Source organism: Pseudodesulfovibrio hydrargyri (assembly GCF_001874525.1).
GTDB lineage: Bacteria > Desulfobacterota > Desulfovibrionia > Desulfovibrionales > Desulfovibrionaceae > Pseudodesulfovibrio > Pseudodesulfovibrio hydrargyri.
The window spans coordinates 1-55,371 of the sequence record NZ_LKAQ01000004.1 but is presented as its reverse complement, the minus strand read 5'-3'; the positions used below and the strand labels follow the sequence as shown (position 1 = coordinate 55,371).

The following is a 55,371-nucleotide window of genomic DNA, read 5'->3' as shown; positions in this document are numbered from 1 at the left end:
CCGACTGGAGATTCAACAGGATGATATCGGTCATGAGAGCGAGCTGCTTGAACATGCACGCTTCCTTGCTGTCCTCAAGGGTGACGAAGAGGACGTTGTACCCTTTGAGGGCTTGGCGGTACGCCATGTTCTGCATGGTCGCGGTCTTGCCTCCGGTGGGTGGTGGCGAGCAGGACTGTGAGGGTCTTCTCGACCAGACCGTCGTTGAGGTATTCATCCAGTCTCGGAAAGCCGGTGGGAACGACCTTGCGCTCGTCGGGCTTCTGGATGAACTCCACGAACTCGCTCATTTCATCGGCTACGGATTTGGGCTTCGTGCACACGAGCGGTTTGTAGTTCTCGACGCTCTTCTTTAGAATGCCTTCCGCTTCCTCCAGCGTGGCGGCGTCAAAGGTTTCGCCCGCGTCCACGACATCGGCCACATCCATGAGAGTCTGCTCGAACTCCATACGTCGGTGATACAATGCCGTCTTTTCCTTCACATACGATGCCGGAAGCTCGCTGTCCTGGAACTCGTCAACGAGGTCGAGGAAGTTCTCGATGTCCTGAACGTCGTCGGCCTTGATTTCGGTCAGGGCCAAGCTGGAGTCGGAATCCATTCTCGGCGGACTGCGCCGCGATCTCGCCCTCGGCATCGTCCGGCCGCCCATGGTCTACGGCCCGCGCGACACCGCCTTCATCCCCTTGTATAAAGGGGCGCGATGGGGAGTCTTCCCCGTGCCGGGCAGCCCGCGCGTGCGCATGTCCATTGTCCACGTCCGAGATCTGGTCCGTGGCATGGTCGGGCTGGGCGAGGCGTTGCTAAACGGCCGGGCGGCCAGCGGCAGCATCTACTATCTTTCCGGGCAGGTGGCCGACTGGGCCGAAATCGCCAGGGCCATCGGCCGGGCCGTGGGACGCAGGCAACGGGTCATCCCCGTTCCGCTGCCGCTGATCGGGCTCATCGCCGTGGCCAACCAGCTTGCGGGCCGCATGGGGTTGCCGACCAGTCATCTGGTGGTGGACAAGTGGCGGGAGGCCAGGCAGCCCGGCTGGGTCTGCAGTCACGCCAGGGCCGCCGCCGACTTCGGCTACTCGCCGCAGGTGGGGTTGGAGGAAGGCATGCGCACCACGGTGGCTTGGTGCCGGGAGCACGGCCTGCTGCGTTGATTTTCCCTATTTTGAATGAGCCGAGAAGAGCTCCCGCAACTTGCGGGCGTTAATTTCCTGGTCGAACATGGACAGGACGCGCTGCCGGCCGTTCCCGGCCAGCCGTGCGGCCTCGTCCGGGGCGGCGGCCAGCCGGAGAATGGCCCCGGCCAATGCGTCAGGGTCGTGCTGCCCGACCAGACACCCGGTCTCACCGTCGGCCACCACCTCGCCGATCCCCGCCACGTCCGTGGCGATCACCGGAAGGCCATGGGCATACGCCTCCATGATCACGTTGGGGATGCCGTCGCGGTCGCCGTTGGGACCGATCACGCAGGGCATGACCAGGGCGTCGCTACGGCGCATCAGTTCCGACAACTCGTCGTGCTTGAGAAAGCCGGGGAAACGGACCCGGCCGGTCAGGTCGAGCCGCTTGGCCTGTTGTTTCAGCGAACCGGCCAGCCTGCCGTGGCCCGCCAGGGTCAGGGTGAAGTCGAGCCCCCGGTCCCGGAGCAGGGCACAGGCCGCAAGCAAATCGTCGAAGCCCTTTTTGGGAACGAATCGTCCGGCGGCCAGCAGCCTGAAAGTGTCCCCTCCCGGCGCCCGCTCGGGCGTCTCGGGCAGCAGGGAGAGTGAGTTGTAGACCAGGACGATCTTTTCGGCGTGGCCGGGCGCGAGGGAGCGGAGGTAGGCGACGTTGGCCCCGTGGTTGACCCGGACAAAGGCGGCGTCCGCGATCTTGCCGGGGAGCGCGCCCTCTGCCGGGTAGATGTCGCCTGCCCGGCCCGCAAAGGAATAGGGGATGCCGGTGAGTTTCGAGGCCACCCGGGCGGCTGTGGCCGGTCCGTTGGCCCAGGGGGCATGGATGTGCTCGATGCCCTCGGCCTCGAACCGGCGGGCCAAATGCAGCCCGCAAAGGACCGCCCACAGATTCTCGCCCAACCCTTCCAGCGAACGGAAGCCGTTGAAGGCGTTGTCGCGCAAAAATACCCAGGTTCGGGCCGGGCGGGTCAGGCAGTGGCGCAGGAAGGTCCCCAGCAGTTTGGGCAGGCTGGCCGTGCCCAGTGTCTCCGAGGCGGGGAAGGCGCGCATTTCCCGCGACAGCCCTTTGCCGAGCGGAGCGTACAGCGTGAAGACCTTGACCGGCAGGTCGCGCCCGGCGAGGGTCTTCACCTCGCGGAAGATGAAGGTCTCCGAGGGCTTCGGGAACCACAGGGTGACGTAGGCGACGCGGGGCAGGCTCATGAGTCCTGTCCCCTGTCTCGCCGGGTTATGCCCTCGATGCCGCCGCTCAGGTTCATGCGGTAGTCGATGGATTGCCAGGAGATGGTGTTGGACGTCCAGGTGCGCAACAACTGTACCGGAGCGATCAGGGTGAACAGGAAAAAGGCGGCCACACGCCTGCCGAGCGGGGCGCGGTTGGGGATGACGCTCGTGTACCACGGGGCGATGAGCGCCAGGGCCGCGACGTAGAGCAGCGCGTCCGCGCGGTCGCCCATGGCGGCCGGGGCGATCAGGGCCATGGCCATCCACGCGATCAGGCCCAGGTAGCAAAGGGGCAGGATGGAGGCGGCCGCCCAGGTGAACGGCGTGTAGTATTTGAAGAATTGCAGCTGCCGGTAGAACCAGTCGGCGGCCCCGCGCACGCTTTGTCCCGAGATGTGCGTTTCCAGACACGCCTCGGCTACCGGGACGGAGCGGATGCCCAGCCCCTGCAGGTACGGCCCCATGGAATAGTCGTCCACCACGGTGCGGCTCCACAGGTCGGGAATCCTGTTGTCCTGGAAGCTTTTGCGGTCGATGGCCGTGGCTCCGCCCCACGGCTGGGAGAGCGGCCTGATGGCGTAGAGCATGTGAATGGACTGCACGGCAAGCATCTGGATGAGCGTGCCGAGCCGGGTGTCGTCGGGCTGGACGAAGCGGTAGCCCGAGGCGAGCTTGGCCCCGCCCTCCGCAATGGGCTGGATGAGCCGGGCGAGAAAGTCGGGCCGGGCCAGATGGGTGGAGTCGCAGAAGACCAGTATCTCGGGCTCGGGGCCAAGTTCGGCCACGGCCGCGAGCAGGTTGTGGTTCTTTTGCGAACACGTCCCGGCCTCGCCCGCGACCACATGCCGGGCGTGGGCGTATTCGGTGCACAGCCTTCGGATCAGTTGGGCGGCCGGTTCGGTCCCGGTCCGGCTGATCAGGGTCACGGTGTAGTTGTCCAGATCCTGTTCGAGCAGGGAGCGCAATCCCGGCTCGGTCTGGGCGGTGACGTTGCCCACGGGGACCAGGAGGGCCGTGGCGACCGGCCCGGGCCGCTTGAACGGCGTGTCGCGTCTGACGGCCCGGCGCATGAAGTTTCGGGTCCCGGCCAGGAGCAGCAGCAGAAGCAGAATGTGGAGCGCCATGCCCGACCGGGCGAACAGGCTGAGCGAGACAAGGTCGGGTTGGGGGGGCAACACGGCGGCTCCTGCGGAATGGGGTTGGCGGGTCTGTCGAATGAGAAAAGGTACAATCGGGCCGGAATCAAGTCAACGGCGTCGGCGGGTTAGGCCGCCCCGGCAGCGTCGAGGCCGCGCCTTTGCCCGAGGTGGAGCCGGTAGGCGTAGGCGAGCAGGGGGAGCAGGGCGAGCAGTTCCACCGCCTCCCGGGGCAGGACCGGCGAGAGCGAGAAATGGATGGCCCCAGCGGCCCCAGCGGCCAGGATCTGCTTGATGAGGCCCGCCGGGGTGAACAGGCCGATGGTGAACTGGCAGAAGGTCACGGTCATCATGGCCATGATCCCCTTGGTGGCCAGAATGGCCATGGCCGCGTTGGTCAGCGGCGAGAACCGGGTCAGCAGGACGCACGCCGCCAGATTGAAGGCCAGCCCGACAATATACATGCCGAGGAGAATCCGCTGTCGGCGCATGCTGATCATCAGGTAGCTGGCGAGGTTGTGGATGAAGGCGAAGAGGATGCAGCCGACCAGCTGCTTCTGGGCCAGGATGGCCGGGCCGTAGTTGTCACCGTAGGCCAGGGGGATGATCCTGTCGCTCTCCACGAACAGGACGTAGCTCACGGGCAGGGCGGCGGCCACCAGCCAGGCCGCGGACTGGCGGGCCAGTTTGACGAAGGTTTCCCGGTTGGTCCCCCAGTGCTTGGCGAAGATCGGAAACAGGACCTTGCCGAGCAGCATGCCGGAGACGAGGACCGAGACCCCGTCCACGATCTGCCAGGTCGCGCTGTACTGGGCCACGCCCTCGGCCCCCGCGTTGTGCTGCAGGAAGAACAGGTTGAGCTTGTTGTAGAAAATGGCGCACACGGCCATGGCGGTGAAGACCAGTCCCTCGCGCCAGGCGAGCCAGACCGCGCGGAGGTTCGCCAAATGCAGCTCGCTGCGCACCCTGCCCAGGAAGGCGCGCAGGACCACGAACAGGTTGGTGCATGTCTCGAACCCCTTGAACAGGGCGACCAGGACCGGGGCCATGCCCGTGAAGATGGCGGCGATGCCCCAGCCGAAGCCGATGATCGAGGCCAACCCCCTGGTCTTGCCCTCCACGTCCTGCCTGCCGAGCACCCGGCAGGCCACGTAGAACGAGTTGCCGATGCCTTCCAGGGCCGCGGCCGTGGCGATGACCAGGATGATCAGCCGGAGTTGGCCGGAATAGTCCTGCGTGAAGAGGAAACCGAGCATGATCAGCCAGCCGACGGCCAGGAACAGGGACTTGATCAGCGTGACCTGGCCGAGGATGCGGGTGGGCGGATTTTCCTTGCGCGCCAGCATGGTCGCCAGGTGCTGGTTCAGCCCGAATTCGGTGGCGAAGAGCAGGAGCTGGCCGATGTTGATGGCCAGCATGAACTGGCCGTAGGTCTCGGTGGCATGGCGCGCCAGGGAGAGCAGAAAGACCGCCTGGAGTATTTCCCGGACCCAATGGCCGGAGAGCAGGTAGCCGAAGCGCTTGAGTATGGAGGTCCGGGATTCGGCCACGGCAGGCTCCGTTATTTGGGCCCGTCCAGCGGCTCCAGCATGGCCGACTTGCGCAGACCCCTGCGGTGCAGAAAGGTCTCCGCCGAGCAGCGGAGGACGCCGAGTCCGTACTTGCAGGAGCGCAGGAAGCTGATGGACGAGGACTCCTTCTCGTACTTGGTCGGGCAGGTGACCTCGCCGATGCGGAATCCGGCGTAGATGAGCTGGCAGAGCATCTGGTTGTCGAAGATGAAGTCGTCGCTGTTGCCTTCAAGCGGCAGCCGCTCCAGGACCTCGCGGGAAAAGGCGCGGTAGCCGGTGTGGTATTCGGACAGCTTCTCGTTGACCAGCAGGTTTTGGAGCAGGGTCAGGAATCGGTTGGCCACGTATTTGTAGAGCGGCATGCCGCCGATGCGCGCCCCCTTGCCCAGGATGCGCGAGCCGAGCATGCAGTCGTGCACGCCCTCGGCGATGGGCGAGGCCATGGCCGGGATGAGTTTGGGCGTGTACTGGTAGTCCGGGTGGAGCATGACCACTATGTCCGCCCCGGCTTCCAGCGCCTTGGCATAACAGGTCTTTTGGTTGCCGCCGTAGCCCCGGTTGCGCTCGTGGCGGAAGGTGGAGATGCCGAGCGAGCGCGAGACCTCGACCGTGTTGTCCCGGCTCATGTCGTCCACCAGGATGAATTCGTCGACCACCCCCCCGGGGATGTCTCTGTAGGTCCTTTCCAGGGTCTCGGCCGCGTTGTAGGCGGGCATGACCAGGACGATCTTCTTGTTGTTCAGCATGGCAATCTACCTGTGTCGATTGGAGTCGGAGCCGCGCTTCGCGGCATAGGTGCGGGAGAGGATGAAGAGGTCCCCGATCGCCTTCAGGTAGGCGGCGGGGGAGAGCTTGGAACCGCCCACGTCCGTCCACCGGTCAAGCGGGACCTCGCGGATGCGCTCAAGCGCGGCCTCCCGGCCCTTGGCGGCGATGTACCGGGCCAGCAGTTCCACGTCGAAAATCCAGGTGGTCCGGAACGGGCGGGAAAAGAGGCTGCCGATCACGTCGCGGCGGAATATCTTGGCCCCGCACTGAGTGTCGTAGACCGGCAGATCGAGGAGTTGGGAGACCATGGTGGCGAACACCCGGCCCGTGTAGTGGCGCGTCTTCTTGCGCCGGATTTTGGTCCCGAGCCGCTGGTGGCGGCAGCCCATGAGGATGTCCCAATCCGGAGTGCGCTCGGTCTCGCGCTCGAAGAGGCTCAACTCGTCGAGCGGCGTGGCCAGGTCGGCGTCCCAGTACCCGAGCCGTTGGTGCCCGGTGTTGTCCAGCCCGTGCAGCACGCCGGTGCGCACGGCCTCGGCCTTGCCCCGGTTCAGGTCGTGGCGCAGCACGGTCACCCGGCCGGGATGGCTCTCGGCAAAGGCGGAGAGCAGGGCAAGGGTGCCGTCCGCGCTGCCGTCGTCCACCATGCACAGATGCACGCCGGGAAACGTCTCCAGGGCGTCCGCCATCCCGGTCAGGCTGAGCCGCCGCTCCTCGTTGAAGCAGGGGATGACGAGCCAGGTTCCGGCGGAGGTCATTGGCAATGGGCTCCGATCGGGCCGGAGATCTTTCCGGCGGATTCCCGGTGGCCGGTGTCTTCGCCCGGGCTGCCGTGGTGTTGGGGCATGTTCATGGGAAAGGAGCCTACAAACATATGTGGGTAATATCTACAATTGATTTGTGGGGCCTACGGCACGTATCGGGGAGCTGTGCCGGAAGCAATCCTGGAACTATGCCCATGGCGATCCTTGGCATTGCCGGAGTCACCTTGAAAATAACGTTATGCGTTCCGATAAAGTGGATCCGCTTTCTTGTTCCGGTTCCCGCAGAAAAGGGCGAGACGCGGAAGCAGATCACCCAAAAAGGCAACCCTCCGCGCGTTCCTCTCGCTCCCTATGGTATCCCGCCATACGTTTCCCGTGGGGCAAAATGCGTGGAATCGGAGGGACTCTCGTATGTCTTCTCATCAGTCGGCCACCGGTGTCCGGGAATCATCCGCCAGCAAGAGATTGGCTACGCCGGATATCCGTTTAAAATCTAAAAACGGGCGAATTCATCTGCATCCTCTTCCGCCTGGGTAGGCGTTTCCGTCTCTTCGGCCGGTATTGAGGGGGCGGTGCGCTGTTCCGCATACGCCGCCGTTGCGGGTCGCTGCATGCCGCCGACAGAGAAGAAGGTCATCGCCTGTTGCAACTGGCTGGCCTGGCTGCTCATTTCCTCGACGTTTGCAGCGGTCCTTTCCGAGATGGCGGTGTTTTCCTGGACCACGACATCGAGGGACTGAATGGCCCTGTTGATTTCGATCGCCCCCTGGTCCTGCTCCTGGCTGGCCGATGTGATTTTCTGGATCAATTCAGCCGTTCTTTTGATCTCGGGAACTATTTTGGCGAGCATGGAACCCGCCTCTTCCGCCACGGCCACGCTGCTGAAAGAAAGATCACTGATCTCTCCGGCGGCCTGTCCGCTGCGTTCGGCCAGTTTGCGCACTTCCGCCGCGACTACGGCAAACCCCTTTCCGTGTTCACCGGCCCGGGCGGCTTCGATGGCGGCATTGAGCGCCAACAGGTTGGTCTGGCGGGCGATCTCTTCGATGATGGATATCTTTTCGGCGATCTGTTTCATGGCATCCGCTGTCCGGGCCACGGCTTCGCCTCCCTTTTCCGCATCGGAAGCCACCGAGAGCGCGATTCTCTCCGTTTCGGTGGCGCTTTCCGCATTCTGCCGGATATTCGCTCCCATCAGTTCCATGGATGAGGATATCTCCTCCACGCTGTTGGCCTGTTCCGAGGATTTTTGGGCCAGATTCAGGGCCGTGTCGGCGAGTTCCTCGGCTCCTTCCGTGATGCTGTGGGAGGAGAGTTGCACGTCGTTGACGGCGGAGCGCATGCGAAGAACCATTTTGTTGAGCGCCTTGACGAGCTTGCCGATCTCGTCGTTCTGGTCGATGGGAATATCCGTCGTCATATCGCCTCCGGCCATCCGGCTGGCAAACGTCAGCCCAAGATTGATGGGACCGGAAATGGTCCTGGAAATCATCACGGCCATCCCCCCGCCCACAACGATGCCGAATATGATCGCCAGGATAATGATCATCAGGTTTCGTTCATAGCTCCCGGTGGCCTGCCCTTTGGCGGCGGCCGCCAATTCAAGGTTGAACTTGATGAGTTCATCGATGAATTCGCGCATTACTTCGAATTTTGTGGCCGCGTCCTTGAGGGTCAGGTCAAGAGCCAGCCTTCGGCCCTCGCGCGTATCGGCAACCCGGCCTTCAACAACCTGTCGCGAGAGAGGTTCCCACTCCTGCATGGCCGCCTTGAACCGCGTGATGAGTGTTTTCTCGTGGTCGGTTGCCGCCAATGGGATGAACTGGTCGACCCGTTCCTTGAACTGCCGCAGGCTGGTATTGTAATCGTCGACCAGCGTTTTGAAGGCCTCCGAATTGGAATTGGTGAAGATCATCGATCGCTCGGCCACGAGCAGCTTTTGCAGATCCCGATCAGCACCGAGCAGCAGGTTGGTGCCGGGAAGATGGATATTGAAGACCTCCAGCAATTCCCCTTCGATGGCGCGCGCGCCCAGGATGCCGACAACTCCGACTCCGATGAGCAGCAGGGCGAGAACACTGTAGATCAGCAGCAGTTTGAAGCCAATTCTGATATCCCTGAGACGCAACATACTCCCTCCTCGAAGCGGGCGGCGGGCAACGGAGTGCCCGCCGGGTGGCCACCTATATCTTGTCCACATCAATACCGAAGGTAATGGCCCCAATGGCTTTTCCCCCGTCAACGACGGGAACGGAGACCTGGACCAGATAGGCCTGCGTGGAGTCGTCGAACTCCACTTCGTCAACGAAGATGGCGCCTGCGCCATTGGAAAAGGATTTTTGGAATTTGGCTTCATCGCCTTGCCAATAATCGGAGGTCTTGTCGGTCATGCCGACATTGGCTCCCTGATTGTCCATGACAAAAATTTCCGCGTAGTAATCCTTGGATTCCTGCAACGTCCGAAGGTGCTTGCCGAGCTCGGAATCCATGAGGGCTTTCATGAAGGGATCAACGCCGGGCGTATTCATCCATTTTTCGTCCATGGCCTGAATTTCGGCCAAGGACATCCCTTTTGCGTTCTGGGCCTTGACCGCTTCCACGATAACCGGGTCGGATCCCAGGGCCGCCAGCTGTCCCTCGGCAAGATCGTACACCTTCCGGGGGGCCTGTTCAGCGGAAGCCATGCCGACCGTCATGACCAAAACAAGTAAAGCGCAACCCAAGATTCTCGTTTTCATCGTTGTCTCCTTTTCGGTTGGTTAATGGATACTCATGGCACGATAGTACATAATTCGGCTGTGATGACAATGAGACTTCGAAAGTTATAACTGGTGGGGCCAAAGCCTCCCGTTGTCAGTGATTAGCAGTAATCCTGGGGGGATATTGCCTGATGCGAAAGGATAGGCATGGATTGCGGAGAGGGCTCGGCTTTGTGGCCCGACAGTCAATTTGAGAAAAACGGCATGCCGTGCGCAATTCGTCGGCGTAGCGCCGTGTGCGGGAACGGGGAGGGCTGTTTCGAATAAATCGGGAGCCTGACAACGGCGAAGACCGTTGCGCTGTGATTTCGGTCTTTCGAGCGGGCGGCGCTGCCGCCGGGGTTCCCGTACTAGCCGTCCAGCATCCCGGCCTTCTTGATGAAGGCTATGATGGCGTCCAGTCCTTCCCGGGTCTTCATGTTGCTGAAGACAAAGGGGTTGCCGCCGCGCTGCGCCTCGGCGTCCCTGGCCATGACGTCGAGGGAGGCGCCGACCAGGGGAGCCAGGTCCGTCTTGTTGATGACCAGCAGGTCCGTGCGGGTGATGCCGGGGCCCCCCTTGCGCGGAATTTTGTCACCGGCCGACACGTCGATGACGTAGATGGTCAGGTCGGCCAGCTCCGGGGAAAAGGAGGCGCTCAGGTTGTCGCCGCCGGACTCCACCATGACCAGTTGCAGGTCCGGGAACTCGGCGCACAATTCCTCGACCGCCGCCAGGTTGGCGGAGGCGTCCTCGCGGATGGCCGTGTGCGGGCATCCGCCCGTTTCCACGCCCCGGATGCGTTCGGGCGGCAGGGCCGCTCGCCGGGTGAGGAATTCGGCGTCCTCCCGGGTGTAGATGTCGTTGGTGACCACGGCGATTTCATAGTCGTCGCGCAGGGCGTGGCAGAGTTGTTCGATGAGGGCGGTCTTGCCGGACCCGACCGGGCCGCCGATTCCGAGGCGTAGGGCTTGCGACATGATTGTATCCTTTGCGTCAGGCGCGCCGTCAGGAGCGGAACAGCCTCGTGCGCTGTGTTTCGTGCAGGGCCGAAGCCATAACCTGGCCCGGGGCGGTGCCGCCCACGGCGTCGTCTTCCAGGCCCAGTGCCTCTTCCACCAGATCGGGTATGCGCTGGGCCGCCCGGGAAAGAATGCGCTGGCCGCCGGTCTGCCCCATGGGGAGCAGCTTGATGGCCGCGGCCACCTGGTTTTCGGCCCAGGCGAAGGCGTAGGCGGCGCAGAGGGCGTCCGCTCCGATGGACCAGCGCGCCCCGGCCAGGCTAAACAGCGCGCCGAAGGTCCGTTTGGGGGATTGAATCCACGCCGCCGCGTCCTCCAGGCCGAGATCGCGCAAAAGGCGGGCCAGGGCCGCCCCGGTCTGGCGTTCCTCGTCGCGCAGTTCGGCGGTCTCCCGCGAGGCCAGGAGGCGGGCGGACCAGTGCTCGATCCGGGGCAGGTCGTCGTCCAGCCAGGCGGCCTGCATGCGGGCCAGGATGGGCAGGTCCAGGCGGGTCAGGCCGTGTTCCATGACCCCGAATATCCAGGCCGACGCGGCGGCTTCGTCCCGCACGCCCATGTCGGCGCCGGTCTCCAACCCCTGGGAATAGGCGAAAGTGCCCACCGGCAGGGCGGGGCTGGCCAGCTGCATGAGCCTGAGCAGTTGCGGCGAAACGTTCACTGGCGTTTCCCCACCGGTTTCGGTTGGCAGCCGAGACGGATCTCCGGCATGTGGTAGGCCCCGGCCTCGGGGTGGAAGGGGGCCATGAGGGCGCCGACCCTGAATCCCATGCCTCGGAGCATGTCGTCCACCACGGGATCGTGGATGTAGCGCACCCTGCCCACGCTGATCTCCAGGGGGACGTGGCGGTTGCCCAGGTGGAAACACGCCTTGGCCATGGCCAGTCCGTCCGGGAACGTCACTTCGGACAGCGGTTCGTCCGTGGCCCTGACCAGGATGCGGGTGCCGTCCTCGGCCAGCAGGGTGTCGCCGTCGCGCAGCACCGTGCCCCGTGGCAGGAACAGCCCGGCCTCCCGGCCGGAGTCCAGGCGGACGAGCTGCCTGGACCGCTCCCGCAGAACGTGCGGGAGGGCCAGGACATCGTCGATTTCGCCGTCTGGGACGGCCATCAGCCGGTCGATCTTCAACATGGCTAAAACAGGAAGTACTTCTGCGCGAGCGGAAGGACCGTCGCCGGTTCGCAGGTCAGCAGCTCGCCGTTGGCGCGCACTTCATAGGTCTGGGGGTCCACCTCGATCAAGGGGGTGAATCCGTTGTGGATCATGTCCTTCTTCTGCACCGCGCGGGAACCGGTCACGGGGGAGAGCCTTTTTTGCAGGCCGTATTTGGCCCCCACGCCCAGATCGAAGGCCGCCCTGGAAACGAAGGTCAGGGAGGTCGCGGCCAGGGCCTGGCCGAAGGCGCCGAACATGGGCCGGTAGTGGACCGGCTGCGGCGTGGGGATGGAGGCGTTGGGGTCGCCCATGGGCGCGGCCACGATGACCCCGCCCTTGATGACCATGTCCGGCTTGGCGCCGAAAAAGGCGGGCTTCCAGAGCACGATGTCGGCCATTTTTCCCGGTTCCAGGGAGCCGACCTCGTGCTGGATGCCGTGGGCCAGGGCCGGGTTGATGGTGTACTTGGCGATGTACCGCTTGGCCCGGAAATTGTCGTTGCGGTCCGAGTCCTCGGCCAGCGGGCCGCGCTGGACCTTCATCTTGTGCGCGGTCTGCCAGGTGCGGGTGATGACCTCGCCCACGCGCCCCATGGCCTGCGAATCCGAGGCGATCATGGAGAACGCCCCGAGGTCGTGCAGGATGTCCTCGGCCGCGATGGTCTCCCGCCGGATGCGCGATTCGGCGAAGGCGATGTCCTCCGGAATGGAGGCGTCCAGGTGGTGGCAGACCATGAGCATGTCCAGGTGCTCGTCGGCCGTGTTCACGGTGTAGGGCCGGGTCGGATTGGTGGAGGAGGGCAGCACGTTCTGCGCGCCGCACGCCTTGATGATGTCCGGGGCGTGGCCGCCGCCCGCGCCCTCGGTGTGGTAGGCGTGGATGGTCCGGCCCTTGAACGCGGCCAGGGTGTTCTCCACGAAGCCGGATTCGTTCAGGGTGTCGGTGTGGATGGCCACCTGGACGTCGTACCGTTCGGCCGCGTCCAGGCAGTTGTCGATGGCCGCCGGGGTGGTGCCCCAGTCCTCGTGCAGCTTGAGGCCCATGGCTCCGGCCTCGATTTGTTCATTGAGCGCACCAGGCAGGGACGCGTTGCCTTTGCCCAGCCAGCCCAGGTTCATGGGCAGCCCTTCGGAGGCCTGGAGCATGCGCATGATGTTCCACGGGCCGGGGGTACAGGTGGTGGCGTTGGTGCCCGCCGCCGGGCCCGTGCCGCCGCCGATCATGGTGGTCACGCCGGACATGAGGGCGTCCTCCACCTGCTGGGGGCAGATGAAATGGATGTGGGAGTCGATGCCGCCTGCCGTGGCGATCAGCCCCTCGCCCGCGATGGCCTCGGTGCCGGGGCCGACCACGATGTCCACCCCGGGCTGCGTATCCGGGTTGCCCGCCTTGCCGATGGCGTGGATGCGGCCGTCCTTCAGCCCGATGTCCGCCTTGACGATGCCCCAGTGGTCGAGGATCAGGGCGTTGGTGATGACGCAGTCCACGGCCACGTCGTTGGTCGCCTGGGACTGGCCCATGCCGTCGCGCAGGACCTTGCCGCCGCCGAACTTGACCTCCTCGCCGTAGACGGCGTGGTCCTTTTCCACTTCGATGATCAGGTCGGTGTCGCCCAGCCGGACGCGATCGCCGACCGTGGGGCCGAACATGTCTCCGTAGGTCTTTCTGTCGATGGTTCTCATGCCGTTCCCCTAGTCCAGTTTGCCCATGGTTTTGGCGTTGAATCCGTAGACTTCCCGTTTGCCCGCCAGGGCCACCAGTTCCACGTCGCGGGACTGGCCCGGCTCGAAGCGGACGGCCGTGCCCGCCGGGATGTTCAGCCTGAATCCCCGCGCCTTTTCGCGGTCAAAGGACAGGGCCTCGTTGGTCTCGGAAAAATGGTAGTGCGAGCCGACCTGGATGGGCCGGTCGCCGGTGTTGGCCACGGTCACGGTGACGGTTTCTCGGTCGGCGTTCAATTCGATGCCGCCCTCGGCGTAGAGGATCTCTCCGGGTATCATGGCTCTCCCTCACTGGATGGGGTTGTGGACGGTGACCAGCTTGGTGCCGTCGGGGAAGGTGGCCTCCACCTGGACCTCGTGGATCATTTCGGGGATGCCCTCCATGACGTCGTCGCGGGTCAGCAGAGTGGTCCCGTAGTCCATGAGCTCGGCCACGGCCCGGCCTTCGCGCGCGCCTTCCAAAATGGCCGACGCGATGTAGGCCATGGATTCCGGGTAGTTCAGCTTCAGGCCCCGCTCCTTGCGCTGCGCGGCCAGCATCCCGGCGCAGAAGATCAGCAGCTTGTCCTTTTCTCTCGGTGTGAGCTTCATCGAAAACTCCTTGAATGACTATGTGTTCCAGACCCTGGGGGGGCAGGCCGCCCGCCCGAGCCGTTCCATTCGCATCGTGCCCCAGGCCGCGGCCAGCAGATCGCGAACCCTGAAGGCGTTGTCGCCCATGACCCGGCAGACGGTCAGTCCGTCCATTTGGGTCAGGGAAAATCGTTCCGTCGCCGCGAGCTCGTCCGCCCGCCCGCGTATCCTCTCGGCCAGGTCCCGGCCGTCCACTGTCCCGATCAGGGTGCCGAACACCGTGAAGCCGTCCAGGCCCCACTGTTCGGTCAGCAGCGCCGAGCCGCCCTGGTACCGGGCGCGTTCGAGCAGCACCGGCCCGCCGTCCCGGTGGACCTCGAACGACTGGATGAACCGGCCGCTATCAAAAGGCGCGCCCGAGGCGGGCAGGCCGAGGCAGACCACCTCCCATCCGAAAAAGCAGGCGTCGCCGGCAAGGTCCACCCGGGTGTCCAGCCGGGCGTCGGCCCCGGGATAGACGATGGTCTCCAGCGGGAGCCAGTCCAGGGTCCCGCCCGCGTCCACGCGAAGGCGCTGTTCCTGGACCGCCAGGGGCCCGGCGGAACGGTAGAACTTGCCCGCGGCGGGCGTGGTCACCAGCCCGTGGGCGTCCGTCCTCGCCCGGACGTCGAAACGCAGCCTGTCCCCGCCGACCACGCCCCCCGGGGGGTGCAGGGCGTAGACGTGGCAGACCGCGTCGCCCTCCGGGTAGAAAGGGCGCTGCAGGGTCAGGGGCCCGGTGTGGCGGCGGGAAAGGATGGTCCGGCCGTGGGAAAGGGAGAAGTCGATGCCGAGTTCCGCTTTCCAGCCGGAGTCCGTGTCCAGGGCCCCGCGCGGTGTCAGTTCCAGTCCGCTCATGCTAGACGGTAAGATACTCGCTGATGAGCGTGTCGTCCAATGCGTCCATCCGGCCTTCGGCCACGGTGTGCCCCCGGTCCATGATGTAGAACTGGCGGCCCACCTTGCGGGCGAATTTCAATTTCTGCTCGACCAGCAGCACGGTCAGCCCCTTCTCGTCGTTCAGCCGGATGATGATGTCGCCGATCAGCTGCACGATGTTGGGCTGGATGCCCTCGGTGGGCTCGTCCAGGATGAGCATGTGCGGGTCCGAGGCCAGGGCGCGGCCGATGGCCAGCTGCTGCTGTTGCCCGCCGGACAGGTCGCCGCCCTTGCGGTGGAGCATTTCCTTGAGCACCGGAAAGAACTCGTAGATATCTTCGGGGATGACCTTGCTTCCGTCCCGGCGGCCGGTCAGCCCTACGCGCAGGTTCTCCTCCACGGTCAGGCCGGGGAAGATCTCCCTGCCCTGGGGGACGTAGCCGATGCCCTTGCGGGCCCGCGCGGCGGCCGGGTCCCGGGCCAGGTCCTCGCCGTCGAGTTCTATGGAGCCGCTGCGGATGGGGATCAGTCCCATGACCGATTTGAGCAGGGTGGTCTTGCCCACGCCGTTGCGGCCCATGAGGCAGACGCACGAGCCCTTGTCGATATGCAGGTTCACGTCCCGCAGGATGTGGCTGCCTCCGTAGTATTGATTCAGTCCGGTTACCGTGAACATGCTATTCTCCGAGGTAGACTTCGACGACCTTGGGGTCGTTCTGCACAAAATCCATGCTGCCTTCGGCCAGGACGCTGCCTTCGTGCAGGACCGTGACCCGTTCGGCGATGGCCCGGACGAACTCCATGTCGTGCTCGATGACCACCACGGTATGCTCGCCCTTGAGGGAGTTGAGCAGCCGGATGGAGTTCTCCAGCTCCTGGGGCGTCATGCCCGCGGCCGGTTCGTCCAGGAGCAGCAGTCGCGGGGACTGCATGAGCAGCATGCCGATCTCCAGCCACTGCTTCTGCCCGTGGGACAGCAGACCGGCCTCCATGTGGGCCACGTTCCGGGCCCCGATGATCTCCAGGACCTCTTCTATGCGCTCCTTCTGTTCGCCGGAGAGTTTCCAGAACAGGCTGGAAAGCAGCCCCTTGTCCGCCTTGAGGGCCAGCTCCAGGTTCTCGAACAGGGTCAGCCGCTCGAAGACCGTCGGGGTCTGGAATTTCCGCCCGACCCCGGCGCGGGCCACCTCGGGCTCGCTGAGCCGGGTCAGCTCCAGGTCGGAGCCGAAGAACACGGTCCCCTCGTCCGGGCGCGTCTTGCCGGTGATGATGTCCAGCATGGTGGTCTTGCCCGCGCCGTTGGGGCCGATGATGCAGTGCAGGGAGCCGTCGTCGATGGCCATGGAGAGCTTGTTCAGGGCCTTGAAGCCGTCGAAGCTGACGGTCACGTCGTTGACGTGCAGGATGATCCCCTGGCTGACGTTCACGGGCGGCATCTTGTTCCCTTCCGTTTGAGTGCGTTGCGTTTTCATTGCCTAGCCCTCGTCCTTGGTGGTCTTGGCCTGCGTGGCCGGGGAGGCCGATCCGTGCTTGGAGGCCAGACGTCTGCGTAGCACCCGGAGCTGGTTGGCGATGCCGACGATGCCCCGGGGCAGGAAGAGGGTGGTGCCGATGAACAGCGCGCCCAGGAAGTAGAGCCAGTAGTCGGGCGCGGCCGCCGTGAACCAGCTCTTGGCGCCGTTGACGATGCCCGTTCCGAGCAGGGCGCCCATCAGGGACCCCCGGCCGCCCACGGCGACCCAGATGACCATCTCGATGGAGTTGGCCGGGGCCATCTCGCTGGGATTGATGATGCCCACCTGGGGCACGTACAGGGCCCCGGCGATGCCGCACATGACAGCGGACAGGGTCCAGACGAAGAGCTTGTACTGCAGCGGGGAGTACCCGGAGAACATGACCCGGGATTCGGCGTCGCGGATGGCCGTGAGCACTCTGCCCAGCTTGGAGCTGGTGATGTAGCGGCAGACCAGGAAGCCGAGCAGGACCGCGGCCACGCTGATCATGTACAGGCCGAGCTTGGTGGACGGTTCCAGCAGCGAGAAGCCGAGCAGGGTCTTGAAGTCGGTCAGCCCGTTGTTGCCGCCGAAACCGGTGTTGTTGCGAAAGAACAGCAGCATCATGGCGTAGGTCAGGGCCTGGGTGATGATGGACAGGTACACGCCCTTGATCCGCGAGCGGAAGGCGAAGAAGCCGAAGATGAAGGCGAACACGCCGGGCACCAGCACGACCATGAGCATGGCGAACCAGAAGTGGTCGAAGCCGAGCCAGAACCAGGGCAGTTCCTTCCAGTCCAGAAAGACCATGAAGTCCGGTAGGTTGGATTTGTAGACGCCCATGCCGGCCATGGCCCGCATGAGGTACATGCCCATGGCGTAGCCGCCCAGGGCGAAGAAGACGCCGTGGCCCAGGCTGAGGATGCCGGTGAAGCCCCAGATCAGGTCGATGGCCAGGGCGCAGAGCGCGTAGCACAGGAACTTGCCCAGCAACTGGATGATGTAGTCCGGGACGTGCAGCAGCGATTGTTCCGGGACGTACAGGTTCAGGATGGGGATGACCGCCAGGAACAGCAGGGCCGCGGCCAGGGTGCCGAGCCAGGCACGTTTTGATTGGATGTTGGCGAGGCTGCTCATGTCAGTCCTCCATCATGCGGCCCTTGAGGGCGAAGATGCCCTGCGGCCGCTTTTGAATGAACAGGATGACCAGCGCCAGCATCAGGATCTTGCCCAGCACGGCCCCGGTGAAGGGCTCGAGGATCTTGTTGACCACGCCGAGGCTGAGGGAGCCGACCACGGTGCCCGCGAGCTTGCCCACGCCGCCGAGGACCACGACCAGGAAGGAGTCCACGATGTAGGACTGGCCGAGTTCCGGGCCGACGTTGCCGACCTGGGTCAGGGCCAGACCGCCGAGCCCGGCGATGCCGGAGCCCAGGCCGAAGGTCCACATGTCGATCTTGGAGGCGTAGATGCCCATGGCCGAGGCGGTGGAGCGGTTCTGGGTCACGGCCCTGACCTGGAGCCCCAGCGGGGTCTTGTTGAGCAGGAACCAGACCAGGCCCACGACGAGGATGACGAAGATGATGATGGCCAGCCGGTTGTAGGTGATCATCAGCCCCTCGGCGAGTTGGAAGCCGCCGGACAGCCAGTCCGGGTTGCGTACCTCGACGTTTTGCGCGCCGAAGATGAGGCGCACGGTCTGGATCAGTCCGAGGCTGATGCCCCAGGTGGCCAGCAGGGTCTCCAGCGGCCGCCCGTAGAGATAGCGGATGACGGCCCGTTCCAGGAGCATGCCCACCGCGCAGGGGATCATGAAGGCCAGGGGGATGGCCACGATGAGATATCCCCCGGTCATGCCGGGCAGATAGCGGAGGAAGAATTCCTGCACCATGTAGGTGGAGTAGGCCCCGAGCATGAGCATCTCGCCGTGGGCCATGTTGATGACCCCCATGAGGCCGAAGGTGATGGCCAGGCCCAGGGCGGCCAGCAGGAGCACGCTGCCCAGGCTGATGCCGTAGAACAGGTCTCGCCCGGCGCGGACCATGATCATCTTTCGCTCCAGGGTGGTGGTCGCGTCCAGGGCCGCCTTGAGGACGTCCCGGTCCTTTTCCACGTATTCGCCGTTCTCGTCCTTTTCGGTAAAGGGCGTGAGCTTGCTCATGAGCAGCTGGTTGCCGGAGTCGCCGATGGCCTCGATGGCCTTGAGCCTGCGCGCCTTGTCCGGGCTGTGCAGGGTGGTCAGGGCCAGTGCGACCCGCAGGGCCTCCTTGACGTCGGCGTCCTTTTCCCGGGAAAGGGCCGTGCGGATGGCGTCCTCGGCCTCGGGGCTGGCCTTGTCCGCCAGTTGGGAGGCCGCGAGCAGCCGTTTTTCGCGGTCGGGCGAGGTCAGCTGGAAGGCGGCGATGGCCGGTTTGAGGTCCCGGCGAACCTTGTTGTTGATGCGCGGCGTGTCCAGGGATTCCAGGTCGCCCGTAAAGGGGGCGCCGTCCTCGGCGTAGTAGGGCTCGCCGGATTCAGGCTCGATGACGGCCCTGTCGCCGTCCCGGTGGAGGCGGCCGTCCTGCAGGGCCTCGAGGGCGGCCAGGGCGTCGGGGTTGCCGATGGCCTGCAGCGACTCGATGGCCTGGGAAATCTTGCTCCGGCTGCTGGCGGCGAGGTCGTTCACGGCTCCGGCGTAGTCGGCGGCCGCCCGGACCGGGCCCGCCGACAGCAGGAGCATGGCGGCCAGGACGGTGAGAACGATGGAAAAACGTTTCATGGGGATGGCTCGATATGAGGAGGGAGCGCCCGGCCCGGGCCGGGCGCTCCGTTGGTTACGTGGTGGCTAGTCGGAGTACTTGGGGCTGGTGCAGTTGCCGCAGACGTTGGGGTAGGTCCAGTCGGCGACCTTCTTGGCGGAGTCGGGCAGATACTTGCTCCAGGCCTGGGCGCGGATGGGGCCGTCGGTCTGCCAGACGATGTCGAACTGGCCTTCCTCGTTGACCTCGCCGATGACGACCGGCTTGTGCAGGTGATGGTTCTTCGGGTCCATGGTGATGGTGTAGCCGGACGGGGACTTGACCGCCTGGTTGCCCATGGCCTGGCGCACGGCGTCCACGTCGGTGGTGCCGGCCTGGAGCACGGCCTGGGACCACATCTTGATGCCGATGTAGGTGGCTTCCATGGGGTCGTTGGTCACGCGCTTGTCACCGCCGGGCAGGTTGTTCTTCTTGACGTAGTCCTTCCATTTCTTGACGAATTCCTTGTTGGTCGGGTTGTCCATGGACATGAAGTAGTTCCATGCGGCCAGGTGGCCGACCAGCGGCTTGGTGTCGATGCCGCGCAGTTCCTCCTCACCCACGGAGAAGGCCACGCAGGGGATGTCCTCGGCCTTGATGCCCTGGTTGGCCAGTTCCTTGTAGAAGGGCACGTTGGAATCGCCGTTGATGGTGGAAATGATGCAGGTGGGTTTGGCGGCGGCGAATTTTTTGATGTCGGCGATGATGGTCTGGTAGTCGCTGTGCCCGAACGGGGTGTACTTCTCCAGGATGTCCTCGTCCTTCACGCCCTTGGAGTGCAGGAAGGCGCGCAGAATCTTGTTGGTGGTCCGGGGGTAGACGTAGTCGGTGCCCAGCAGCACGAAGCGCTTGGCCGCGCCGCCGTCCTCGCTCATCAGGTATTCCACCGCGGGGATGGCCTGCTGGTTCGGGGCCGCGCCGGTATAGAAGACGTTGTAGGAACATTCCTCACCCTCGTACTGGACGGGGTAGAAGAGCAGGCCGTTGAGTTCCTCGAAGACCGGCAGGACGGACTTGCGGGACACGGAGGTCCAGCAGCCGAAGACCACGGCTACCTTGTCCTTTTCGATCAGTTCGCGCGCCTTTTCCGCGAACAGGGGCCAGTTGGAGGCCGGGTCCACGACCACGGGCTCGAGCTTCTTGCCCAGCAGGCCGCCCTTGGCGTTGATTTCGTCGATGGTCATCAGGGCCACGTCCTTGAGCGAAGTCTCGCTGATGGCCATGGTGCCGGACAGGGAGTGCAGGATGCCGACCTTGATGGTGTCGGCCGCGTTGGCCGCACCGGCAAAGGCGGTGAGTGCTAAGGCGAAGCTGAGAATCAGGGACAACAGACGTTTTTTCATGGGAACAATCTCCTCTACTGGGACATTAGATGATTGATGCAGTTTCTCTCGATGGTCCCCGTTGCGTTTCTCCGGGGAATATGAACCTGTTATCAATTGTTATGCCAAACATGTGTTTGGACCCTTGAGAAAACGGGAAGTGAGGAATGGCGCATTCTTATGCGCCCCTTGCCGGAAAGAGGCCGGGCGGGGGGCAGCCATGAATCCGCTTTTCTTTTCATTTTCGACACATTTGAGGGTCAATATGTGACAAAAGAGTTAATCTCTGTGTCTTATTGCTTCAAGATTACGGCGGTTTTAGACGGTTATTGTTACTATCTACTGTTTTGTAGCCGGCGAAACCGCCGGGAGACGTTCCCTGCCGCGGTTTCGCGGCAGGGAACGTCCGGTTTAGAGTATCGCTTCGTACAGGGCGCGGATCTGCTCCACGGTGGGAATCCGGCAGTTCAGGGCCGTGGAGCCGCTGGCATGCGCGTCCTCGGCCAACCGGCCGAGGTCCTTTTCGCTCACGCCCCAGTCCGACAGCCTGGCGGGCAGGCCGGTTTCCTCGAATATGGCCTGGAGGGCGTTCACGGCGGCCATTCCGGCCTCGCGGGAACCGAGGCCCTCGATGTTTTCGCCCAGGGCTTCGGCCAGACGGGCGAACCGTTCGGGCGCGGCCGGACGGTTGAACTCCATGACCGTGGCCAGGAGCATGGCGTTGGCCTTGCCGTGCGGGATGCCGAAGTGCGCTCCCAGGGGGCGCGACATGGAGTGGACCAGGCAGGTGGAGGCGTTGCCGAAGGCGTAGCCCGCCTCCATCTGGCCCAGGAGCATCTTTTCCCGCGCTTCGGCGTTCTTGCCGTTGAGCGTGGCCGGGATCAGCGCTTCCGCGATGAGCCGGATTGCGGCCAGGGCGTGGATGTCCGTCAGCGGGGTGGCCAAAGAGGAGAGGTACGCTTCCACCGCGTGGGTCAGGGCATCCATGCCCGTGGCCGCTGTGAAGTCCGGCGGCACGGAATAGGTCAGTTCCGGGTCCAGAATGGCCACCGTGGGGATCAGGGTCGGTCCCTGGAGGACCATTTTGACCTTGCGTTCGGTGTCGGTGATGATCGAGATGCGGGTGATCTCGCTGCCGGTCCCGGCCGTAGTCGGGATGGCGATGATCGGCGGGCCCTGTCTCTCGGGCTGCCTGAATTCGAAGTCGCCGACCGGGGCGTTGTTGCCCAGGACCACGGAGATGCCTTTGGCCGCGTCCATGGGGCTGCCTCCACCCAGGGCCACGATCACGTCGCACCCTTCCTTTCTGGCGATGATCGCGCCGTTCTCGACGGTGAGCATGTCCGGGTCGGACGGCACCTGGTCGAAGACGACCGGGGTCACGCCCGCGCCCTCCAGGGACTTGGCGACCGCGTCCAGCGCACCGGATTTCCGGGACGAGCCGCGTCCGGTCACGATCAGGGCCCGGCTCCCGAAACGGGCGGACTCGGGGCCCGCCTGGGCCACGGCGCCCGGTCCGGACACGATCCGGGAAGGGGATTGGAAGTAGGTTACGCTCATTGTTCCTCCCTTAAACGTCCAGGATGACTTTTTCCGCTTCGGTCAGGCATTCGTCCATGAGGGCGATGGCGTCGCGAAGCTGTTCCTCGGTGATGATCACGGGCGGGGTCAGGAAGATGTAGTTCCAGCGCACGAAGACGGACAGTCCCTTTTCGTCGAAGCGCCTGGATATCTCGGCCATGAGGCCCGGCGCTCCGTTCCACGGGGAGAGCGGCTCGCGGGTCTCGCGGTCCTTGACCATCTCCATGACGCTGAACAGGCCGATGGAACGGACGTCGCCGACCAGGGGATGTTTGGCCTTGAGCCCCTCCAGCAGTTCGGCCTGGACCGGAGCGAGCCTGGCCGCGTTGTCGATGTGCCCTTCCTCCTCATAGGCGTCCAGGCAGGCCAGGGCCGCGGCGCAGGATACCGGGTGGCCGGAATAGGTCAGGCCGCAATAGAGCATGGCGTCGTCAAAGAAGTCGGCGATCTTTTTTTGGACCGCGACCACGCCCAGCGGGACGTAGCCTGAGTTGACGCCCTTGGCCATGGTGACGATGTCCGGCACGATGTCGAAGTTCTGGAATCCAAACCACTTGCCCGTACGCCCGAAGCCGGTCATGACCTCGTCGCAGATGAGCAGGATGCCGAACTCGTCACAGATCTCGCGCACCCGTTCCATGTACCCCTTGGGCGGCACCAGGATGCCGTTGGAACCGGTCACGGATTCCATCATCACGGCGGCCACGGTCTCCGGGGTCTCGTATTGGATGATTTCCCGGATGTGCTCCGCGCACTGCATGCCGCAGGATTCCGGCTTCTGGCCGAAAGTGCAGCGGTAGCAATAGGGATCGAAACAGTGGATCACGCCGGGCATGGCCGGTTCCACCGGAGGCCTGCGCGGGTCCCCGGTCAGGGCGATGGCCCCGTAGGTGGCCCCGTGGTAGGAACGGAAGCGGGTGATGATCTTGTTCTTGCCGGTGAAGGCGCGGGCGATCTTGATGGCGTTTTCGTTGGAGTCCGCGCCGCCCAGGGTGAAGAAGCACTTGCCGAATTCCTCGGGCAGCAGCTCTATGATCCGCTTGGCCAGCTTGCCGCGCATCTCCTCGGCGAACTGCGGGGCCACGTAGCTCAGCTTGTCCGCCTGGTCCTTGATGGCCTGGACCACCTTGGGGTGCTGGTGCCCGATGTTCAGGTTCACCAGCTGCGCGCCCAGGTCGTAGTAGCGCTTGCCGTTTTCGTCCCAGAAGAACACGCCGTCGCCCCTGGTGATCACCTTGGGGGAAAGTTTGCCCTGGACCGACCAGGAGTGGAGGACATAGGACCGGTCGTTATCATATGCTTCAGACATTCGGGTCTCCTACCTTTTTGTTTGATTTGCGTCCGGCCGCCATTAGAATCGGTTATTGCCGGGCGCATGCGTACCTGCTGCAAGGGGCACGCCTGCCCGGCGGAGGGGGATGGGCCGCGTGTTTGTCGGAAGTGCGATTAATATTCTGAGATAATTGTAATTTTATATCAGAAGGTTCCGCTCAGCCACCGCGTTTTTCGGGGCTGGCCGGGGTTGCCGGGGGGGTGCCGATAATATGCCCTAATGTCTTGATCGGCCCGCTTGATGTCTGGGCATCGGTATTTGCGGAAAACCGCAACATCCTGTCGATGTTTGACATTAATGTCAGCGGGCGTCGCGGGCGAAGGATGGGTTGGACGAAGGGCGGGCTAGAAGCGCATACGCTCTTTGAACACGGCGGATTCATGGACGATCCACTCGTAGAAGCGCTGGATGGCGATGCGTTTGAGCGAGGACTTCGGGCAGGCCACGTAGAAGCCGTCCTCGAAGATCACATGGTCGAACAGCCGGACCAGGCTGCCGTTCTCGAGTTCGTCCGCCACCAGGGAGAAGCGGGTCAGGGCCACGCCCTGTCCGGTGATGGCGCTTTGGCTGACCATGTAGGCGGTGCTGAAGGAGAGCCCCTGCCCGTACTTGGGCGGGCTCATGCCCAGACGGGCGAACCAGTCGTCCCAGTTGGTGCTGTATATGCCGTGGGGAACGGAGTCGTGCATCAGGTGCTTGCCCTCGAGGTCGGCCGGGGTCTTGATGGGGTGCTCCTCGAGGAAGGACGGCGCGCAGACCGGGATGATCGCGTCGTTGAACATGAAGGTCTGGTCCCATTCGGGATGGTCCGTCTTGCCGTAGATGATGGCCACGTCCACGGAGTCGTTGAGAAAATCGGGCAGGGCTATCTCGGCCTCCACCCGGAAGCTGAGTTCCGGGGCGAACTCGCGGAACTGCTTGACCCTGGGCATGAGCCAGCGCATGGCGATGGAGGGCAGGGTGCGCACGGTCATGACTTCGCGCGGACTGGAATCGTCCAGTTCCCGCAGGGTGTGCTCGATGCGCCCCAGTCCGTCGCGGACCGCGTTCAGCAGCCGTTCCCCCTTGCCCGTCAGGGTCAATCCCCGGGCCTGGCGGTGGAAAAGCTTGAAGCCGACGGCCTCTTCCAGCCTGGCGATCTGCTGGCTCATGGCGCTCTGGGAAATGCCCATTTCCCGCGCAGCCCTGGTGAAGTTGAGGTGCTTGGCCGCGATGGCGAAGAACCTGAGGCTGTCGAGGTTGGGCAGTTGCTTCATGTCAGTTCAGGGTCCCGTTGCGTTCGGACCAGGTCTTGAGGAATGCCGCGAGCTTGTCGCTCTTGGGCTGGCTAAACAGCTGGTCGGGGGCGCCGCTTTCCTCGATCTGGCCGTCGGCCAGGAAGACGACCTTGTCGGCCACCTGGGAGGCGAAGCCCATCTCATGGGTTACGACTACCATCGTCATTCCTTCCTTAGCAAGTTCGCGCATGACGCTCAGGACCTCGCCGACCAGTTCCGGGTCCAGGGCCGAGGTGGGCTCGTCGAAGAGCATGATCGACGGATCCATGCCCAGGGACCGGGCGATGGCCACCCGCTGTTGCTGCCCGCCGGACAGGCTGCCGGGATACATGTCCTTCTTGTCCGCCATGCCGACCTTGTCCAGGACGACCAGGGCCCGCGCCTCGGCCTCCTTGCGGCCCATCTTCCTGACCAGTTGCAGGGGGGCCATGACGTTTTTGAGCACGGTCATGTGCGGCCACAGGTTGAACTGCTGGAAGACCATGCAGATCTTCTTCAGGGCGGACTGGCGCGCCGAGTCCAGGTTGTGGTGCGCGATCTTTTCCTGGCCCGTGGCGCTGAACATCTGCCCTGCGATGGCGATCTTGCCGTCGTCGAAGGATTCCAGGCCGTTGATGCAGCGGAGCATGGTGGATTTGCCGGAGCCGGAGCCGCCGATGAGGCAGACCACCTGGCCGTTCTTGACGGTCAGGTCCACGCCCTTGAGCACGGTATGCTCGCCGAACGATTTCCAAAGATTGATGAGGCTGACGGCGGTATTGTCGGAAACAGGCATGCGATTCGTCCTCTGCTGGGTGGTTTATCTGGAGATGTAGCGCATCTGGCGGCGCTCCCAGAGTTGGCCGCCTCTGGAGACGGCGGTGACGATGAGCCAGTACGCCCCGGCGAGGACGACGTACGGTTCAACGATGGAAAAGGTCTCGGTGGATATCTTCACCGCGGCGGTGGTCACTTCCGGCACGGTGATGATGGACAGGATGGCGGACTCCTTGATGATCAGGATGGTCTGGTTGATGACCGACGGGATGATCAGGGTCAGCATCTGGGGAATCTGGACGTGCAGCATGGTCTGCAGGGGACTCATGCCGAGGTCCTGGGCGGCCTCGATCTGGCCGGCCGGGATGTTCTGGAACCCGGCGCGGTAGATCTCGGCGAAGTAGGCCGCTCCGTAAAGGGTCAGGCCGAGGATGCCGGTGGCGATGGCTGAGAGATTCAGGCCGAAATAGGGGCCCCCGTAGAAGAGCAGGAAGAGTTGGACCAGCAGCGGCGTGCCCCGGAAGAGGTTGACGTAGCCACGGTACAGGGCGCGCGGGATCGCCAGGCGCGAGTTGCCGATGGAATAGAGCGCGAGGCCCCAGGCCATGCCCAGGGCGAGGCCCGCCGCGCAGATGAGCACGGTGTTCAGCAATCCCTTGAGGAACAGCGGGTAGTACTGGGTAATGATGGTAATATCGAACATGCCGTTCCTCCTAGGAAATCCGGAGCCTGCGTTCGAGATACAGCCCGAACTTGCCGATGGCGTAGGTCATGATGAAGTAGATGGCCCCTGCCACGGCAAAGGATTCCACCGGCCGGTAGGTGGACGAGGCGATGGTCTGGGACATGCGCATCAGGTCGGTCACGGCGATGGTCGAGATGAGCGCCGAGTTCTTGAGGATGTCGATGGTCTCGTTGAGCAGGGCGGGCAGGGTGGCCCGGAAGACCTGCGGCACCTGGATGTGCAGGCGGATCTGCAGGGGGGTGAAGCCCAGGTCCCGGGCCGCCTCGACCTGGCCCCCGGGCAGGGCCTGGAATCCCCCGCGCAGGATTTCGGCCTGGAAGGCCGCGGTGTTCATGGAAAGACAGAGCACCGCGGCCAACACAGACGGAATGTTGATGTCGGCCAGGGGGAGAAAGTAGAAGATGATGGACAACTGGACCAGCAGCGGGGTGCCCCGGAAGAAGCTGATGTACAGTGCGCAGGTTCGCCTGAGCAGGGGACGTTCGGACATCTTGCCGAAGCACAGCAGGTGCCCGAAGACGAACCCGATCAGGATGGAGATCAGCGAGAGCGACAGGGTCTGCCACGCTCCCTTGAGCAGCTGCGGGTATTGAGCCAGTATGACGCCAAAATCGAACATATCTCTCCCTGGGGCGTGAGGTTGCTAGAAGTTCGGAGTCGGGAACGCGTCGGCCGGAACGTCCATGGTGAAGCCGAACCATTTCTTCTGCAGCTCGGCCATCCTGCCGCTCTTGTTCAGCTTGGCGATGCCGTCGCTGATGAACTTGACCAGTGAGGCGCTGTCCTCGTCCTTGCGGCCCACCCAGGCGAAGTAGGTGGCCGGGCCGAAGGGCGGCAGGCCGATGGCGAAGGTCTCGGGGCGTTCCTTGACCAGCGGGGCCAGGTTGGGGAGGCTGTTGACCACGGCGTCCACGCGGCGGGCGGCCAGGGCCGCGTAGGCCTCGTCGTTGCCGATGAATTCCACCAGTTCGCCGACGCCCTTGCCGAACTTGGGCTTGAGCACATCTTTTTCCAGGTCTGCCACGGCGCTGAAGTAGGGGGCGGCGCCGGCCTGGATGCCGACCTTCTTGCCGACCAGGTCCTCGGCGGACTTGATGGAGTCGTCGCCGGTGCGCTTGACGTAGGTCACCGCGGCGGTGGAAAAGGGCATGGTGAAGGCGTACTTGGCGTCGCGGGCCTTGGTGATGGTCAGGGACGCGGCCACGAAGTCGTAGCGCTTGGCGTCCAGACCGGCGAGCAGTCCCTGGAAGGGCAGGTCGAGCAGCTTCAGCTTCACGCCGGGCAGCTCGCTGAGCACTTCCTTGAGAATTTCGTTGCCGTAGCCGACGATCTCGCCGTCCTTGACGAACTCGAACGGGGCGAAGCGGGCCTCGGTGGCCACGACGATCTCGCCGCGATCCTTGATCCGTTCCAGCAGATCCTTTGCCTGGGCGTTGACCGCCATGGCCGCGGTGACGAGCAGGGCGACGGCCAGTGTCTTGAATACCTTGTTCATGAGGAACCTCCTCTCTTGGTTGTGATACGCGAAAGATTCCCTTTGGTCCTTTCCGTTCATCAGTTTATAACCCGATTCGCGACGGTCTCCCTTCAAGCCGTCACAGCGGACCGCCGCCCGTGCGGCGCGCCCAAAATATGGTGTTCCGGCCCGGCCGGAAAATCGGTCAGGTTCTCGGCCCCGTCTTCCGTGACCACGAGCAGGTCCTGTTCGCGGTAGCCGCCCGCTCCCTCCATGTCCTGGGGAATGATCACGGAGGGCTCCAGGGAAACGACCATGCCGCTGCGCAGTTCGGCGGTCACGTCCGCCCGCAGCTCCAGTCCGGTCTCCCTGCCATAGTAGCGGTTGACGATGCCGAAGGACCGGCCGTGGTCCGGGCCGCGATGTTCGAGCAGCCCGGCCTCGGCGTACAGGGCGTCGAGTTCGGCCGCGATGTCGCAGCAACGCGCGCCCGGGCGGATCAGCTCCAAGCCCTTTCGGCGGGCGTTCTGGTTGCATTCCCATACGGCCAGGGCCCGGTCCGAGGGAGCGCCCATGGACAGGGTCCGCCCCAGGGCCATGTTGTAGCCCGCGATCATGGGGAAACAGCTCATGCACAGGAGATCCCCCCGCCTGATTCTCCGGCTGGTCACCGGGTTGTGCGGCCCGTCCGTGTGGATGCCGGACTGGAGCCAGGTCCAGGTGTCCCGCAGTTCCAGATGGGGCAGATGGCAGCCGATCTCGCGGATCATGGCGTTGGTGGACGCCTGGGCCGCCTCGTGTTCCGGAACGCCTTCGGCAATGGCCCCGCGGGCCGCCTCGGCGCCCTGGATCGCTATCCGCGCGCCGGTGCGCATGAGCTCGATTTCCTCATCGGACTTGATCCGGCGGGTGCGCATGACGTGCTCGCCGACATCGAGGAATCTGGCCCGTGGACAGGCGGCCTTCAGCTTTTCCAGGTTCTCCACGGTGACGTGGTCGAATTCTATGCCGATGCTGCGGCTCTGCCCCAGCAGGTGGCGTGCCGCCCGGAAGAAATTGTCGCTGCCCGCGTCGGTGTAGACGAGGTTGTCGCCGAAGCTGCGTCGGTAGGGCTGGCCGAAGTCGACGGCCGGGCTGATGGTCGTGGAGCTGCGCGGGGTGACGACGAGGCCGAAGTCGCGGCCAAAGGCGCAGTAAAGAAAGTCGCTGTAGTAGTGGACGTTGTGCATGGACGTCAACAGGATGGCGTCCACGCCGGTCTCCGCCATGAAACGGCGCAGGGCATCGATCCTGCGGAGCATCTCGGAACTGGAGAAGGTCCGTTTGACCTTGCTGCCGTTCTTGATCTCCAGGAATGCCGGGAGAGAGCGGATGGGTGTTGCGCTTTTCATGGCGGAGTCCGGACGTGCGTGTTCTATGCCGTTTTGTTCTTGGCCAGGACCGACAGGAAGGCGTGGATGACGCCTGCGGCGGCCAGGGCCGTGATCTGGGCGTGGTCCAGGTCGGGCAGCACCTCCACCAGATCCATGCCGAGCATGTTCTGGCCCAGGCAGGATTCCGTGACCAGGCGCAGGGCCTCGTAGCTGGTGAAGCCGCCGATCTCGGGGGTGCCGGTGCCCGGCGCGTAGGCCGCGTCCATGAAGTCGATGTCGAAGGTCAGGAAGACCTTGGTGCCCTTGATCCGCTCGCGGATGCGCTCGATGGCCGCGGGGATGCCGATCTCGTGCAGCTCCCAGCCGGTGATGATCTCCATGCCCTTGTTCAGGGCGTAGTCGTGGCAGTCCTTGCTGTAGTAATGGCCGCGCATGCCCACCTGGATGGAGGTCTCGGGATTGATGAGCCCTTCCTCCATGGCCCAGTAGAATGGCGTGCCGTGGTTGTAGGGCTTGCCGAAGTAGTCGCTGCTGGTGTCGCTGTGGGCGTCGAAGTGCAGCAGGGACACCGGGCCGTGGTGCCTGCGCAGGGCGCGCAGGGTGGGCAGGGTGATGGAGTGGTCGCCGCCGAGGATGACCGGGGTCACGCCCGACTCGAAGATCGGGGACATGCCCTCGGTGATTCGCGTATGCGATTCCTCCAGATAGCCGGGGACGATGTCGATGTCGCCGTAGTCCACGCCGGAGAGATGCTCGAAAAGGTCCACGTCGAGCACGGGATTGTACGCCTTGAGGATAGAGGACGCCTCACGGATGCCCCGGGGACCGAACCGGCAGCCCGGGCGGAAGGTTGTGGCGGTGTCAAAGGGTTGCCCGACGACGACGAAATCCACATCCTCGAGCGTGCGCACGTGCGGCAGACGCATGAACGTGCTGACGCCGGAGAACCGGGGGGATTGCAGGGAGTCGACGGGATGGTACTTTTTCATTTCAGCCTCCGAATAAACCATATTGGTATTAGTTGAGTTGTTTCTCTCTCGTTGCAAACCCAAGGCCTGATTTGAACCAGAGAGAGGGCGATGCCCTCTGTCTATTTGTTAAAAAATTAATATAAACAGATTGTTGTGATGTACGATTGGAGTGGAGTGGCACGGTGCTAAATTATTTCCCGGGATGCTGTTTCGGATCGAACCATAAGTAAAACTGATTCCACGTTCTCCTCCGGTAATAAGCGGGGGGATAGGGGCGTAAAAGCGGATGCGTGGCCGGGAATGTTGTTGCAAAAAAGGCAGATTTCAGATCAGCAATTAGGTCTGTTAATGACAAAAGTGTTATTTTTGTCAATTTGCGGGGCGTGTCGGCAGTTCCTACGACAACAGCCCGACCGGGGAAGCCACCGCCTCCTTCAGCGGCCTCCCCGGTCGGGCTGTTGCTAAAAAATGTCAAGGCGCCCAGTTCTTCCTGATGCTGCGGGCCGCGTTTGGATAAAACGGACATTTGGGCGGTCGATGGACCGTGCCGTTAAGAGCCCTTTCACGACCAGAGCGGATCCCGGACATCCTTGGGGGCGGCACGAATTTAATCTCGGCGTGGTGGGCGTCATGCCCGGCGGCTCCGCCCGGGGCGGATGGAGGACAATCTCTATCCGCGTAAGGGCAGGCTGGCCCAAAGCAACCGCGAAATGGTCGAGAAGATGAAGCCCCTGGTGAAGGAATTCGGTTTCGAGATCGCCGCGCCGGACGTCCTTCTAGGGCGCGGGGCGAGAGTCGAATTGTTCCATCAATGCACCGTAGTCGGGGCTGGCGAGGAATGCCTTGAGCTTCTCGTCGAATCGGCGGGCCAATCGGGCGTGCCCCGGTTTGTCGCTGAATGCTATGTAGTATGGCATGTCCGGCTGGGTGTAGGCATGGGGCTCGATCCGGTCCATATACCCGAGCCGCCCGGCGTGGTACCGGGTGGGGGCGAGGTAGCTGGCGAACATGTCGATTCTGTCGGCGACCAGATTCTGGAAGGCCTGCTCAAAGGAATTGAAGCGTTGGACGGTCGGGGTCCCCATCTTGGCGAATCGGTCTGTCCAGTCCGCGCCGCGAATGAGCCCCAAGCGGATTTCCGGTGTGAATTTCCCGTCAAAGGGGACCTTGTTTCCCTTTCTTATCCAGAACGTGGTCTGCTCCGTGGTGATGGGGGTGCGCACATAGTGCAGGCGCTTTTCCCTGTCCCGGATGAGGGCCAGGTCCAGGACGCCGTCCAAGGTCCCGTCCTGCGCCATGCGGATGACCCGGCTCCAGGGATACGGTTCGAAAACGACCCGATAGCCGAGCTGCCCGGCGACGGCCCGGACGATGTCGGGGTCCAACCCGACAAGGGTTCGCCCCTCCCAGACGTAATGGCTGTACCAGTCCTTGTTCTCGACGCCGATGGTCAAGGTCTCCTGGGCAAAGGCCCTTGCCCCGAAGAGCCCGGACAGACAGGCCAGGACAAGAAAAATGTGTGGAAAAATGCGCACCGCCGATACTCCTTCCCTTATCGCAACAGTACCGGAAGCCGGTCAAAGAGTCAAAAACGGTGCCTGGCCCGGGGCCGGTCCTACCCCGTCAATTCCCTGCCCAGTCTTCGGGTAATGAACCGGACCCTCTCCTCGACCGGGGCGCGCGGGACTTCTGTCAACGCATAGCCGAAGTCCCCGTAGGCCTTTCGCATGGCTTTATGCGTCCTTCGCGCTTCGGCAAAGTCCTGTTTGCGTTCCGTGTCGTTGGTGAAGATCCGTTCCCATGGCGGGAAGATGAACACCGGGCCGCCGTAACGGTGCGAGGCGCAGGCGGAGCGCAACGCGAGGGTGATTTCGAGGCCTTCGAGGAGCGAATAGCCATAGGCGTCGACGATCCCCCGGTCGAAGAAGACAGGGCCCTCGTATCCTTGGTAGTGTTCGTAGGCCGCGAAATCCTTTTCCAGCATCCTGTCCCGGAAGGCCGTCTTGTCCCGCCAGGGCAGCGCGTCGCCCGAGCGTCCGAGCTCCTCTTGGATGATCCTCCGCCCCTTTTCCCCGGAGCAGGCATGGCCGAGCCGGCGCAGTGCTTCGATGACCGTGCTTTTCCCCGAGCCGGGGCCGCCTGTGAAGACGACATATCCGTTGCGCATCATTGGATGGACTCCTGTGTTGGTGTTTTTCGTGCCGGGTATGGCCGGGACTGCGGCCGCAGGACAGGGCCGCGCGGCCCGGCGTCAAGATGCCCAGGCATTATTCGCGGGCGAGGCGTGGAGAGACGATCTGGAAAGAAAGGAGGGCGGGAGGCCGCTGATGGTGGGAACAGCGAAATGGTTACGCAAACCGGGATGGAACACAAGGGATAAGTGAGGCCGTCCGCGATGGGACGATAAAAAAGGGGCGTCCCCGGGGACGCCCCTTGCTTTGCCTTGTCTTGTTCGTGAACCGGGTTACATGGTGGCCTTGCCCTGCTTCCAGGCCTTGATCAGCTCGTCGTAGTCCACGGTCTCGCCCTGGGGCTTCTCGTTGGCCAGCTTGGCCTTGGGAGCGCCGGGCTGGTTGAGCCAGTAGGACTCTTCCCGGGGCTCGTTCAGCTTGGGACCGCAGATGCTGAGCACGTTGGCGCGCTCCAGGCGCATCATGATCTTGTCCTGTTCGGCCGCCAGGTTGTCCATGGCGGTGTCCACGGTGACCTCGCCGGCCACGGCCTCACCGATGTTCTGCCACCAGAGCTGGGCCAGCTTGGGGTAGTCGGGCACGTTGGTGCCGGTGGGGGTCCAGGACACGCGGGCCGGGGAGCGGTAGAATTCCACCAGGCCGCCGAGCATGGGGGCGCGCTTGGTGAAGGACTCGTGGCGGATGTCGGAATCCCGGATGGGGGTCAGGCCGACATGGGCCTTCTTCAGGGACACGGACTTGGAGACGCAGAACTGGGCGAACAGCCAGGCGGCCTTGCGCCGGTCCACCGGGGTGGACTTCAGCAGGGTCCAGGAACCGCAGTCCTGGTAGCCGAGCTTCTGGCCCTTTTCCCAGTACGGGCCGTGCGGGGACGGAGCCATGCGCCACTTGGGCGTGCCGTCGGCGTTGACCACCGGGGTGCCCTTCTCGACCATGGAGGCGGTGAAGGCCGTGTACCAGAATATCTGCTGGGCCACGTTGCCCTTGGCCAGGTACGGCAGGGACTGGTAGAAGTCCATGCCGAGCGCGCCCGGAGGGGCGTACTTGCGCAGCCAGTCCATGTACTTGCGCAGGGCGTACTTGGCGGCCGGGCCGTTGGTGGCGCCGCCGCGGGACACGGAGGAGCCCACCGGACGGCAATCTTCCACGCGAATGCCCCATTCGTCCACGGGCTTGCCGTTGGGCAGCCCCTTGTCGCCGGCGCCGGCCATGGACAGCCAGGCGTCGGTGAAGCGCCAGCCGAGGTCCGGGGCCTTCTTGCCGTAGTCCATGTGCCCGTAGATGGCCACGCCGTCGATCTCGCGCACGTCGTTGGTGAAGAATTCGGCGATGTCCTCGTAGGCGGACCAGTTGACCGGCACGCCCAGCTCATAGCCGTACTTGGCCTTGAAGGCCTTGCGCAGCTCGGGCTTCTTGAACCAGTCGTAACGGAACCAGTAGAGGTTGGCGAACTGCTGGTCGGGCAGCTGGTACAGCTTGCCGTCCGGGCCGGTGGTGAAGGACTTGCCCATGAAGTCGTCCACGTCCAGGGTGGGCAGGGTCACGTCCTTGCCTTCGCCGGTCATCCAGTCGGTCAGGTTGACGACCTTGCCGGAGCGGAAGTGGGTCCCGATGAGGTCCGAGTCGTTGATGTAGCCGTCGAAGACGTTCTCGCCCGACTGGAACTGGACCTGGAGCTTCTCGATGACGTCGCCTTCCTGGATCAGGTCGTGGGTGACCTTGATGCCGGTGATCTCGTAGAACGCCTTGGCGAGCACCTTGGATTCGTACTCGTGGGTGGGGATGGTCTCGGAGACGACCTTGATCTCCAAGCCTTTGTAGGGAGCGGCCGCCTTGATGAACCACTCCATTTCCTTCATCTGCTCAGCCTTGCTCAGCGTCGAAGGCTGGAACTCGCTGTCCACCCATTTCTCCGCTGCCTTCATGTCCGCCATGCCGGCGGTGGCGAGGCTGAGGAATGCCAGGGTCAGCATTCCCGTGATCAAAAAACGCCGCAACTTCATACGTACCTCCGTATGCTGATTAAGAAAAGACCTCTGCCGTAATACCCAATATTTCCGTTCCTCCGGTTTCCCGTTCGCGATTCCCATGCGGGCTGGCTATCCCCACCGCATGACGATGATCAGGAAACAAACGGATATAGCCGTAGCGACCCAGACGGGTGAGGTGGTCAGTCCGATCCAGGACAGGTGTATGTACGCGCTGCCCAGCAGCCCGATGAACAACCGGTCGCCGCGCGTGGTGGTCAGCGGCAGAAAGCCGCGCCGCGCCACGCAGGGGGAGACGATCTCCCAGATGGTCATGCCGACGAGGATGACCGCAATGGTCAGGAAGAAACCGGCGGTGACCGGTGTCCATGCCATCCATTCGAGATTCATGATTGCCTCCTCCTAGACCCTGCCCAGGGCGAAGCCCTTGGCCAGATGGTTGCGGACGAACCAGATGACCAGCGCGCCGGGCACGATGGTCAGGATGCCCGCCGCGGCGAGCAGCCCCCAGTCAAGCCCGGTGGCGCTGACGGTCCTGGTCATGGTCGCGGCGATGGGCTTGGCCGCGGTGGTCGTCAGGGTGCGGGCCAGCAGCAGCTCGACCCAGCTGAACATGAAGCAGAAGAACGCGGTCACGCCGATGCCCGCGCGGATCAGCGGGATGAACACCCGGATGAAGAAGCGCGGGAAGGAGTAGCCGTCGATGAAGGCGGTCTCGTCGATCTCCCTGGGCACGCCGGACATGAACCCCTCCAGGATCCAGACGGCCAGGGGCACGTTGAACAGGCAGTGGGACAGGGCCACGGCGATGTGCGTGTCGATCAGGTTGAAGGTGGAGTAGAGTTGGAAGAAGGGCAGCAGGAAGACCGCGGGCGGGGCCATGCGGTTGGTCAGAAGCCAGAAGAAGACGTGCTTGTCGCCGATGAACTGGTAGCGCGAGAAGGCGTAGGCCGCGGGCAGGGCGGTCGTCAGCGAGATCACGGTGTTGATGGTCACGTAGATGATCGAGTTGATGTACCCGGAATACCAGGACGGGTCCGTGAAGATCTTCATGTAGTTGACCAGCGTGGGATGGGTCGGGATGAGCGAGAACGAGCGCATGATGTCCGCGTTGGTCCGAAACGACATGTTCAGCATCCAGTAGATGGGCAGGAAGAGGATGATCAGGTAGAAGATCAGCCCCAGGTGTCGTTTTTTCAGTTTCATGCCTTGTCTCCCGTGCCCACCGCCTGCAGGGCCTGGTAGAACAGCCAGCAGAACAGCAGGATGATGAGGAAGTAGATGAGCGAAAAGGCCGCGGCCGGACCGAGGTCGAACTGGCCCACGGCGATCTTGACCAGATAGATGGACAAAAACGTGGTCGTGTTGCCGGGCCCGCCGCCGGTCAGGACGAACGGTTCGGCGTAGATCAGGAAGCTGTCCATGAAGCGCAGCAGCAGGGCGATGGTCAGCACCCCGCGCATCTTGGGCAGCTGGATGTAGCGGAAGACCGCCCAGCTCGACGCCCCGTCGATCTTGGCCGCCTGGTAGTAGGCCTCGGGGATGGCCCGCAGGCCGGCATACGCCAGCAGGGCGACCAGCGGGGTCCAGTGCCATATCTCCATGAGCATCAGGGTGATCCAGGCGTCCACCGGCGAGGCCGTGTGGTCGAACGCGATGCCCGCGTTGTTGACGATGGCCCCGAACAGGCCGATGTCGGGCCGGGTGAAGATGATCCAGATGGTCCCGATGACGTTCCAGGGGATGAGCAGGGGCAGGGCCAGGATGACCAGGCAGGCCGAGGCGGTCCAGCCCTTCTTGGGCATCATCAGGGCGATGGCGATGCCCAGCGGTATCTCGGTCAGCAGGACCATGAAGGAGAAGGCCAGCTGCTTGAACAGGGCGTCGTGCAGTCGTTCGTCCAGGAGCACGTCCCGGAACCATTCCACGCCCACGAAGAAGCGCTGGCCCGGTCCGAAGATGTCCTGGACCGAGTAGTTGACCACGGTCATCAGCGGGATGATGGCCGAGAAGGCCACGATCGCGAAGACCGGGAGAACCAGGAACCACGCATTGTTGTTTCGCCATTTGCTCATCGGGAATCCCCCTGTCGGACCAGCCGTTCGTCACAGTAGAGTTTGATCTTCTCCGGCGGCAGGGATATCCAGCACTTCCCTTCCGGCACCCTTCCGTTCTCGCTGATCCTGGCCTTGATCTCGCTGCCGTTGAAGGCCGCGGTGACGATCTTGCAGAACCCCTGGTCCTCCAATCCGGTGACCGTGCCCTCGATGCCGTGCTCCACCGGGCCGTCGTGTAGCCCCACGTACATGGGCCGGATGCCGATCCTGAGGTTCTGGCCGGTGCACATGTTGGCCAGGGAGGGCAGCAGCGGGATGTCGATGTTCCCGACCCGGGCGACGTGCCCGTCCAGGGTGCAGTCCAGGAAGTTCATGCCCGGGCTGCCGATGAAGTAGCCCACAAAGGTGTGCTCGGGGTTCTCGAACAGTTCCTGGGGCGTGCCCATCTGGACGATCTCGCCCTCGTACATGACCACGATCTGGTCGGCGAAGGTCATGGCCTCCACCTGGTCGTGGGTCACGTAGATCATGGTCAGGTTGAACTTGGTGTGGATCTCCTTGAGCTTGCGCCGCAGGTCCCACTTCAGGTGCGGGTCGATGACGGTCAGGGGCTCGTCGAACAGGATGGCGGCCACGTCGCTGCGCACCAGCCCGCGCCCCAGGGAAATCTTCTGCTTGGCGTCGGCCGACAGGTTGGCGGCCCGCTTGTTCAGGTCCTGGGTCAGGTCCAGGGCCTCGGCGATCTCCAGGACCCGCTCGCGGATGCTCCGCTTGTCCACCCCCCGGTTGCGCAGGGGAAAGGCCAGGTTGTCGTACACGGTCATGGTGTCGTAGAGCACCGGAAACTGGAAGACCTGGGCGATGTTGCGCTGTTCCGGCTGCATGGCCGATACGTCCGTCCCGTCGTACAGGATGGACCCGTGGGACGGTTTGAGCAGGCCGGAGATGATGTTCAGCATGGTGGTCTTGCCGCAGCCCGAGGGGCCGAGCAGGGCGTAGGCCCCGCCGTCCTCCCAGACCGTATGGATGCGCTTGAGCGCGAAATCCTGCTCGCCCGTCGGATTGGGCAGGTAGCTGTGCTTGATCTCGTTCAGTTCGATGCGTGCCATGGGAACCCCGTCACTGGTTGGCCGGCGCGATAACCAGATCGCCCGTGGCGTTGAAGACGTAGAAGGCCTCGGGCCGGACATAGACCGACACCTGGTTGCCCACCTCGAAGGCGTGGACGCCGTTTTCCTGGACCACCAGGGAGTCGTCGCCGTAGTTGAAGTGGACGAAGGTCTCGGAACCGTTGATTTCGGCCAGTCCGATACGCCCCTGAATACGCGTGCATTCATCGCCCTTGCATTGCAGGTTGAGCTGGCTGGCGCGGATGCCGAAGGTGTACTCCCCGGGCGTCAGGCCGGACATGGAGTCGGGGACCGGGAGGGACAGGGCGTGGCCGATGTTGACTTTGCCGTCGTTTACGGAGCCGTTGATGAAGTTGATGGGCGGGTCGCTGAAGACCTCGGCCACCCGGGTGTTGGCCGGGTGCAGGAATACGTCGGCCGTGGGCCCCACCTGGAGGACCTCGCCCTCGTGCATGACGATGACGTTGCCGCCGAGCATGAGCGCCTCGGTGGGCTCGGTGGTGGTGTAGACGACCACCGAGTCGCGGGCCCTGAAAATCTTGCGCAGTTCGTCGCGCAGCTCCTCGCGCAGCTTGTAGTCGAGGTTGACCAGGGGCTCGTCGAGAAGGAGCAGGTCCACGTCCTTGACCAGGGCCCGGGCGATGGCCGTGCGCTGCTGCTGGCCGCCGGACAGCTCGGCGGGCAGCCGGTCGAGCATTTTGTCGATGTGCAGCATGGAGGCCGCCTGCATGACGCGGGTGCGGATCTCCTCCTTGGGCAGGCCGTGGATGGTCAGCGGCGAGGCGATGTTTTCGTAGATTGTCTGGGAAGGGTAGTTGATGAATTGCTGGTAGACCATGGCCACGCTGCGCTTGCGCACCGATACGCCGGTCACGTCCACGCCGTTCGCCTCCACCGTGCCGGTGGTCGGTCGGTCCAGCCCGGCCATGATGCGCAAGAGCGAGGTCTTGCCCGCCAGGGTGCGGCCGAGCACCACGTAGCGGGAGCCGGATTCGAATTCGAGATTCACGTCCTTGAGGTGAATCTCTCTTCCAACCGTCTTGCCGATGCCGTCGAGTTTAAGCCCCATTTTAGGTCTCCGGGTGATCGATTACGGTCAAAACTGTTCTGATTAGTCACATTATAGCGTAACATCGTCACAAAATGTTCGCAAGCGAAAATCAGGAAAATTGCACCTCCCGGCCTATTATTAGGGATGGATGGATCGCTATTTCGCCACGTGCAGCTCCACCCCGTTCTGCTTCATGACCTCCACCAGTTCGGCGGGCGGCGTCTCGTCGGTGAACATGGCGTCCACCTCCTTGATGTTGCCCAGCCTGACCATGGCGTTGCGCCCGAATTTGCTGTGGTCCGTGACCAGGAAGACCTTGCGCGAGTTGTCCATGATCGAGCGGGCCGCGGTGACCTCGCGGTAGTCGAAGTCGAGCAGGGTGCCGTCGAGGTCCACGCCGCTGATGCCGATGATCCCGTAGTCCACCTTGAACTGGCGGATGAACTCGATGGTCGATTCGCCGACGATGCCGCCGTCCTTGTGGCGGACCACGCCGCCAGCCACGATGACCTCCAGTCCGTTGTTGCTGCTCAATGTTTTCGCCACGTTGAGGTTGTTGGTGATGACCCGTAGGCGGTCGTGCCGGGTCAGGGCCTTGGCCACCTCCTCGTTGGTCGTGCCCATGTTGATGAACAGCGAGGAGCGGGACGGGATGTGCTGGGCCACCAACTGGGCGATGATCTGTTTCTCCCGCAGGCACAGTATCTTGCGGTTGGTGTAGTCGACGTTCTCGGTGCTCAGCATGGGGCCGGCCCCGCCGTGGTGGCGCTGGAGCAACCCCTGGTCGGTCAGGGCGTTGATGTCCCGGCGGATGGTCTGGGGGGTGACGTCGAAGGTCTCGGCCAGGGTGCCGATGGCCATGAATCCCTGCTCCCGGACCAGGGTGACGATCCTGGCCCGCCTGGTGCGCACCGAGGCGTGCCGCCCGCTTTTCCCGTCGGTTTCCTCGATGACCCGTTGTGCCTTTTTCTCTTTCATCTGGTGTTCGCTTTGTTCGATTGTGAACGGAAAACAGTTCACTGTTGTGTTGGAAAGTGAAAATTGATAGTGACCAATTCCCGGTTTTGAGGTAAGATCACCCGTAATTTTGATTTGGAAAGCTGATTTTTGTTCATATCATGTTCGTTTTTTTGCTACAAGGGAAAATGAAAATCCGCACTGCGTGATTCGTAACAGGGAAGAGGGGTCGTAAGGACGATGAAGACCATGGAAACCCGGGTACTCATACTCGGCGGCGGGGCGACCGGAACCGGCCTGGCCCGCGATCTGGCCCTGCGGGGCGTGGACTGCCTGCTGGCCGAGCGCCGCGACATCAACGCGGGGGCCTCGGGCGGCAACCACGGCCTGCTGCACAGCGGGGCGCGCTACGTGGCCTCGGACGCGGCCGCGGCCGTCGAGTGCCGCGAGGAGGGCGAGCTGCTCAAGCGGCTGGCCCCGCAGTGCATCGAGGACACGGGCGGACTGTTCGTGGCCGTCGAGGGCGACGACGAAGACTATATCGCGAATTTCGAGTCCATGTGCGCGGCCAGCGCCGTGCCGACCCGTCCCCTGGACCTCGCCGAGGCCCGCCACCTGGAGCCCGCCCTGTCGGACAGGCTGATTGCGGCCTACGCCGCCGAGGACGCGTCCGTGGACCCGTTCATGCTCTCCCTGGACAACCTGGCCCAGGCCGTGGACAAGGGCGCGCGCTACCTGCGCAACGCCAAGCTGGCGGGGTTTGAGCGGGACAACGGGCGCATCCGCCGCTCGATCTTCCTGGACCAGACCTCGGGCGAGCGGTTCGAGGTCGAGGCCGAGATCGTGGTCAACGCCACCGGGGCCTGGGCCGGGATGGTCGCCGCCCTGGCCGGGGCGCATATCGACATCCTTTATTCCTCGGGCAGCCTGCTGGTCACCCAGGACAGGCTGACCACGCGCGTGGTCAACCGGCTGCGCAGGGCCGCCGACTCGGACATCCTGGTGCCCGGCGGCACGGTCTCGGTCCTCGGGACCACCTCGGTGACCATTGATTCGCCCGACCTGTGCCGCCCGACCGTGGCCGAGGCCGACGCCATCATCGACGACGCCCGGGCCATGATCCCGGTGCTGGAGACCACGCGCTACATCCGGGCCTATGCGGGCGTGCGGCCCCTGGTCCTGGTGGCCGGGGCCGGGGACGCGCGCAGCGTGAGCCGCAATTTCTCGCTTATCGACCACGAAAAGGACCATGTGGACAACTTCGTGACCATCACCGGCGGCAAGCTGACCACCTACCGGCTCATGGCCGAGCGCACCGGGGACCTGGTCTGCGCCAAGCTCGGCGTGGACGCTCCCTGCATCACCCGCACCGAGCCGCTGCCCGCCTCTACCAAGGGCGAGTGGACCGAGCCGGGCCTGGGACCCAGGCGGTGGATCGGCGAGCGCGACGGGGACGACATCATTCTATGCGAGTGCGAGATGGTCTCGCGCAAGGCGGTCAACCAGATCATCGACGGCATGGACGGCCAGTACGGCTCCTCCCTGCTGAACAGCATCGGCCTGCGCAGCCGCGTGGGCAAGGGGCCGTGCCAGGGCGGGTTCTGCGGCCTGCGCGTCACCGGCCACCTGTACGACGAGGGCTATGTCTCCGGCCTGCGCGGCGTGCACGAGATGCACGCCTTCACGCGCAGGCGCTGGCGCGGGCTGCGGCCGGTCCTCTGGGGACTGCCCCTGGTTCAGGCCGACCTGCAGGAGGCCCTGTACTGCGGAGCCCTGGACCTGGAGCTGGAAGCGGACGTGCGCGACGACGGAGGTGACCTGTGAGCGGGAACACCCATGACGTCATGGTCATCGGCGCGGGCTTCGCGGGCATGGCCGCCGCCCTGTTCGCGGCCAGGGCCGGGCTGTCCGTGGCCCAGTCCGGGGTCACCGGCGGCATCGACTTCAGCACCGGGTTCATCGACCTCATGGGCGTGCATCCGGTGGCCGAGGGCATCCGCTGGGACGACCCGTGGGCGGCCGTCGAGGCCGTGTCCAAGGACTGTCCGAAACACCCCTACGCCCGCATGATCCGGCCGGACATGGAAGCGGCCATCGGCGGATTTACGGATTTTCTGGCCTCCCAGGGGCTCGATTACACCGGCCACGCGGACCGCAACTGCCGGGCCCTGACCCCGGTGGGCACGGTCAAGCGCACCTGGCGCGTGCCGCGCACCGCCTGGAAGGGCGTTCTCGCCCTGGAGAGCGCGGCGCCCACCCTCATCGTGGATTTCCACGGGCTCAAGGGGTTCAGCGGCAACCAGCTGGTCGAGATGCGCAAGGAAACCTGGCCCGGCCTGCGCACCGCGCGGGTGACCTTCCCCCGGGGCAGCGGCGAGCTTTACCCCGAGCACATGGCCTGGGCTCTGGCCGACCCCAAGTACCGGGAGAAGCTGGCCGAGGCCGTGGCCCCGCACCTGGGGGACGCCGAGTACCTGGGTTTCCCGGCCGTGCTCGGGCTGATCGATCCGGGCCGGGTCGTCGACCACCTGGAGGAATTGACCGGCAGGCAGGTCTTCGAGATCCCGACCATCCCGCCGTCCATCGCGGGCCCGAGGCTGCGCGGAGCCTTTGACCGGGGGCTGCCCGGGCTTGGCGTGCGCACCCTGTCCCAGGCCACGGTGACCGAGGCCGAAACGGTCGAGGACGGCTTCCGCTTCGTGGTCGGCAGGGGCGGCGGCAGGACCGAGGTGCGCGCCAAGGCCGCCATCCTGGCCACGGGCCGTTTCTTCGGCAAGGGGCTCATCGCCGACCGCCACGCCATCCGCGAGGCGGTCTTCGACCTGCCCGTTGTTCAGCCTAAGACGCGGGAGCAGTGGCACAACAAGGAGTTTTTCCACACCGACGGGCACGCGGCCAACGCATCCGGCCTTGAAGTGGACGACCGGTTCCGGCCGCTGGGCCGGGACGGGCGCCCCGCCCACAAGCGGCTGTTCGCGGCCGGGGCCATCCTGGCCCACCAGGACTGGATGCGCATGAAATGCGGGGCCGGGCTGGCCATCACCTCGGCCTGGCGCGCGGTACAGGGGCTGATGCAGGGAGTTGATTAAAACGACGTAAGGATAACGGTATGGATTTTCTGGACATTGGTTTGATTTTCGCCGCAGCTGTCTGCGCCGTCTTCCTGACCCGCAGGGTGACCCGCTGGCGAACCTGTCCGGACGGGGGCAGCCCCTTCCGGAAACAAGGAACGGCCAAGGCATTCCTGTCCGTAATCAAGGCCATTGTCCCGGAAATCCTGCTGCTCAGGCGCGCGGCCCGGACCGGCCCGCTGCGCTGGCTGGCCCACTGTCTGGTCTTCTACGGCTTCATGGGGCTGCTCCTGTTCCACGCCATGGCCTCCCTGGTCACGGTCAACCTCTTTTCCGGCTATGAGCCGACCCTGAATCCCTGGCAATTCCTGCGCGATCTGCTGGGCGGCCTGGTCCTCATCGGGCTGGCCCTGATGGTCGCGCGCCGGGTGCGCGACCGGCGGCTGCGCGTCCTCTCCCGGTTCCAGGACTGGGCGTTGCTGTTCGTGGTCGGCGGAATCGTCGGCTCCGGCTTCCTGCTCGAGGCGTCCAAGATCATCTCCCCGGCCATGTTCGATTCCATGGTGGCCGAATACGGCGTCTACGGGGGCGGGCCCGAGACCACCGCGCTCAAGGCGGCCTGGGCTGACCGCTTCGGCGTGGTCTTCCCGTCCGACAGGCTGGTTACCCCGCAGCGGGTGGAGCGGGGACTCGAAATCAACGACGAGAGCTGCACGGCCTGCCACAGCGACACGGCCTCGGCCTTCATCTCCAAACCGTTGGCCTCGGCCCTGACGCCCCTGGCCCCGGCCATGAACCGCAGCCGGGCCGACCGCGTCTTCTGGTACGCGCACATCCTTTTCTGTCTGGTCGGGCTGGCGGCTCTGCCCTACGCCAAGTTCCTGCATCCCCTGACCACCCCGGCCAACCTGGCCGCGCGCGCCGGGCGGCGCGACCTGGGCCGCCCGGGCGGCGCTGCGGCGCGAGGCCTGGGCATGGACGCCTGCACCCGCTGCGGCGAGTGCTCCCTGCACTGCAGTGTGGCCCCGTCCTTCGCCGTGCTGGGCAATCCGGACATCCTGCCTTCGGAAAAGCTCGCTTCGCTCACGGCATTCCGTGACGGGCGATTGTCCGGCCTGGGGCTGGAGCGATTCGCCGAGGGCAGCCGCATCTGCACCGAGTGCCTGCGCTGCACCGACATCTGCCCGGCGGGCATCAATCTGCAGGACCTGTGGCTCGCCTCCAAACCCGAGGCGGCCGCGTCCGTGCCGGACCCGAACCAGGCGGTCCGGGCCATGACGGTCGCCGCCCGCAGCGCCATCTGCTGCCGCATCGAGCCCGAAGGGCTGGCCGACAGGCGCGAGTCCTTCTGGGCCTGCGTGCAATGCACCACCTGCACCAGCGTCTGCCCGGTGGTGGCGGTCAGCGACGACCCGTCGCGCGACCTGGACCTGCTCCCCCAGCAGATCATGAACCTGCTGCGCATGGGGCTCAAGGACGAGGCGCTCGGGGTGCGCATGGTCTGGAGCTGCACCACCTGCTACAAGTGCCAGGAGCACTGCCCGCAGGACATCCGCGTGGCCGACGTGCTCTATGAACTGCGCAACACTGCGGCCGCCAGGCTGCGCCAGGCCGAGGGCGAGGAGGGCTGATGCGCTACGCCTATTTCCCGGGATGCAAGATTCCCCACCACCTGCCCCAGTACGGGGACTCTGTCCGGGCCGTCTGTCGGGCCCTGGACGTGGAGCTGGTGGACATCGAATTCAACTGTTGCGGCTACCCGGTGCGCAACGAGAGCGAACCGGCCTCCGTGTTTTCGGCGGCGCGCAACTTCGCCCTGGCCGAACGGGCCGGGCTGGGGATCATGACCCCGTGCAAATGCTGTTTCGGCAACCTCAAGTACGCGGCCTCGCGCCTGCACGAGAGCCCGGAACTGGCCGGGGAGGTGGAGCGGCTGCTGGCCCGCGAGGGGCTGGCCCTGCCGCAGCGCATGGAAGTCCGCCACCTGCTCACCGTGCTGGACCGCGACGTGGGCGCGCAAACGCTGGCGGAACGGGCGACCCTGCCGCTGTACGGGGTCAAAGTGGCTTGCCACTACGGCTGCCACGCCCTGCGGCCGGGCAAGGTCACCGGGTTCGACGATCCCCTGGCCCCCACCGTGTTTGAGCGGGTGGTCGCCGCCCTGGGGGCCGAGACCGTGGACTGGGCCCTGCGGCTGGAGTGTTGCGGCCATCCCCTGCGCGGGCGCGACGAGGTCATCAGCGAGTCGATCATGCGCCGCAAGCTGGAGAGCGCGGCCGGAGCCGGGGCCCATATCCTGGCCACGGCCTGCACCTACTGCCAGCTGCAGTTCGACGTGGAGCGGGACCGGCATTCGTTCAACAGCCCCTGGCGGGCCATGGTTCCGGCCGTGCTCGTCAGCCAACTGGTCGGTGCGGCCCTGGGCCTGGAGGAGAAGCGGCTGGGGCTGACCCGCAACCGCATCCCCTGGTCCAAATCGGTTTTGTCCAACGACGTTTCGTGATATGCGGGGGATTCCCCATACCCTGACCACAAGGAGCAGCAGCCATGGCCAAATACGTCGGAGCCGTCGACTCGGGAACCACCAGCAGCCGGTTCATCATCTTTGACGAGCGCGGCCGCATCGTCGGCCAGGACCAGAAGGAGCACCGCCAGATCTACCCCAAGCCGGGCTGGGTGGAGCACGACCCCATGGAGATATGGCGCAACACCGGCGAGGTCATCCGGGGCGCGCTGACCAAGTCCGGGCTCAAGGGGAGCGACCTCAAGGCCATCGGCATCACCAACCAGCGCGAGACCACCGTGGTCTGGGACCGCTGCACGGGCAAGCCCTTCCACAACGCCATCGTCTGGCAGTGCACCCGGACCCACGACATCTGCAAGGGGTTGACCGAGGAGGGCGGCCAGGACCGCTTCCGCGAGGCCACCGGCCTGCCCGTGGCGACCTATTTCTCCGGCCCCAAGATCCGCTGGATTCTCGACAACGTGCCCGAGGCCAAAGCGGCCGCCGAACGGGGCGACGCCCTGTTCGGGACCATCGAGACCTGGATCATCTGGTGGCTGACCGGCGGGCCCAAGGGCGGGGCGCACGTGACCGACGTGACCAACGCCAGCCGGACCATGCTCATGGATCTGAAGACCCTGTCCTGGGACGAGGAGATCATGAGGATTCTGGGCGTGCCCATGAGCGGGCTTGCGCGCATCGTGCCCTCGTCCGACGAAGGGACCTGGGGCCCGACCTCCGAGAGCGGCCCCTTGGGCGCGCGCGTGCCGGTCTGCGGCGCTGTGGGCGACCAGCAGGCCGCCCTGGTGGGCCAGACCTGCTTCGCCCCGGGCCAGGCCAAGAACACCTACGGCACAGGCTGCTTCCTGCTCATGCACACCGGGCACGAGCCCATCCAGTCCAGGCACGGGCTGATCACCACCCTGGCCTACCAGTTCTCCAACCGCAAGCCGTCCTACTGTCTGGAAGGGTCCATCGCCATCGCCGGTGCCCTGGTCCAGTGGCTGCGCGACAACCTCAGGATGTTCGACTCCGCGCCCGAGGTCGAGGCCTTGGCCGCCAAGGTGGAGGACACGGGCGGCTCGTACATCGTGCCCGCCTTCTCCGGCCTGTACGCCCCGTACTGGCGGCCCGACGCGCGCGGGGTCATGGTCGGGCTGACCCGGTACATCAACCGCAACCACATCGCCCGGGCCGTGCTCGAGGCCACGGCCTACCAGACCAAGGACATCGTCGAGGCCATGAACCGGGATTCGGGCGTGGAGCTCAAGTCCCTCAAGGCGGACGGCGGCATGGTCTACAACGAGCTGCTCATGCAGTTCCAGTCCGACATTCTCAACGTGCCGGTGGTCCGCCCCAAGGTGGCCGAGACCACCTGCCTGGGCGCGGCCTACGCGGCGGGCATCGCATCGGGCTTCTGGTCCGGGCGCGAGGAGCTCTACAACAACTGGGAAGAAGACAGGACCTGGCGGCCGGACATGGACGAGAAGGTCCGAGCCGAGAAGTACGCCGGGTGGAAGAAGGCAGTGGAGCGGACCTACGGCTGGGTCGAGTAACCGGACAAGGAAAGGCGAAATGACGGGCGAAGCGAGATCGGGCGGGCGCATCCCCATGCTGGACGTGGCCCGGTTCCTGGGCATGTTCCTGGTCTACTACGGCCATGCCGTGGAGCGGATCATGTACCTTCAGAGCCCGGCGGCCACGGCCCAATACAAGTTCATCTACTCCTTCCACATGCCGTTCTTCTTTCTGCTGGCAGGGTTCACCCTGGCCCCGGAAAAGGCGCGCCTGCCGGCGGGCCGCTTTCTCAAGCGGCTGGCCGCCTCCCGGCTGGTGCCGTACGCGGCCTTCTCGGCCCTGCTGCTGGGGCTGAGCCTGCTGTTCGCCGGGCATTTCCCGCTTCTCGACCTTCCCAAGGGCGAGGCGTACCTCAAGGGATTGTGGTACACGCTCCTGGGCTTCCCCCTGTTCAACATCCCCCTGTGGTTCCTGGCCGCCCTGGTCGCGGTGGAGCTCATCCACTTCGCCGTCGGCCGGTTCCTGGATTCCACCCTGAAGATCGTCGTGACCGCCCTGGCCTGCTACGTGGGCGGATATTACCTGACCCTGCACGTCACGCTTCTGCCCGGCCCGACCTACTGGCTCATCCCGGAGGCCCCGGTGTCCTATGCCTTTTATCTGGTGGGGGTGCTCATGCGCCGGAAGTCCGTGTTCATCGGCGGACAGCCCCGCTGGAGGTTCCTGGCCGGGGCCGGGCTGTGCCTGCTCGGCGTGGTCTTGACGTTCGACCTCAACCAGGGGCCGTTCCGCCTCTTTCAGGCCGTGGTCATCGTGGCCTCGGGCCATGGCAACGTACTCCTCTTCCCTCTGACCGCCCTGGCCGGGAGCCTGTTCCTGCTCCTTGTCGCCCGCAGCGCCGGGGCCAACCGGTTCCTGATGTTCCTGGGGAAGAACGTGCTCATCCTTTTCTGCCTGAACGGGGTCTTCTACCACTATTTCAACGGCCCGTTCGCGGACTGGTACGTGGCGACCTTCCCTGACCATTGGGCAGCCGTGACCGCCGTGACCTTCGGGTTCACGGTGCTCTCGCTCACGGCCTGCCTGCCCGCCATCTGGCTGCTCAAGCGCTACCTGCCGCAGCTCGTGGGCAAGCCCCGGGCAAAGGGGCCGCTGCTGCCGCGCCTGGTCTCGTGAATCATGCCCGGCGGATCACGGGGGCCGATCCCCTTTTCGCTTCGGCCCGAAAGAAAGCCTCGCAATGGCGGAACGCATCGCGAGGCTTTTTCGCATTTTTCCGGAGTCGTACCAGCGCGCCCGGCTACGCGCACGATGGCCGTCCCTTGCGGATCACCCTAATACGCGGTGAACGATTCCTTCGGCTTGAAGCAGATGGGACATTTTTCGAAATCCTCTCCCTTGTGGATGTATCCGCAGATGGGGCAAAGATAGAATTTGTCGTCGTCCGGCGCGTCAAGGTCGTTGTAGGCGGCAAGATAGCGCTCGGCATGGACCGATTCGGCCAGCTTGGCCCGCGAGAATACATGAACGGCCTTGCTGTTTCCCTCTTCCTGGGCCTTTTTTATGAAGGACGGGTACATGTCCGAGGTCTCGTATATCTCGCCGTTCGCTCCGGAAATGAGATTGAGATCGCTGGTCCCGGGAACCGGGGCGTCGACCGTGGGCTTTTCGTAGTCCGGGTCCATGGCCGCGACCAGGTCATACTCCAGGCCGATGTGGATCAGTTCGGCCGCAGCCGTGGCGGTGAAGAGGCGGGCGATCTGGTCGTAACCCTGCTCCTTGGCGGCCTTGGCAAAGGTCATGTACTTGTTGTGGGCCCCGGTTTCACCGCGAATGGCGGACTTCAGGTTCTCGAGGGTCGTGCCCACGGCGGTCTTGCTGTCGGAGGCCGCATTGAAATTGGTTGAATTCTTGACATTGGGGGCTTGCGCTCGAACTTTCATGATATGCGCTCCTGCATGGTTTGGGTTCCCGTTTCAGCTCCTATGCATGCATGTACATATTACAGGACATCGTGTTTGTAGGCATAACTTCAAACGCACCGCTCCACAATAAATTTCGGCGGAAGCTGCGTTCCCTGCATAACTCGTTGATATTTTAAATGGTTGTATAGCCATTTGACAAAACGCGCCCCGTCGGTCCGCTTTGAGCCGATGACGACGGCCCCTGGTTTCGGGAAGTGAAGCCAAAATGGCGCGGGGTCAGTAAGCCGCCTCCAGAATCCCGATCAGTTCGTCCCGGGTCAGCTCCACGGGGTTGCCCTGCATACTGCTCGCCCGGGCCGCCTGATCGGCCAACAGGTCGAAGTCCGCCTTCTCTACACCCAGCTCCCCGAGGGGCGGAATGGACAGGCCTTCGCACAATTCGCGCACCCAGGCCGCGCCGTCCTCGGCGTCGCAGGCGACGTCGGCCGTCAACATGACCGCCACCTCCCGGTAGGCGTGCAGGGACGGGGAGTCGGGGTCGCGTTCGCGCAGGGCGCGCAGGTTGGCCTCCATGACGTGGGGCAGCAGGGCGGCGCAGACCGCGCCGTGGGGCGCGTGGCTCTTGCCGCCGATGGGCGCGGCGAAGCCGTGCACCGCGCCGAGCTTGGCGTTGGCCAGGCAGATGCCGGACAACAGGGCGGCCAGGGCCATGTCCTCGCGGGCCGACATGTCCGAGCCGTCCTCGAAGGCCAGGGGCAGGGCGGTGGCCGCGCGCATGAGTCCCTCCCGGCACAAGGCGTCGGTCATGGGCGTGCTCTTGTGGGTGACGAAGGCCTCCATGAGCTGGGTCAGGGCGTCCATGCCCGTGGCCGCCGTGACCTTGGGCGGCATGCTTGCCGCCAGCTGCGGGTCGATCACGGCCAGGTCCGCGATCATGTCCGTGGAGCGCAGGCTGACCTTGACCCCGTGTTCGCGGCTGAGGAGCACGCCGTTGGCCGTGACCTCGGAGCCGGTGCCCGAAGTGGTCGGGACGGTGATCAGGGGCACGGGGCGTTGCGTCAGCGGTTTGCCCTTGCCGACCACTTCCAGATATTCGTAGATGTCGTCCGTGTTGGTGATCAGCGCGGCCACGACCTTGGCCGTGTCCATGACCGAGCCGCCGCCCAGGCCGATGACCACGTCGCATCCCGCCTCGCGGGCCGCTTTTGCGGCGGCCGACGCCACCTCGGTGTCCGGTTCGCCGGAGACGGGTATGACCAGCGGTTCGCGCAGGGTTTTCGTCAGCCCGTCGATAAGCCATTGGGCGCGCTCGGGATGACCGCCCGTGACCAGGCAGGGACGGCTGCCCAGGGTTCCGGCCAGTTCCGGGATGCGCCGGGCCGCGCCGGTTGCGAACAGGATTTTCGAGGCCGTGGCAAAGGTGAACTGCATGGGATCTCCGGGTTGAGGTCGGTGGAAAGGCCAAGGTAGCACCGCGCTTCGCCAGATCGCAAGAAAAAGCCCCGGACCGTCTCACGGGCCGGGGCTTTTTCTTTGCCGATGAATCGCTATACGGGATCAGTCCAGTTCGATGCCCAGGGAATCCCACTGGGCCTTGGCCTCGGCTTCGGCCCGCTCCACGCGTTCGGGTTCCCACGGCTCGATGACCAAGGCCTCGGCCACGAGCTGCCAGAGGTATTTCACCTCGTACTTGCGGTCCTGGTAGAACTTGGGGATGCGGCGCATGAGCTGGTCGCGGCAGTTGGAGCAGCCCACGACCACCACGTCGGCCCCGCTGTCCTCGATCTGCTGCTGCTTGATCCGGGCGTGCCAGGCGGACTGCTTCTCATAGGGCAGGGGCCACAGGCCGCCGCCCGCGCCGCAGCAGTAGTTCTTCTCCCGGTTGGGGGTCAGCTCCACGAAGTCGTCCACGCACTGGCGCATGATCCAGCGCGGCTCCTCGAAATACCCCTTGCCGAAGGTCCGCTGGAGTTCCCGGCCGTGCTTGCAGGAGTCGTGGAAGGTGAACCTGCGGCCCGCATGCACCGACTTGTCCAGCTTGATGCGGCCGTCCCGGATGATCTCCATGAGATAGTCGTACAGGTACAGGAAATCCACGCGGTTGGCCGGGTTCTCCTGGGCCAGCTTGGCCATGCCCTTGCGCGCGCCGTAGGAGCCGCCGCCGCAGTCGGGCATGATCATCCGGCCGATCTCGTGCTCCTTCATGTACTCGATCTTGCGCCGGGCCAGCTCCTTGTTGCCTTCCTCGTTGCCGGTGAACAGGGCCCAGTCCACGGCCTCCCAGTTGCGCCCGGGCACGGTCCAGTTCTCCCTGGCGGCGTAGAATATCTTCCACCACCAGAACTGGTCCTCGAAATCGCCGTACACTTCCTTGGAGTTGGGGAAGAACAGGGTGTCCGCGCCCTGTTTGTCGATGGGCACGTAAAAGCCGGGACACTCCTCCTCGGCCAGTTCGCTGCCCAGGTCGGCCATGGACTCGAAATATTCCCGCTGCGGGATGGCCAGGTTGTTGCCGGTCTCCAGGTTGTTGAGCATGCCCTTGTGCAGGGACCCCGGCACCTGGTCGCGGGGCCGCAGCCCCTTGAGCCTGCCCATGAGCGAGGTGATGTCGATGCCGCCGGGGCAGGCCCCGGTGCACCGGCCGCAGCCCGTGCACAGCCAGGGGAAATCCGAGGCCACGACCTCCTCCACCAGCCCGTTGGCCAGCATGCGCATGACCTTGCGCGCGTCCAGGCCGTCCAGCCCCGGAGCGCCGGTGGTCGGGCAGACGTTTGCGCAGGTGCCGCAGACCAGGCAGTTGGCGAAGTTGTAGTCGGCCAGAAATTCCAGTTCGTTGCAGGCCATGGATCGTTGCATTGTGTCTTCCTCGCTCGGTGCGAAATCCCGCGGGCGTTAGGCCGGGAAAAGCCCGGTCCGCCCCGAAGGAAAATCCCCCCTACATGAGAGTTTCGGCCAAGTCAAAAGGGCGATTCGCCCGGCGGGCGGCGGGTGCCGAAAGACCCGGCTGACGCGGGTCCGGCCGGGGCCGGTCCGTGCGAAAGGGCTTGTGGAACCCGGCCGTTTGAGTATGCTCTCGGGAACGCACAACAAATAGCCGCGAGGTACAACGATGAACGAGAAGAATATCCCCTTCCAGACCGTCGACTGGTCCTCGGTGCCGCGAACGGAACACAAGGGGGAGACCGGCGTCGCCTATTGGCAGACCCTGCAATTCGACGGGTTGCGCGTCCGCGTCGTCGAGTATTCAAAAGGGTACAAGGCGGACCACTGGTGCGAGAAGGGGCACATCGTCTACTGCCTGGAGGGCGAGGTGGTCAACGAGCGGCAGGACGGCCCGAGTTCGGTCCTGAAGCCGGGCATGTCCTACATCGTCTCCGACGACCTGAGTTCCCACCGGTCCGTGACCGAGACCGGGGTCAAGCTGCTCATCATCGACGGCGACTTCCTGAAACTGAAGGCCTGATCGGTCGGGCGGCGTCCGCGCCGCGCAGGTATTTGTGGAGTAACAGCTATGTCAATTAACCGATTGCCGGTATTGGGCGCACCCAAGACGGCCCGGCCTCCATTGCGCAAGATCGCGATCGAGGAGCATTTCATGGACGCTGGGGCGGTGCACGGCGGCAAGGCGTTCGATCCGGTCGCCTTCGCCCGGGTCAGCGGGCTTGAGGTCGATTTCGTCAAGGCCGTCATGCGGCGCATGAACGACCTCCACGAGGCGCGCATCGAGGAGATGGACGCGGCGGGGATCGACGTCTCGATACTGTCGCTGACCGCGGCCGGGATAGAAGGCATCGCCGACCCTGCGGCCGCCGCAATCGCGGCCAGAAAGGTCAACGACTTTCTGGCCGAGACGGTCGCCAAGGCCGATGGCCGTTACCTGGGATTCGCGAGCATACCCTTCCAGGACGCCGATGCCGCCGTAAGGGAGCTGGAGTACTCCATCGGTGAACTCGGCTTCAAGGGGGTCATGGTCAACGGGTATGTCCAGGACCCCGACCAGGACGTGGGCCATTATTTGGACGAGGAGCGTTTCCTCCCGGTGTGGGAGGCGATCGCGGAGATGGGGATTCCGGTGTACATCCATCCGAGGCCGTCCCTGCCGCAGGTCCGCGACGCGTTCTACGGCCAGCACCCAGAGCTGGCCGGGGCCACGTGGGGATTCGCCCCGGAGACCGCGACGCACGCCCTGCGGCTCGTGTACAGCGGACTATTCGACCGCCATCCCGGCCTCAACGTGATCCTGGGGCATCTGGGCGAGACGATCCCCTATTTCTCCTGGCGGATTCAGCGCTGCTTCGAATACAACCCGCTCGGCCACCAGGTGGAGAAGCGCCTCCAGGACTACCTGTGCGAGAACTTCTACATCACCACCAGCGGCAACCATTTCGACCAGGCGCTGATCTGCGCGGTCCTGACCATCGGGGCCGACAGGATCATGTTCGCGACCGATTATCCGTTCGAGATGTCGCCCGATGCGGCGGAGTGGATCGAGAAGGCGCCGATCAGTGAGAACGACAAACGCAAGATCGCCCACGGCAACGCCCGGGCGCTGTTCGGCATCTGACGGGGCGCGGTGGGACGGATTCCGCTACTCGCCGTCCCTGAACACGGCACCGAGTTCGGCCAGGACCTCGCTCAGCACGGCGATGTGGCAGCGGTTGCGGTCCTCGCAGTAACAGCCGATGGAAAAGTCGCTGCTCGCGGAAAACGCGGCCAGCAACTGCAAGGCCCGGGTCTTGTCCGGCGCGGCCAGCTCCCGGCGGTACTTCTTGGCAAAGGCGGCCCACTGCGCCTCGGTCTCCACGGCCTGTCCCTGTTTCATCAGCTCGGGCGTGGGCGCGACGTCCGGCAGCCAGACGTCGTACCAGTTCTGCGCGGCGTAGTCGCTTTTCCTCACTCCGCGCGGCGGCCGCCGGACGGTGCCGATGCGTATGCCTTCGCCCTTGCGCCGGGGCGTGCCCAGCCGGACTACCTGTACGGGCATGGTTTCTCCTCCTGTTCGTTGCGGTTACGCGTTCAACAGCATGGGGATGGTCGAGAGTACGAGCAACAGGGCCATGATCACGTTGAAGACCGCGAGCCGCCCGCTGCCGGAAAGGTATCCCCGAAGCGCCGATCCCGATAAGGCCCATACCCCGATGGAGGGCAGGTTGACCACTGCGAAGAGCGGGATCATCTTCAGCAGGCCGGGCAGGACCGCGCCCGGGAAGGCGTAGGACACGTTCACGATGAGGGCCACGGTCCACGCCTTGGGGTTGACCCACTGGAGCAGGGCGGCCTGGAGGAACCCCAGGGGTTTGGCCATGCCGTCCTCGCCCTTGCCCAGGGAGCGGCTGCGTCCGATCTTGTAGGCCAGCCACAGGATGTAGGCCCCGCAGGCGATACGCAGCACGGTGTGGATGGCCGGGTATTGCGTCAGCAGGCCGCCCAGCCCCAGGCCGACCAGAAAGACCATGAACAGGAAGCCGAAGCTGACGCCGAAGAGCAGCGGCAGCGTGCGGAATATACCGAAGTTCGCTCCCGAGGCGAGGAGCAGGAAGTTGGCGGGCCCGGGCGTGATCGACATGACCAGGGCGAAGCTCATCAGGGCGAGAACCGTTTCCGTCGTCATTGTGCACTCTCCGATTTGATCCCCGACACTTTGACATCGAAGGCGGACGATTGCATTGTCAGCGCATCTCAATTTCTTACCCGACCGTCTCGGAGGGGGATGCATGCAGGGACCCGATGTTCTTTCCGAAATCTTTTCGACGCTGCGGCTGAACGGCTCCCTGTACTTCCGGGCGCGGTTGAGCGGCGCGTACGCCGTGGAGGTGCCCCGGGAGCGGCGGACCATCCGCTTCCACCTCGTGCGCCAAGGGGCGTGCCTCGTTTCCGTGCCCGGAGAGCGCGACGTCGAGCTCGGCCGGGGCGACCTGATCATCATTCCGGACGGGGCTCCGCAGGTCCTGAGCGCGGGCGAGGGCATCCCCGCCGCGCCGCTGGGAGACGTGCTGGCCAAATTTCCGGTGGAGGACGGCATGCTCACCTGCGCGGTGCCGCCGTCCCCGGACGCCCGGTTCCCGAGCGTCGACCTGCTGTGCGGCTATTGCGTCTTCGACGAGGCTGTCGACCACCCGGTCCTGAAGGCATTGCCCCGGTCCATGGTGCTGCGCTCCCGCGACCTGTCCGATGTGCCGTGCGCCAGGGCCGCGCTGGACCTGCTGGCCATGGAGGCGGAACAGGAGGGACCGGGCATGATCGGGGTCGTAAGCAGGCTGATCGAGATCGTTTTCCTGCAGGCGGTCCGGGGCAGGGGGAATGAGGACGCGCCCCATCTGGCGGACTTCACCGCGGCCCTGCGGGACAGCAACGTATCCGAGGCATTGCAGGCCATTCACCGCGACCCCGGGGCGGGTTGGACCATCGAGTCCCTGGCCTCGGCCGCGGGCATGTCCCGGGCCAGGTTCGCCGACCGGTTCGCCAAGCTGGTCGGCGTGCCCCCGATCAATTACCTGGCCAAGTGGCGGCTCATGAAGGGCCGTGCGCTGCTCGCCGAGACCAGCGCCTCCCTGGAGGACATCGCCGTGCGCTGCGGGTACGCCTCGGCCGCCTCTTTTTCCCGAAGGTTCAAGCAGGAATTCGGCCTCGGCCCCGGCGCATACCGGAAGACCCGATAGCGGAAAACCAGCCCGCCCTCTTTCTCGCGGGGGGTTATTATTTTGAACTCGCCATGAGCGGGCAGCGGGTGGGCTTTGTTCCTTTTCCCCGGCCTTGCCGGATAAGAAATATGTCTCTTTTTTTGGGCTGAAGTGAATATTTGTCTCCACGTCCGAAATCACCTCTTCCGACCGCGCCCGTCTCCCCGGAAATCGATTGTTTTCAGCGCCCTGCAGACTATTTTGATGTGGCGCATGTGCCGGGAGGAGAGCAGATAGTAACATGATACTAGGAATCAATACTACGTTTGTCCGCCTCCATAACTTGCCATAACACCGGGCGGTTGGTGATGCAGTGGGGCCGGGAGGCCGGGAGGTTGTCTTGTTAAACGAGTAACCAAAAGCATACCTGGTTGACTAAAAATCTGAAAAATGCATTATACAAGGTGCCCATTGCCTTCACCGCTGCGTTCGATATGGCAACCTATATAGAATGTTGG

Annotated in this window: 54 protein-coding genes and 1 pseudogene (1 of these 55 only partly in view); 11 read left to right on the top strand and 44 right to left on the bottom strand. The window is 64.4% G+C overall.

The genetic code is table 11. The features are described from left to right. Both BerOc1_RS04755 and BerOc1_RS19015 read right to left on the bottom strand, forming a co-directional pair. A protein-coding gene (locus BerOc1_RS04755) for a DnaB-like helicase C-terminal domain-containing protein (RefSeq protein ID WP_071544599.1) crosses the window boundary here: on the bottom strand, positions 1 to 136 show its start. 698 nt of this gene lie to the left of the window's left edge; 136 of the gene's 834 nt are visible here — the first part of the coding sequence; it begins with the start codon at positions 134 to 136; its stop codon lies off the left edge, out of view. Then, complete coding sequence (locus BerOc1_RS19015) at positions 75 to 581, bottom strand: hypothetical protein (RefSeq protein WP_165610780.1); 507 nt, start codon at positions 579 to 581, stop codon at positions 75 to 77. The genes BerOc1_RS04755 and BerOc1_RS19015 overlap by 62 nt, the downstream gene beginning before the upstream one ends. On the opposite strand from BerOc1_RS19015, the gene BerOc1_RS04745 reads away from it, so the two are divergent. Continuing rightward, positions 562 to 1,149, top strand: a complete 588-nt coding sequence (locus BerOc1_RS04745; RefSeq protein WP_071544597.1) for an NAD-dependent epimerase/dehydratase family protein — start codon at positions 562 to 564, stop codon at positions 1,147 to 1,149. The genes BerOc1_RS19015 and BerOc1_RS04745 overlap by 20 nt on opposite strands. Positions 1,150 to 1,155: 6 nt before the next feature. On the opposite strand, the gene BerOc1_RS04740 is transcribed toward BerOc1_RS04745, so the two are convergent. The 28 genes from BerOc1_RS04740 to speB all read right to left on the bottom strand — a co-directional run bounded on the left by BerOc1_RS04740 (position 1,156) and on the right by speB (position 29,859). Next, entirely contained in the window at positions 1,156 to 2,373 is a 1,218-nt protein-coding gene (locus tag BerOc1_RS04740) for a glycosyltransferase family 4 protein (RefSeq protein WP_071544596.1), read from the bottom strand. Beyond that, positions 2,370 to 3,572: a glycosyltransferase family 2 protein gene (locus tag BerOc1_RS04735; RefSeq protein WP_129586486.1), complete on the bottom strand. Its 1,203-nt coding sequence runs from the start codon at positions 3,570 to 3,572 to the stop codon at positions 2,370 to 2,372. Before BerOc1_RS04735 ends, BerOc1_RS04740 begins: the two co-directional genes overlap by 4 nt. 86 nt (positions 3,573 to 3,658) lie before the next feature. Next, positions 3,659 to 5,080 (bottom strand): MATE family efflux transporter, encoded by a 1,422-nt coding sequence (locus BerOc1_RS04730; protein WP_084641096.1) that lies wholly within the window; start codon positions 5,078 to 5,080, stop codon positions 3,659 to 3,661. Positions 5,081 to 5,091: 11 nt separating this feature from the next. After that, positions 5,092 to 5,847: a glycosyltransferase family 2 protein gene (locus BerOc1_RS04725; RefSeq protein WP_071544593.1), complete on the bottom strand. Its 756-nt coding sequence runs from the start codon at positions 5,845 to 5,847 to the stop codon at positions 5,092 to 5,094. 6 nt (positions 5,848 to 5,853) lie between these two features. Beyond that, positions 5,854 to 6,627, bottom strand: a complete 774-nt coding sequence (locus BerOc1_RS04720; protein WP_071544592.1) for a glycosyltransferase — start codon at positions 6,625 to 6,627, stop codon at positions 5,854 to 5,856. Between the two features lie 499 nt (positions 6,628 to 7,126). Then, positions 7,127 to 8,764 (bottom strand): methyl-accepting chemotaxis protein, encoded by a 1,638-nt coding sequence (locus BerOc1_RS04715; protein ID WP_071544591.1) that lies wholly within the window; start codon positions 8,762 to 8,764, stop codon positions 7,127 to 7,129. 52 nt (positions 8,765 to 8,816) lie between these two features. Further along, entirely contained in the window at positions 8,817 to 9,371 is a 555-nt protein-coding gene (locus tag BerOc1_RS04710) for a cache domain-containing protein (protein ID WP_071544590.1), read from the bottom strand. A 371-nt stretch (positions 9,372 to 9,742) separates the two neighbouring features. Continuing rightward, positions 9,743 to 10,351: an urease accessory protein UreG gene (gene ureG / locus BerOc1_RS04705; protein ID WP_084641092.1), complete on the bottom strand. Its 609-nt coding sequence runs from the start codon at positions 10,349 to 10,351 to the stop codon at positions 9,743 to 9,745. A gap of 28 nt (positions 10,352 to 10,379) precedes the next feature. Continuing rightward, positions 10,380 to 11,051 carry an urease accessory protein UreF gene (locus tag BerOc1_RS04700; protein WP_129586484.1) on the bottom strand — a complete coding sequence of 224 codons (672 nt, stop codon included), beginning with the start codon at positions 11,049 to 11,051 and terminating at the stop codon, positions 10,380 to 10,382. Next, positions 11,048 to 11,521, bottom strand: coding sequence for an urease accessory protein UreE (gene ureE / locus BerOc1_RS04695; protein ID WP_071544588.1), 474 nt, complete (start codon positions 11,519 to 11,521; stop codon positions 11,048 to 11,050). The genes BerOc1_RS04700 and ureE overlap by 4 nt, the downstream gene beginning before the upstream one ends. A gap of 2 nt (positions 11,522 to 11,523) precedes the next feature. Further along, on the bottom strand, positions 11,524 to 13,227 hold the full coding sequence (ureC, locus tag BerOc1_RS04690; protein WP_071544587.1) for an urease subunit alpha: 1,704 nt from the start codon (positions 13,225 to 13,227) through the stop codon (positions 11,524 to 11,526). 9 nt (positions 13,228 to 13,236) lie between these two features. Then, positions 13,237 to 13,545, bottom strand: a complete 309-nt coding sequence (locus BerOc1_RS04685) for an urease subunit beta (protein WP_071544586.1) — start codon at positions 13,543 to 13,545, stop codon at positions 13,237 to 13,239. Positions 13,546 to 13,554: 9 nt separating this feature from the next. Further along, positions 13,555 to 13,857 carry an urease subunit gamma gene (gene ureA / locus BerOc1_RS04680; protein ID WP_071544585.1) on the bottom strand — a complete coding sequence of 101 codons (303 nt, stop codon included), beginning with the start codon at positions 13,855 to 13,857 and terminating at the stop codon, positions 13,555 to 13,557. 18 nt (positions 13,858 to 13,875) lie between these two features. Next, positions 13,876 to 14,736: an urease accessory protein UreD gene (locus BerOc1_RS04675; protein ID WP_071544584.1), complete on the bottom strand. Its 861-nt coding sequence runs from the start codon at positions 14,734 to 14,736 to the stop codon at positions 13,876 to 13,878. Between the two features lies 1 nt (position 14,737). Further along, entirely contained in the window at positions 14,738 to 15,433 is a 696-nt protein-coding gene (urtE, locus tag BerOc1_RS04670; RefSeq protein ID WP_071544583.1) for an urea ABC transporter ATP-binding subunit UrtE, read from the bottom strand. Position 15,434: 1 nt separating this feature from the next. Beyond that, positions 15,435 to 16,229, bottom strand: a complete 795-nt coding sequence (gene urtD / locus BerOc1_RS04665) for an urea ABC transporter ATP-binding protein UrtD (RefSeq protein ID WP_071544582.1) — start codon at positions 16,227 to 16,229, stop codon at positions 15,435 to 15,437. A gap of 3 nt (positions 16,230 to 16,232) precedes the next feature. Continuing rightward, positions 16,233 to 17,387, bottom strand: coding sequence for an urea ABC transporter permease subunit UrtC (urtC, locus tag BerOc1_RS04660; protein WP_071544581.1), 1,155 nt, complete (start codon positions 17,385 to 17,387; stop codon positions 16,233 to 16,235). Position 17,388: 1 nt separating this feature from the next. Next, a complete protein-coding gene (gene urtB, locus BerOc1_RS04655) occupies positions 17,389 to 19,008 on the bottom strand; it encodes an urea ABC transporter permease subunit UrtB (RefSeq protein ID WP_071544580.1) in 1,620 nt (539 codons plus the stop codon). A 66-nt stretch (positions 19,009 to 19,074) separates the two neighbouring features. Then, positions 19,075 to 20,370 carry an urea ABC transporter substrate-binding protein gene (gene urtA, locus BerOc1_RS04650; RefSeq protein WP_071544579.1) on the bottom strand — a complete coding sequence of 432 codons (1,296 nt, stop codon included), beginning with the start codon at positions 20,368 to 20,370 and terminating at the stop codon, positions 19,075 to 19,077. Between the two features lie 390 nt (positions 20,371 to 20,760). Next, on the bottom strand, positions 20,761 to 21,909 hold the full coding sequence (locus BerOc1_RS04645) for an iron-containing alcohol dehydrogenase (RefSeq protein ID WP_071544578.1): 1,149 nt from the start codon (positions 21,907 to 21,909) through the stop codon (positions 20,761 to 20,763). Positions 21,910 to 21,919: 10 nt separating this feature from the next. Beyond that, complete coding sequence (locus tag BerOc1_RS04640) at positions 21,920 to 23,239, bottom strand: aminotransferase class III-fold pyridoxal phosphate-dependent enzyme (RefSeq protein WP_071544577.1); 1,320 nt, start codon at positions 23,237 to 23,239, stop codon at positions 21,920 to 21,922. A 368-nt stretch (positions 23,240 to 23,607) separates the two neighbouring features. Continuing rightward, positions 23,608 to 24,519 carry a LysR substrate-binding domain-containing protein gene (locus BerOc1_RS04635; protein WP_071544576.1) on the bottom strand — a complete coding sequence of 304 codons (912 nt, stop codon included), beginning with the start codon at positions 24,517 to 24,519 and terminating at the stop codon, positions 23,608 to 23,610. A 1-nt stretch (position 24,520) separates the two neighbouring features. Further along, positions 24,521 to 25,315: an amino acid ABC transporter ATP-binding protein gene (locus BerOc1_RS04630; protein ID WP_071544575.1), complete on the bottom strand. Its 795-nt coding sequence runs from the start codon at positions 25,313 to 25,315 to the stop codon at positions 24,521 to 24,523. Between the two features lie 24 nt (positions 25,316 to 25,339). Further along, entirely contained in the window at positions 25,340 to 25,999 is a 660-nt protein-coding gene (locus tag BerOc1_RS04625; protein WP_071544574.1) for an amino acid ABC transporter permease, read from the bottom strand. 10 nt (positions 26,000 to 26,009) lie between these two features. Beyond that, on the bottom strand, positions 26,010 to 26,660 hold the full coding sequence (locus BerOc1_RS04620; RefSeq protein WP_071544573.1) for an amino acid ABC transporter permease: 651 nt from the start codon (positions 26,658 to 26,660) through the stop codon (positions 26,010 to 26,012). A 24-nt stretch (positions 26,661 to 26,684) separates the two neighbouring features. After that, positions 26,685 to 27,536: a transporter substrate-binding domain-containing protein gene (locus BerOc1_RS04615; protein WP_071544572.1), complete on the bottom strand. Its 852-nt coding sequence runs from the start codon at positions 27,534 to 27,536 to the stop codon at positions 26,685 to 26,687. A 92-nt stretch (positions 27,537 to 27,628) separates the two neighbouring features. Further along, positions 27,629 to 28,888: an aminopeptidase P family protein gene (locus BerOc1_RS04610; protein ID WP_071544571.1), complete on the bottom strand. Its 1,260-nt coding sequence runs from the start codon at positions 28,886 to 28,888 to the stop codon at positions 27,629 to 27,631. 23 nt (positions 28,889 to 28,911) lie between these two features. Beyond that, complete coding sequence (gene speB / locus BerOc1_RS04605) at positions 28,912 to 29,859, bottom strand: agmatinase (RefSeq protein ID WP_071544570.1); 948 nt, start codon at positions 29,857 to 29,859, stop codon at positions 28,912 to 28,914. A 638-nt stretch (positions 29,860 to 30,497) separates the two neighbouring features. On the opposite strand from speB, the pseudogene BerOc1_RS19500 reads away from it, so the two are divergent. Next, positions 30,498 to 30,599, top strand: a pseudogene (locus BerOc1_RS19500) (3-keto-5-aminohexanoate cleavage protein); the annotation flags it as partial. A gap of 18 nt (positions 30,600 to 30,617) precedes the next feature. Here BerOc1_RS19500 and BerOc1_RS04595 read toward each other — a convergent pair. The 9 genes from BerOc1_RS04595 to BerOc1_RS04555 all read right to left on the bottom strand — a co-directional run bounded on the left by BerOc1_RS04595 (position 30,618) and on the right by BerOc1_RS04555 (position 39,237). Then, positions 30,618 to 31,376, bottom strand: a complete 759-nt coding sequence (locus tag BerOc1_RS04595; protein ID WP_071544569.1) for a substrate-binding periplasmic protein — start codon at positions 31,374 to 31,376, stop codon at positions 30,618 to 30,620. A gap of 80 nt (positions 31,377 to 31,456) precedes the next feature. Next, a complete protein-coding gene (locus BerOc1_RS04590) occupies positions 31,457 to 32,011 on the bottom strand; it encodes an AAA family ATPase (RefSeq protein WP_207503291.1) in 555 nt (184 codons plus the stop codon). A 294-nt stretch (positions 32,012 to 32,305) separates the two neighbouring features. Next, entirely contained in the window at positions 32,306 to 34,036 is a 1,731-nt protein-coding gene (locus BerOc1_RS04585; protein ID WP_129586483.1) for an ABC transporter substrate-binding protein, read from the bottom strand. A 96-nt stretch (positions 34,037 to 34,132) separates the two neighbouring features. Next, positions 34,133 to 34,411 (bottom strand): DUF2160 domain-containing protein, encoded by a 279-nt coding sequence (locus BerOc1_RS04580; protein WP_071544568.1) that lies wholly within the window; start codon positions 34,409 to 34,411, stop codon positions 34,133 to 34,135. Between the two features lie 12 nt (positions 34,412 to 34,423). Further along, positions 34,424 to 35,227 (bottom strand): carbohydrate ABC transporter permease, encoded by an 804-nt coding sequence (locus tag BerOc1_RS04575; RefSeq protein WP_071544567.1) that lies wholly within the window; start codon positions 35,225 to 35,227, stop codon positions 34,424 to 34,426. After that, entirely contained in the window at positions 35,224 to 36,096 is an 873-nt protein-coding gene (locus BerOc1_RS04570; protein WP_071544566.1) for a carbohydrate ABC transporter permease, read from the bottom strand. The genes BerOc1_RS04575 and BerOc1_RS04570 overlap by 4 nt, the downstream gene beginning before the upstream one ends. Further along, complete coding sequence (locus BerOc1_RS04565; RefSeq protein ID WP_071544565.1) at positions 36,093 to 37,187, bottom strand: ABC transporter ATP-binding protein; 1,095 nt, start codon at positions 37,185 to 37,187, stop codon at positions 36,093 to 36,095. The genes BerOc1_RS04570 and BerOc1_RS04565 overlap by 4 nt, the downstream gene beginning before the upstream one ends. A gap of 10 nt (positions 37,188 to 37,197) precedes the next feature. Then, the gene (locus BerOc1_RS04560) at positions 37,198 to 38,277 is read right to left on the bottom strand and encodes an ABC transporter ATP-binding protein (protein WP_071544564.1); all 1,080 of its coding nucleotides are present in this window, start codon (positions 38,275 to 38,277) and stop codon (positions 37,198 to 37,200) included. 138 nt (positions 38,278 to 38,415) lie between these two features. Continuing rightward, the gene (locus tag BerOc1_RS04555; protein ID WP_071544563.1) at positions 38,416 to 39,237 is read right to left on the bottom strand and encodes a DeoR family transcriptional regulator; all 822 of its coding nucleotides are present in this window, start codon (positions 39,235 to 39,237) and stop codon (positions 38,416 to 38,418) included. A gap of 219 nt (positions 39,238 to 39,456) precedes the next feature. On the opposite strand from BerOc1_RS04555, the gene glpA reads away from it, so the two are divergent. From glpA to BerOc1_RS04525, 6 genes are read left to right on the top strand one after another with little or no spacing between them, the layout of a single operon-like run. After that, positions 39,457 to 41,040: an anaerobic glycerol-3-phosphate dehydrogenase subunit A gene (glpA, locus tag BerOc1_RS04550; protein ID WP_129586482.1), complete on the top strand. Its 1,584-nt coding sequence runs from the start codon at positions 39,457 to 39,459 to the stop codon at positions 41,038 to 41,040. Next, positions 41,037 to 42,305 (top strand): glycerol-3-phosphate dehydrogenase subunit GlpB, encoded by a 1,269-nt coding sequence (glpB, locus tag BerOc1_RS04545; RefSeq protein ID WP_071544562.1) that lies wholly within the window; start codon positions 41,037 to 41,039, stop codon positions 42,303 to 42,305. Before glpA ends, glpB begins: the two co-directional genes overlap by 4 nt. Positions 42,306 to 42,325: 20 nt before the next feature. Then, positions 42,326 to 43,918: a 4Fe-4S dicluster domain-containing protein gene (locus BerOc1_RS04540; protein WP_071544561.1), complete on the top strand. Its 1,593-nt coding sequence runs from the start codon at positions 42,326 to 42,328 to the stop codon at positions 43,916 to 43,918. Continuing rightward, positions 43,918 to 44,790, top strand: coding sequence for a CoB--CoM heterodisulfide reductase iron-sulfur subunit B family protein (locus BerOc1_RS04535; protein WP_071544560.1), 873 nt, complete (start codon positions 43,918 to 43,920; stop codon positions 44,788 to 44,790). Before BerOc1_RS04540 ends, BerOc1_RS04535 begins: the two co-directional genes overlap by 1 nt. Before the next feature lie 44 nt (positions 44,791 to 44,834). After that, positions 44,835 to 46,346: a glycerol kinase GlpK gene (gene glpK / locus BerOc1_RS04530; protein ID WP_071544559.1), complete on the top strand. Its 1,512-nt coding sequence runs from the start codon at positions 44,835 to 44,837 to the stop codon at positions 46,344 to 46,346. Positions 46,347 to 46,365: 19 nt separating this feature from the next. After that, complete coding sequence (locus BerOc1_RS04525; RefSeq protein ID WP_071544558.1) at positions 46,366 to 47,484, top strand: acyltransferase family protein; 1,119 nt, start codon at positions 46,366 to 46,368, stop codon at positions 47,482 to 47,484. A 158-nt stretch (positions 47,485 to 47,642) separates the two neighbouring features. On the opposite strand, the gene ngr is transcribed toward BerOc1_RS04525, so the two are convergent. The 3 genes from ngr to BerOc1_RS04510 form a co-directional block, all read right to left on the bottom strand. Continuing rightward, positions 47,643 to 48,251, bottom strand: coding sequence for a nigerythrin (gene ngr, locus BerOc1_RS04520; protein WP_071544557.1), 609 nt, complete (start codon positions 48,249 to 48,251; stop codon positions 47,643 to 47,645). A gap of 258 nt (positions 48,252 to 48,509) precedes the next feature. Further along, on the bottom strand, positions 48,510 to 49,664 hold the full coding sequence (locus tag BerOc1_RS04515) for an iron-containing alcohol dehydrogenase (protein WP_071544556.1): 1,155 nt from the start codon (positions 49,662 to 49,664) through the stop codon (positions 48,510 to 48,512). A gap of 126 nt (positions 49,665 to 49,790) precedes the next feature. Then, complete coding sequence (locus BerOc1_RS04510) at positions 49,791 to 51,089, bottom strand: (Fe-S)-binding protein (protein WP_071544555.1); 1,299 nt, start codon at positions 51,087 to 51,089, stop codon at positions 49,791 to 49,793. A gap of 253 nt (positions 51,090 to 51,342) precedes the next feature. On the opposite strand from BerOc1_RS04510, the gene BerOc1_RS04505 reads away from it, so the two are divergent. Beyond that, positions 51,343 to 51,696 (top strand): DHCW motif cupin fold protein, encoded by a 354-nt coding sequence (locus BerOc1_RS04505; RefSeq protein WP_071544554.1) that lies wholly within the window; start codon positions 51,343 to 51,345, stop codon positions 51,694 to 51,696. Between the two features lie 132 nt (positions 51,697 to 51,828). Next, complete coding sequence (locus BerOc1_RS04500) at positions 51,829 to 52,797, top strand: amidohydrolase family protein (protein ID WP_071544553.1); 969 nt, start codon at positions 51,829 to 51,831, stop codon at positions 52,795 to 52,797. A gap of 24 nt (positions 52,798 to 52,821) precedes the next feature. On the opposite strand, the gene BerOc1_RS04495 is transcribed toward BerOc1_RS04500, so the two are convergent. Together BerOc1_RS04495 and BerOc1_RS04490 are read right to left on the bottom strand one after the other, a co-directional pair. Next, the gene (locus BerOc1_RS04495; protein ID WP_071544552.1) at positions 52,822 to 53,217 is read right to left on the bottom strand and encodes a DUF488 domain-containing protein; all 396 of its coding nucleotides are present in this window, start codon (positions 53,215 to 53,217) and stop codon (positions 52,822 to 52,824) included. A 24-nt stretch (positions 53,218 to 53,241) separates the two neighbouring features. Continuing rightward, positions 53,242 to 53,844 carry a LysE family translocator gene (locus BerOc1_RS04490; protein ID WP_071544551.1) on the bottom strand — a complete coding sequence of 201 codons (603 nt, stop codon included), beginning with the start codon at positions 53,842 to 53,844 and terminating at the stop codon, positions 53,242 to 53,244. Positions 53,845 to 53,947: 103 nt separating this feature from the next. On the opposite strand from BerOc1_RS04490, the gene BerOc1_RS04485 reads away from it, so the two are divergent. Then, positions 53,948 to 54,892 (top strand): AraC family transcriptional regulator, encoded by a 945-nt coding sequence (locus BerOc1_RS04485; RefSeq protein ID WP_071544550.1) that lies wholly within the window; start codon positions 53,948 to 53,950, stop codon positions 54,890 to 54,892. The last annotated feature ends 479 nt before the right edge of the window (positions 54,893 to 55,371 follow it).

Excerpts from the sequence above, each read along its gene's own strand:
- BerOc1_RS04740 (WP_071544596.1), bottom strand. The coding sequence starts at position 2,373 with ATGAGCCTGCCCCGCGTCGCCTACGTCACCCTGTGGTTCCCGAAGCCC.
- BerOc1_RS04725 (WP_071544593.1), bottom strand. The coding sequence starts at position 5,847 with ATGCTGAACAACAAGAAGATCGTCCTGGTCATGCCCGCCTACAACGCG.
- BerOc1_RS04720 (WP_071544592.1), bottom strand. The coding sequence starts at position 6,627 with ATGACCTCCGCCGGAACCTGGCTCGTCATCCCCTGCTTCAACGAGGAG.
- BerOc1_RS04715 (WP_071544591.1), bottom strand. The coding sequence starts at position 8,764 with ATGTTGCGTCTCAGGGATATCAGAATTGGCTTCAAACTGCTGCTGATC.
- BerOc1_RS04710 (WP_071544590.1), bottom strand. The coding sequence starts at position 9,371 with ATGAAAACGAGAATCTTGGGTTGCGCTTTACTTGTTTTGGTCATGACG.
- ureG (WP_084641092.1), bottom strand. The coding sequence starts at position 10,351 with ATGTCGCAAGCCCTACGCCTCGGAATCGGCGGCCCGGTCGGGTCCGGC.
- ureE (WP_071544588.1), bottom strand. The coding sequence starts at position 11,521 with ATGTTGAAGATCGACCGGCTGATGGCCGTCCCAGACGGCGAAATCGAC.
- ureC (WP_071544587.1), bottom strand. The coding sequence starts at position 13,227 with ATGAGAACCATCGACAGAAAGACCTACGGAGACATGTTCGGCCCCACG.
- BerOc1_RS04685 (WP_071544586.1), bottom strand. The coding sequence starts at position 13,545 with ATGATACCCGGAGAGATCCTCTACGCCGAGGGCGGCATCGAATTGAAC.
- ureA (WP_071544585.1), bottom strand. The coding sequence starts at position 13,857 with ATGAAGCTCACACCGAGAGAAAAGGACAAGCTGCTGATCTTCTGCGCC.
- BerOc1_RS04675 (WP_071544584.1), bottom strand. The coding sequence starts at position 14,736 with ATGAGCGGACTGGAACTGACACCGCGCGGGGCCCTGGACACGGACTCC.
- urtE (WP_071544583.1), bottom strand. The coding sequence starts at position 15,433 with ATGTTCACGGTAACCGGACTGAATCAATACTACGGAGGCAGCCACATC.
- urtD (WP_071544582.1), bottom strand. The coding sequence starts at position 16,229 with ATGAAAACGCAACGCACTCAAACGGAAGGGAACAAGATGCCGCCCGTG.
- urtC (WP_071544581.1), bottom strand. The coding sequence starts at position 17,387 with ATGAGCAGCCTCGCCAACATCCAATCAAAACGTGCCTGGCTCGGCACC.
- urtB (WP_071544580.1), bottom strand. The coding sequence starts at position 19,008 with ATGAAACGTTTTTCCATCGTTCTCACCGTCCTGGCCGCCATGCTCCTG.
- urtA (WP_071544579.1), bottom strand. The coding sequence starts at position 20,370 with ATGAAAAAACGTCTGTTGTCCCTGATTCTCAGCTTCGCCTTAGCACTC.
- BerOc1_RS04645 (WP_071544578.1), bottom strand. The coding sequence starts at position 21,909 with ATGAGCGTAACCTACTTCCAATCCCCTTCCCGGATCGTGTCCGGACCG.
- BerOc1_RS04640 (WP_071544577.1), bottom strand. The coding sequence starts at position 23,239 with ATGTCTGAAGCATATGATAACGACCGGTCCTATGTCCTCCACTCCTGG.
- BerOc1_RS04635 (WP_071544576.1), bottom strand. The coding sequence starts at position 24,519 with ATGAAGCAACTGCCCAACCTCGACAGCCTCAGGTTCTTCGCCATCGCG.
- BerOc1_RS04630 (WP_071544575.1), bottom strand. The coding sequence starts at position 25,315 with ATGCCTGTTTCCGACAATACCGCCGTCAGCCTCATCAATCTTTGGAAA.
- BerOc1_RS04625 (WP_071544574.1), bottom strand. The coding sequence starts at position 25,999 with ATGTTCGATATTACCATCATTACCCAGTACTACCCGCTGTTCCTCAAG.
- BerOc1_RS04620 (WP_071544573.1), bottom strand. The coding sequence starts at position 26,660 with ATGTTCGATTTTGGCGTCATACTGGCTCAATACCCGCAGCTGCTCAAG.
- BerOc1_RS04615 (WP_071544572.1), bottom strand. The coding sequence starts at position 27,536 with ATGAACAAGGTATTCAAGACACTGGCCGTCGCCCTGCTCGTCACCGCG.
- BerOc1_RS04610 (WP_071544571.1), bottom strand. The coding sequence starts at position 28,888 with ATGAAAAGCGCAACACCCATCCGCTCTCTCCCGGCATTCCTGGAGATC.
- speB (WP_071544570.1), bottom strand. The coding sequence starts at position 29,859 with ATGAAAAAGTACCATCCCGTCGACTCCCTGCAATCCCCCCGGTTCTCC.
- BerOc1_RS04590 (WP_207503291.1), bottom strand. The coding sequence starts at position 32,011 with ATGATGCGCAACGGATATGTCGTCTTCACAGGCGGCCCCGGCTCGGGG.
- BerOc1_RS04585 (WP_129586483.1), bottom strand. The coding sequence starts at position 34,036 with ATGAAGTTGCGGCGTTTTTTGATCACGGGAATGCTGACCCTGGCATTC.
- BerOc1_RS04580 (WP_071544568.1), bottom strand. The coding sequence starts at position 34,411 with ATGAATCTCGAATGGATGGCATGGACACCGGTCACCGCCGGTTTCTTC.
- BerOc1_RS04575 (WP_071544567.1), bottom strand. The coding sequence starts at position 35,227 with ATGAAACTGAAAAAACGACACCTGGGGCTGATCTTCTACCTGATCATC.
- BerOc1_RS04570 (WP_071544566.1), bottom strand. The coding sequence starts at position 36,096 with ATGAGCAAATGGCGAAACAACAATGCGTGGTTCCTGGTTCTCCCGGTC.
- BerOc1_RS04565 (WP_071544565.1), bottom strand. The coding sequence starts at position 37,187 with ATGGCACGCATCGAACTGAACGAGATCAAGCACAGCTACCTGCCCAAT.
- BerOc1_RS04560 (WP_071544564.1), bottom strand. The coding sequence starts at position 38,277 with ATGGGGCTTAAACTCGACGGCATCGGCAAGACGGTTGGAAGAGAGATT.
- BerOc1_RS04555 (WP_071544563.1), bottom strand. The coding sequence starts at position 39,237 with ATGAAAGAGAAAAAGGCACAACGGGTCATCGAGGAAACCGACGGGAAA.
- glpA (WP_129586482.1), top strand. The coding sequence starts at position 39,457 with ATGAAGACCATGGAAACCCGGGTACTCATACTCGGCGGCGGGGCGACC.
- BerOc1_RS04540 (WP_071544561.1), top strand. The coding sequence starts at position 42,326 with ATGGATTTTCTGGACATTGGTTTGATTTTCGCCGCAGCTGTCTGCGCC.
- BerOc1_RS04535 (WP_071544560.1), top strand. The coding sequence starts at position 43,918 with ATGCGCTACGCCTATTTCCCGGGATGCAAGATTCCCCACCACCTGCCC.
- glpK (WP_071544559.1), top strand. The coding sequence starts at position 44,835 with ATGGCCAAATACGTCGGAGCCGTCGACTCGGGAACCACCAGCAGCCGG.
- BerOc1_RS04525 (WP_071544558.1), top strand. The coding sequence starts at position 46,366 with ATGACGGGCGAAGCGAGATCGGGCGGGCGCATCCCCATGCTGGACGTG.
- ngr (WP_071544557.1), bottom strand. The coding sequence starts at position 48,251 with ATGAAAGTTCGAGCGCAAGCCCCCAATGTCAAGAATTCAACCAATTTC.
- BerOc1_RS04515 (WP_071544556.1), bottom strand. The coding sequence starts at position 49,664 with ATGCAGTTCACCTTTGCCACGGCCTCGAAAATCCTGTTCGCAACCGGC.
- BerOc1_RS04510 (WP_071544555.1), bottom strand. The coding sequence starts at position 51,089 with ATGCAACGATCCATGGCCTGCAACGAACTGGAATTTCTGGCCGACTAC.
- BerOc1_RS04505 (WP_071544554.1), top strand. The coding sequence starts at position 51,343 with ATGAACGAGAAGAATATCCCCTTCCAGACCGTCGACTGGTCCTCGGTG.
- BerOc1_RS04500 (WP_071544553.1), top strand. The coding sequence starts at position 51,829 with ATGGACGCTGGGGCGGTGCACGGCGGCAAGGCGTTCGATCCGGTCGCC.
- BerOc1_RS04495 (WP_071544552.1), bottom strand. The coding sequence starts at position 53,217 with ATGCCCGTACAGGTAGTCCGGCTGGGCACGCCCCGGCGCAAGGGCGAA.
- BerOc1_RS04490 (WP_071544551.1), bottom strand. The coding sequence starts at position 53,844 with ATGACGACGGAAACGGTTCTCGCCCTGATGAGCTTCGCCCTGGTCATG.
- BerOc1_RS04485 (WP_071544550.1), top strand. The coding sequence starts at position 53,948 with ATGCAGGGACCCGATGTTCTTTCCGAAATCTTTTCGACGCTGCGGCTG.